This window comes from uncultured Roseobacter sp., assembly GCF_947495025.1.
GTDB lineage: Bacteria > Pseudomonadota > Alphaproteobacteria > Rhodobacterales > Rhodobacteraceae > Roseobacter.
Genome location: NZ_CANLXG010000002.1, coordinates 726,357 through 783,219, shown reverse-complemented (window position 1 = coordinate 783,219; position 56,863 = coordinate 726,357). Strand labels below are relative to the sequence as shown.

Genomic DNA, 56,863 nt, shown 5'->3' with positions numbered 1-56,863 from the left:
ACATCGTCCGCCAGCAGCACCGACGCGCTGTCGGATTTTACGGTGACTTCGGCACCACCCGCCATGTCGATACGGACAAATACGTCGTTGGCACGGGTTTCCCCGACGAGGTCCTGCGGGCTCGTAACCGTCTCAGCGACAAAGGCGATCTGATCCCCGTTTGCTGTCGTACCGGAAAAATAGGGTCCGCTGATCTGCTGGTTGGCCAGCCTTTCCTGAACCTCTGCGTCAGCAAAAGGTATGGAGTCGGTCGGGTCTACTGCGCGTGACAGCAAAAAGAGCGTCGAGAGTATTGCGAGCGCCATAATGGGCAAGGCCACTTTCAGCCAGGCGACCATCTGAGAATACCGGTCTCCCTGCATTGTGACCTATCCCAGCCCGACGCGCAGGCAGTCGTGGATATGGATCAGACCAACGACCGTTTCCGGGGCTTGCTGATTCACGACCAGCAGGCAGGTGATCTCGCGCGCGTTCATGACACTGACGGCTTTCTCGGCCAGATCCCCGGGCGCGATTGTGACAGGTGACGGTGTCATTACGTCCCGTGCACGGGCGTTGCTCAGTATCTCAAGGTGCCGGCCGATATCGCCGTTCGTTATGATGCCGCGTAACCGGTTGCTGTCATCCATAACCGCGACAACACCAAACCCCTTCTGGCCGATTACTGCGAGTGCGGCCGCCACAGGTGCATTTTCGTCTACCAGAGGCAGAGCGTCACCGGTGTGCATAAGGTCTTGGACGCGGCTCAGCTGCGCACCAAGTCTGCCGCCCGGGTGAAAGTCCCGGAAGTTTTCCGGCGTGAATTCGCGGTGCTCCATCAGGGCGATGGCCAGCGCATCGCCTAGCGCAAGTGTCATCGTCGTGGAGTTGGACGGCACGACCCCGGTGTCACAGGCTTCTCCGAGTGACGGGAGCAGCAGCACGACATCACACTGTCGCCCCAGGCTGCTCTGTTCATTGCGCGTGATGCCCAGCAACGGGATGTCATAGCGCCGGGAATAGGTGACGAGATCTGCCAGTTCGGGCGCTTCGCCGGAGTTTGAAATAGCGAGCACGACATCGGCCGATGTGATCATGCCCAGATCACCGTGACTGGCCTCGGCCGGATGGACAAACTGTGCAGGCGTGCCGGTGCTGGCCAGGGTTGCTGCAATTTTGCGTGAGATGTGCCCGGACTTGCCAATACCGGTCACAATCACCCGGCCCTTGCTGTTCAGCAGCAGGTCAATTGCGTCACGAAACCGTCCATCAAGGCTTTCTGCCAGGTGGCTGAGGGCGTCAGCCTCCGCGCGGATAACCCGGCGGGCGGTATCGATAAAAGGCGTCTTCATGAATGGGCAAAGATGTCCGTTTCGGGCCATCCGGCCAGATCAAGGCGTGCGCGCATCGGCAGAAAATCAAAGCAGGCCTGTGCCATTTCCATCCGGCCTTCGCGTTCCAGCATCACGTTCAGCGCGTCACGCAAACGGTGCAGATACAGGACATCAGAAGCCGCATAATCAACCTGGGCCTCGGTCAGCGTTTCCGCGCCCCAGTCGCTGGACTGCTGCTGTTTGGAAATGTCGACGTTCAGAAGTTCCTGCAACAGCTTCGCCAGACCGTGCCGGTCGGTAAAGGTGCGCACCAGGCGGCTGGCGATCTTGGTGCAGTAAACCGGCGATGTCTCTGCACCAAAGGCATTCAGCATGGCCGCGATATCGAACCGTCCAAAGTGGAACAGTTTCAGAACGTCCGGGTCTTCAAGCAGACGGCACAGGTTCGGTGCTTCGGTCTGACCTTTGGCGATCTGCACCAGATGCGCGTTTCCGTCTCCACCTGACAGCTGTACAACGCAGAGCCTGTCACGATGAGGGTTCAACCCCATGGTTTCGCAGTCAATTGCCACAACGGGCCCCAGATCAAGGCCGTCCGGCAGATCGTTTTTGTATACTGAATGAGTCATGGCTACCCTATAGCCTGACTTATCGGGGCGCGAAAGCCCGCGGGTCTAAGCGGATATTTTCAGCTCTGCCGGGGCAGGACGGCTGACCCGGTCCAGCAGACCGGTCACCAGAACCCGGCAATCGTGACCGCGCCAGCCAGCCGGGCACAGGGCCGGAGGAATGTCGGGATGCCGAAGAACAAGGCGTCTCCAGTTGTGCACGATCAGGCATCGCAGTACGGCCCGGCCAAGCGGCGGCAGCGCGTCTTGAGGCGAAACAGCTGCAGAAACCTGTTCCAGAATGCTGTACAGAGACTGGTATTCCTGTATCAGCCGTTGGGGAACGATACTCTCTCTGACCCAGTCCGGCACATGATCTCCGGTCAGTGCCAGCGTATCACCCGGTGCTGCCAGGCCGCGCGGGCCTGCATAGATCCGGTGAGCAATTTGCGTAAATCCGGCCTCGCGAACCTCTTCTTTTGGCTCGTGGCCGTCTGTGATGATGACCTGCCAGCTCAGACAGGTGTCCTCCGGACGGGCATAGATCCGCTGACTGGCCAGGATGGTTTCCGCACGACCCGACCGGGTCAGGCTGTGCCGGCTGGTACGCCCTGTCTTTTCTGATGTGATCCATCCGTCATTACGCAGTCTGTGCAGCGCAACTCTGGTTGCTTCCGGGCGTACATCCATTGCGGTCATGATAGCTGACAGGACCGGCCCCTCAATCGAAGCACCCTCTTCTTGTGCAAGATCACCGAAAACCGACACCAGAAGCGACCAGACCCGCTGGCCGCCAAGGTCAGTGAGTGCCGTCGTCCAGGGGGTCAGGTCTTCAGAAAGCATTCATGGTCAACAGCTCATATTCCGCGACGGTGGCTGCCTCCTGATTTGTCAGCGTGACGTGCCAGCGTACTTCGCCATAGGTCTCGTTGCGTGGCGTTTTGGCTTTGACGGTCAGTTGAACAGAGATGGCGTCGCCCGGGCTGACCGGTGCCATGAAACGCAACGAATCGAGCCCGGTGTTTGCGAGAACCGGTCCGGGGTCGGGCTGGACGAACATGCCAGCTGCAAAACTGAGTAACAGGTATCCATGCGCGACCCGGCCAGGGAAGAACGGATTGGCGGCGGCGGCGTCCTCGTCCATATGGGCATAAAACCTGTCACCGGTGAAATGTGCGAAGGTCTCGATGTCGTCGATCGTGACTGTCCGTGGGCCCGCGTGCAGCGTGTCGCCGATTGTCAGGCTGCCAAAAGCGCGCGTAAACGGGTGTGCGTCGTCTGTTTTAGTAGCAGCACCGGGAACCCATCGCTGTGTAATGCCCGTCAGGATGTCGGGGCTGCCCTGGATCGCTGTGCGCTGCATATAGTGCAGCACCCCGCGGATGCCGCCCAGTTCTTCGCCACCACCGGCACGGCCTGGTCCGCCGTGAACCATATGCGGCAACGGCGCGCCGTGACCTGTGGCCTCGTCCATCGAGGTTCTGTTGTTGAAATAAAGCCGCCCATGGAATGCCGCGGCCCCAAGCGTTATCTCGCGCGCGGTGTCAGCAGAGGCGGTGAACACCGACGCGACCAGCGACCCTTTGCCCCGCTTCAGGAGGCGGACCGCATGGGATGTATCACGGTACCCCATGACTGTGGCGACCGGTCCAAAGGCCTCGGTGTCATGCAGATGCTGCGCAGCATCCGGAATGCCGGCGCAGAAAAGCATGGGCGATATGAACGCGCCATTTTCAGTGTTTTCGCCCGTAACAGAGACGTTATCCGGATCGCCAAACACGCGTTCAGCGTCACGTCCGATCAGCGCTGCTTTCTCCAGAACATCCTTTTTCTGGGCCTCAGATACCAGCGCGCCCATGTGTGTTGTTTCCAGACGCGGATCGCCAACGGTGGTTTTCGCCAGCTTATCGGAAAGCGCATGAATAACAGCGTCCACCTGGGCGTCGGGGACCATGATGCGCCGGATGGCCGTGCATTTCTGACCCGCCTTAACGGTCATCTCGCGATGCACCTCTTTGACAAAAAGATCGAATTCCGGTGTGCCGGAGCGTGCGTCTGAACCCAGCACCGTGGCGTTGAGGCTGTCCTGTTCGGACATAAACCGCGTTGAGTTTTTCATCAGACGGGGATTGGCGCGGAGTTTAAGTGCCGTATCCGCAGATCCGGTGAAACTGACCACATCCTGGCAATCAAGGTGATCCAGCATATCTCCCAGTCCCCCCGCAACCAGCTGCAGCGCACCATCGGGCAGCAGCCCGCTTTGCAGGATCAGCCTGACACAGGCCTCGGTGACATAGCAGGTGGCTGTTGCCGGTTTGACAATCGACGGGACGCCGGCCAGCAGGGCAGGCGCGAGTTTTTCCAGCATGCCCCAGACTGGAAAATTGAATGCGTTGATCTGAACTGCCACGCCCTGCAGCGGCACGGCAATATGCTGGCCCACAAAAGAACCTGACCGACTGAGCTGTTCGGTTGCACCGTCAATATAGACGTGACCGTCCGGCATCTCGCGCCGGCCCTTTGAGGCAAAGACAAGCATTGTGCCGATGCCGCCGTCGATATCGATCAGGTGATCCTTTTGCGTAGCGCCGGTATCAAAGCTGAGATCGTAGAGTTCCTGTCTGTGGTCGCACAGATGCAGTGCGACGGCTTTGATTATCTTTGCGCGGTCGTGGAATGTCATTCCGCGCAACGCCGGACCGCCTTTTTCCCGCGCCCAGCCCAGCATCGCGCCGATATCCAGCGCATCATTGCCGGCGGCAAAGATCGGTGCGCCGGTGACAGCGCTGGCGATTGTGCGTGCACCTTCGCCGGGTTCGATCCACTGACCGGCCGCAAAACTGTGAACTTCCTTCAGGGCGTTGTCCCGCGGCATGCCGTCTCCTCAGTGAGTATCGTATTCCACAGTGATCGTGTCGCCCAGCGGATAACACTGGCACGTCAGCACCATACCCTGCTCGACTTCGTAATCCTCGAGCGCATGATTGCTGAGCATTTCGTATTCGCCGTCCAGCACGCGGGCCTTGCAGGTCGAACAGACTCCCGCCTTGCAGGCAAAAGGCGCATCCAGCGCATTTTCGAGCGCGGCCTCCAGTACGGACTGGTCTTTGGGCATCGTAAAGCTGCGTGTCACGCCTTCGACCGTCACCTGTGCGGCCGTGCCCGGCTGGTCGGCCGCGCGGTCGGTCAGTGCCTGGCGGGCCAGCTGTCCCTGCTGGCTTTCTGTGAACAGTTCAAAACGGATCTGATCAGGCTCTAACCCATGTGCTTTCAGACTCTCGGCGATGGCCAGCATCATGGGTTCGGGACCGCAGATGTAGGCGGTATCAACGTCAGACACACTGACCCAGTTGCTGAAAAGCGCGGTACATTTGGCCTGATCGACGCGGCCCGTAAACAGCTCCATATCCTGCCCGGATTCCAGAATATGGATCAGCGTCAGACGACCCATATATCGGTTTTTCAGGTCCTCGAGTTCTTCGCGGAACATGATCGTGTTCACCGCCCGATTGGCATAGACCAGCGTAAACGTGCTTTGGGGCTCCTGTGCCAGGGCCGTTTTCAGGATCGACAGAATGGGTGTGATGCCGGAACCGCCCGCAAACCCGAGGTAGTTGCGACCCGTTTTCGTCTCTGTTTCGGCGTAAAACGAGCCGGAGGGCGGCATCGCCTCAATGGGGTCACCGACCCGGAGTACGGTATTGGCAAAGGTCGAGAAGGCACCGCCTTCGACGCGTTTGATACCCACCTGCAGCAACCCGTCGTCCACGCCGGCGCAGATCGAATAATTACGGCGCACTTCGGTGCCGTCGAAATCATGTCGAAAGGTCAGATACTGGCCCTGCGTGAAGCGGAACGCCTCGGGCTCATCCGGTTGCAGGGTCAGGACAACCGCGTCGCGGATCGTGCGGTGAATATCTGTGATCGTGAGCGAGTGAAAACGGGCCATGTCAGATACACTTGAAGTAATCAAAAGGTTCCAGACAGGTGCGACACCGCCACAGCGCCTTGCAGGGCGTTGATCCGAACTGGCTGATGCGCTCAACGTCCCGTGCCTGGCACTGAGGGCAATGCGCCGGTCCGCCTGCCTTTTGGGGTGGCGCTATGCCGTAGGTTTCGAGGTTCCTGCGGCCCGTTTCGCTCAGCCAGTCGGTGGTCCAGGCGGGCGACAGGCGGGTTCTGAGCCTGATTTTGTCGATTCCACGGTCGCGCAATGCTGTTTCGATATCAATGTTGATCACGCGCGTCGCCGGGCATCCGGAGTAGGTCGGCGTGACTGTTACTTCGAGCGTATCGCCTGACCAGTGAACATCGCGGATCACACCGAGATCAACCAGGCTGATCACAGGGATTTCGGGGTCAGGGATCTGGTTCAGCCAGCCCCATACAGTCTCTGTCGTGGGCTTATCGCTTACCATGTGGCATCCGGATAGGCTCTCTGCAACCATTGCATCTGCGTCAGAAGATGGCCCAGGTGCTCAGAATGGCGCGCACCCGACCGGCCGCCTCTGTGCGCAAAATCGCTTTCAGGCCGGGTCAGTGTCGCTTTCCTCAGCACCGGATTTACGGTCGCGTCAAAGCCCGGCCGCAGCGTTCCCGGATCAGGAGCAATGCCCTTTGCCACCATGTCCATGTCGACCGCGTCGCTGTCAAACATCTCGCCAACATAGGGCCAGAGCCGGTCGAGTGCTGCCTGCATGCGGGCATTGCTTTCTTCGGTGCCGTCCCCCAGACCGATCACGGTTTCAGAAGCGCGGTCCAGATGATAGCGCGCTTCCTTGAGAGATTTCTCCGCGATCGCCGCCACTCTGGCATCGCTGCTTTTTTCGAGTTCTGTCAGATACAGCACGTGCCATGCATCGAACAGAAACTGCCGCATCATTGTCTGTCCGAAATCACCGTTTGGCTGCTCGACCAGCAACAGATTGCGGAAATCCCAGACGTCCCGGCGAAAGGCCAGCGCATCAGCGTCGCGCCCTGCGCCCTCAACCTCACCGGCCAGGTTCAGCCACATGGTGGTCTGGCCGATCAGGTCCAGCGCTGTATTGGCGAGGGCGATGTCCTCTTCGAGCACCGGCGCGACGCCACACCATTCGGATACGCGGTGGCCCAGCACCAGCGTATTGTCACCCAGGCGGCAGAGAAATTCGAACAGTGGGTCGGTCACATGGCCCCCGCGTCGTCCGGAATATCGTAGAAGGTCGGGTGCCGGTATACCTTGTCGTTCGACGGCTCATACAGCGGGCCTTTTTCGTCAGGGGACGAGGCGGCGATGGCGCTGGCTTCGACGACCCAGATGCTGACGCCCTCGTTTCGCCGGGTATAGACGTCGCGCGCATTCCTGATTGCCGCCTCCGCGTCCGCGGCATGCAGTGATCCTACGTGACGGTGGCTGAGACCGTGCTGCCCACGGATAAATACTTCCCAGAGTGGCCATTCGTTCTGCATGTCGTTACTCCGCCGCGACCTTGCGGGCCTTTTTCTTTTCTGCATGAGCCAAAAGGCCTTCACGCACCCAGGCGCCTTCGTCCCAGGCGCGGTTGCGTGCCTCCATCCGGTCGGCAGAGCAGGGACCGTTGCCCTTCAGAACGTCAAAAAATTCATCCCAGTCCGGTTCAGAGAAATCATAGTGCCCACGCGCCTCATTCCACTTCAGGTGTTCATCAGGAATGGTCAGGCCCAGGAATGCAGCCTGTGGCGCGGTCTGGTCGACGAACTTCTGGCGCAGTTCATCATTGGTGTTCATTTTGATTTTCCAGGCCATGTTCTGCGCAGAGTGCACCGAGTTTTCGTCCGATGGCCCGAACATCATCAGCGAGGGGTACCAGAAGCGGTTCAGGGCATCCTGCGCCATTTTCCTCTGCGCTTCGGTGCCATTGGCCATCTTCATCATGATGTCGAACCCCTGGCGCTGGTGGAACGATTCCTCTTTGCAGATGCGCACCATGGCCCGGGCATAGGGGCCGTAGGATGTACGCTGCAGCGGCACCTGGTTCATGATCGCCGCACCGTCGACCAGCCAGCCCACAGCACCCATATCCGCCCAGGTCAGGGTCGGATAGTTGAAGATCGAGGAGTATTTCATTTTGCCCGACAACAGATCACGCGTGAGATGATCGCGGGAAACGCCCAGCGTTTCGGCGGCACAATAAAGGTAAAGACCGTGGCCTGCTTCGTCCTGCACTTTGGCCAGAAGGATCGCCTTGCGTTCCAGCGTGGGCGCGCGGGTAATCCAGTTGCCTTCCGGCAGCTGGCCGACGATTTCGGAATGCGCGTGCTGGCCGATCTGGCGGATCAGGGTTCTGCGGTACCCCTCAGGCATCCAGTCCTTTGGTTCGATCTTTTCACCGGCATCGACACGCTCCTGAAAGGCGCGTTCCTGCGGGTCCATCTCTTCGGGCGATTTCACGTTCTGCCCGGTCGATTTGATCATCTGTGCGTACATCGTTCAGACCCTTTCCAGAATAAGTGCCACACCCTGACCCACGCCCACACACATGGTGCAAAGGGCGTAGCGGCCGCCGCTGCGCTGCAGGTGAAAGGCGGCCGTCATCACAAGACGCGCTCCAGACATGCCGAGCGGATGGCCGAGGGCAATGGCTCCCCCGTTGGGATTAACGTGTGGCGCGTCGTCTGCTACCCCGAGCGCCCGCAGCGTCGCCAGCCCCTGCGCCGCGAACGCTTCGTTGAGTTCAATGACGTCCATCTGATCTATGGTCAGTCCTGTCCGTTCGAGAACCTTACGGCAGGCAGGGACGGGGCCGATGCCCATGACACGTGGTTCCACCCCCGCAGCGTACATGGCAACGATGCGCGCCAGAGGTGTCAGATTGTTTTTACCGGTCGCGGCCTCGGATGCGATCAGCATGGCGGCCGCGCCGTCATTCACACCCGAGGCATTGCCGGCGGTTACCGTCAGATCGGGCCCATTGATGCCCCGCAGCTCTGCGAGCTTTTCTGCCGTGGTGCCGGGGCGGGGATGTTCGTCCTGGATAAATTCCAGCGGATCGCCTCTGCGCTGGGGAACGATTACAGGCGTGATTTCAGTTTCAAACACGCCTGATGCCCGGGCGGCCTCCCAGCGTGCCTGGCTGCGTTCTGCAAATGCGTCCTGGTCTTCACGGCTGATGTTGTAATCTGCTGCCACGTTGTCCGCTGTCTGAGGCATAGAGTCGATGCCATGAGCCGTCTTCATCGCAGGGTTCACGAAACGCCAGCCGATGGTGGTGTCAAACACCTGGTTGTTCCGGCTGAACGCTGTTTCCGCTTTTGGCATGACGAATGGTGCGCGGCTCATGCTTTCGACACCGCCCGCGATGGCCATATCCATATCGCCCGCCCGGATGGCCCGCGATACGGCGCCGACAGCGTCCATACCCGACGCACACAGGCGGTTGAGTGTCATACCCGGCACCTCGACAGGAAGGCCCGCCAGAAGGGCAGCCATGCGCGCGACGTTCCGGTTATCTTCGCCAGCCTGGTTCGCACATCCGAGCACCACATCCTCAAGCGAGGCCCAGTCAACATCCGGGTTACGGGCCACTAGTGCTGCGATCGGGGCGGCAGCCAGATCATCCGCGCGCACGCCGGACAGACTGCCACCATAGCGACCGATCGGCGTTCTTTGCGCATCACAGATGAATGCCTGCATCTGGCTCTCCTTTTGACAGGAAACTAGGGCAGGTCACGATTCGACGCAATGTTTATGTTACGTATATACAGTCTTGAAGTACAATCCGTAACGCTTCACGCATCTTCCCGGTTGAAGTCAGGATCGCAGGAGCCGGCAAGCGCCCGAAGGGTTGTGCCGCCGGTATCCGCAGCTGCATGCCGGGTCGCACGGTTTTGGCTCTGTGCCTGTTCTGCAGGCGGATGACGGGCCGGAGTTTCTGCACGTCTGACGGTCTTCCGGATGTCCTCGACAGCCCGCTGAACACCCCGACAGATACCGCTCAGGGTCGCCACGCGTTCAGAGCTGTTGGCGCAGAAGAGTTCGCTTTTCTGTGCGGCATCAAACATGGAAACAAGGTTTTGTAACTGCAGATCTGCCAGAGCTGAAAAGAACCTGATGTCCTCAAAGACCAGCCGGCTGTTTGCGGCACCAGTGTCCTGCAGAACAGGCATGGCAGTCGCGATGACCCGGTCAATCCCTGACCGGACCGGAGCATGCTGGAGAAGGATATCCCAGTGCCGCAGGCCATGTGGCAACGTCAGGCATTCAAAGTACCGCTGGTCTTCCTTTGCCGCCACGCAATCCGCAAAACGTGATTGTACAGCCGCGGCTTCATCCTGTGGCAACAGGTCCGACGGATCGGCATTGCGCATGTCGGAAGGACAGACGCCGGACACGTCACACCAGGCTTTATTGGCACAGACAAAAACAAAAGGCGCGTCAGGCCTGACACGCTGGGCCGCAAACATCGGCACATGAAAATGGTCAAACAATGACGCCAGCTGGCTGGCGGAACGGGTATCAAACATCAGTCCTCTCAGAAATCGGGTGCCGCTATGGTGCCGGATTTCTGTTGTCAGATACTTATCAGAACAATTTCAATTTTAGCCATTCAGGGTCGTTGGTCCGCACGAGCCTTTCGGGAAAATCCAATTTCCACAGGGTTTTATGCACAGAAAAGGGGATCGTTCCGGCACCGGGAACAGTCTGTGTACGAAACGACCCCTGTCAGAAATGGTTAATCGCCGAGTGTCACCCACGCTGAATTCCGCGCCGACGAGCGCACACACGCGTCGACAAACTGCATGCCCCTCAGGCCATCTGTGATCCCCGGGTAGGTAACCCCGGCGTCAGGTGCGCGACCTTCGCGCCTCGCGACAATAGCTTCTGCGGCCTCCGAATAGATGTTGGCGAATCCCTCCAGATAGCCTTCGGGATGGCCTGGCGGGACACGGCTCATGCGGGCTGCGGCATCGCCGGCGCCGGCACCATTCCGGGTGATCAGACGTTTCGGCTCGCCCAGCGGGGTGAACCAGAGCTGGTTGGGGTTTTCCTGTGACCATTCGAGGCCACCTTTTTCGCCATACACCCGCAGGCGCAACGCGTTTTCGTTGCCCGGTGCGACCTGACTGCACCACAACATACCCCGCGCGCCGCCCTCAAACCGCAGCATTACGTGGCCATTGTCATCGAGCTGGCGCCCGGAGACAAAGGCCTGCAGATCAGCAGCAAGGCTGTCAACTTTCAGACCGGTCACGAAACATGCGAGGTTGTGCGCGTGGGTGCCGATGTCTCCGGTCGATCCACCTGCGCCGGAGCGCGCCGGGTCCGTGCGCCATGCGGCCTGTTTGAAATCCTGTTCTTCGCTCAGCCAGTCCTGCGGGTATTCCACCTGGACCACCCGTATTGCGCCGATATCGCCTGCGCTGATCATCTCGCGCGCCTGGCGCACCATGGGGTATCCCGTGTAATTATGGGTGAGGACAAACAGGGCATCCGAGCTCTCGACCGCTTTCACGAATTTGCGTGCATCAGCCATTGTCGAGGTCAGCGGCTTGTCGCAGATCACGTGGATGCCGCGTTTCAGGAACTCGCGCGCGGCTGCGAAATGCACATGGTTCGGCGTGACAATCGCAACGGCTTCGATCCCGTTCTTCAGGCGGGCTTCCCGGATCGCCATCTGCTTGTAGTCGTCATAGATGCGATCCGCCGGCAGGCCCAGTGCCTCGCCGGATGCACGTGACTTTTCCGGCGTCGAGGACAGCGCACCCGCCACCAGTTCGTAGCGGTCATCAATGCGGGATGCGATGCGGTGTACGGCTCCGATAAAGGCGTCGTTGCCGCCCCCTACCATGCCCAGTCGAATTCGGCTCATAACTTATATCCCCAGCATTTTACGGTTTGCGGCCTCGTCTGTTCCGCCGTCTGCAAAGTCGTCAAAGGCTCTTTCCGTGACACGGATGATGTGATCAGAGACGAACTGTGCGCCCTCGCGGGCACCATCTTCCGGATGTTTCAGGCAGCATTCCCATTCAACGACGGCCCAGCCATCAAAATCATTTGCAGCCATTTTTGAAAACACCGCAGCGAAATCCACCTGGCCGTCGCCCAGACTGCGGAAACGACCTGCGCGATCGACCCAGGACTGATAGCCGCCATAAACACCCTGGCGTCCGGTGGGATTGAACTCGGCATCCTTGACGTGGAACATACGGATCCGGTCTTTGTAGATGTCGATGTTGTCGAGATAATCGAGACACTGAAGCACATAATGCGACGGATCATACAGCATGTTGCAGCGGGCATGGTTGCCCACGCGTTCCAGGAACATCTCAAAGGTCACACCGTCGTGCAGGTCCTCGCCCGGGTGGATTTCGTAGCAGACGTCAACGCCGCAGTCTTCGGCATGATCGAGAATGGGCCGCCAGCGTTTTGCCAGCTCATCAAAGGCCGTTTCAACAAGACCCGCGGGCCGTTGCGGCCACGGATACATATAGGGCCAGGCCAGCGCGCCGGAGAATGTCGCATGCGCACCGATGCCCATATTGGCCGACGCCGACAATGCCTTTTTCACCTGGTCCACGGCCCATTCGTGGCGCGCCTGCGGATTGCCGTGCACCGACGGATCGGCAAAGCCGTCGAAGCCCGCATCATAGGCTGGGTGGACCGCAACCAGCTGGCCCTGCAGGTGGGTCGACAGTTCCGTGACCTCGACACCGTTCGCTGCCGCCTGGCCTTTGAATTCATCGCAATATGTTTTGCTCTCTGCCGCCTGCGTCAGATCAAACAGACGCCCGTCCCAGCTGGGCACCTGAACACCTTTGTAGCCGCAGTCAGCAGCCCATTTCGTGATGGAATCCCACGAGTTGAACGGCGCTTCGTCGCCCGCAAACTGCGCCAGAAACAGCGCCGGTCCCTTGATGGTTTTCATGTGTTTTCCTCCCTTTTGCACGCCCCGTCAGGGCGGCAGATTTTCTTTGAGATAGACGTCGATACGAATGCGTTCCTGCGCGGGGTTGATCGGCGTGTTATCGACGACGGCCCGCATGATCCGAAGAGCGCTGCGCACCAGGTGGCCTGCGTCCTGGCTGATCACGGCATCAAAGAGGCCGTTACCCAGCGCAGCGCGTGACAGCGGCGTCAGCTCGTGTGCGATGATCACCGGGGTGCGATGCAATCCGGTTTTTTCCAGGTGCCGGATCAGACCCGCGTTGCCTGCAGCAGACGAATAAATTCCCACCACGTTCCGGGTGCGCGCCAGAGTTTCCGGCAGCAGTCTTTCGATCAGGTCCGGGTCATCCCGCCCTTCGAGCGAGGCAAGCACATTCAGCTGCGGAAAGTCCCGCGCCATGACCTCGTCAAACCCCAGCCGCCGTTCCAGGTGGTCGCGCGCGAGCATTGAGCCGGTCAGCACGAGCACATTGCCTCCGACCGGTGCGAGGAACCTCCCCATCAGCTGGGCGGCAGTGCGCCCTGCGGCAATGTTGTCGATCCCTACATAGGTATTGCGTTCAGAACTGGGAATGTCGGACACCAGTGACACGACCGAAACGCCATGCGCGCGCAGCCGCGATATACTGTCCCGTACGGATGGTGTTTCCGGGCCAAAAACCGCGACCCCGTCCGTCTGTGATACATCCACTTTGTTAATGGCTTCGGCCAGGGCCATCGGATCAAAAGCCGGTACACTGACATGCGAGACCTGGGTGCGGTCCCGCAGCAGGCCCGGCGACAGCTCGGCGATGTGGTCTTCGATGAGAGACAGAAACTCGTTGTTGGTCGCGGGCAGAATAAACAGAAAGCGATAGACCCGCCCGCGTGCCAGATTGGCGGCAGCCGTATCCCGAACATATCCCAGGTCGGCAATCGCGCGGTTGACCTTTTCGACGGTAATTTTGCGGACACCCGGACGTTCGTTGAGTACCCGGTCAACGGTCGCAAGGCTGACCTGAGCCACACGCGCAATGTCGTTGACCGTAGGTTTCAGCGGATTGTTCTCGCGACCGGCTTTCATGCCCGCAGCTTATCCTTTCATCGCACTGACCAGCCCCTCAAAGAGGCGGGCGACAGCTTCCGCTCCGGGATCGTTGTGGCCGATCAGGTTTTCTTCGGGCACGTAAGAGGCTCGCCCTGCCTTTGCCCGCCCAATCGAGGCGGTGGCATCAGCACCTGCCCGTGCGGCTGTCGCGGCGGCGCCGACGCCATCGGACAAGGCAGTAAGCGCGGGTTCCAGCGCGTCGATCATGGTGCGGTCACCGGCTTTTGCACCGCCAACCTCGCTGATCCGCTGCAGACCTTTCAGCAACGCCTCATGCGTCGGGTGCCCATTGGCGCAGGCGTCTCCGGCAGCACCAAAGAAAATCGCCAGAATGACCCCCGAGGAGCCGCCCATCGTCTGGCTGAGCTCATTGCCGACGGCCCGGAAAAGCTGTGTCAGATCAGCCAGCGGCATCCGGTCGAGTGACGTCTTCAGGGCCCGCGCGGCGGTTGCCAGCGTGCTGCCGGTGTCGCCATCACCTGATTTGGCGTCCAGCAGGTTCAGGTCCGTTTCGGCCGCGGTCAGAAGATCGCAGCAGGTCTCGATGATGCCGCGGACACGGGGGTTATCCGACGGAATAGGCTGAATCGGGCTCAGCCCGTCAGGCAGCGGTCTGACGATCACATCGTCGAGTGTGTACATCCCCGGCCAGGCCGCAGGCGTCACGGGTTTTTGCAGGCCGGCGCGGTTTGCGTCGGACAATGGCAGGATGGAAACAGAAAACCCGTGCATATCGAGTGACGTCATCATCGGTGCCGGGCCGACAACGGCGGTGATCCCGACTGCTTTGGGTGATGAGGCAAGGGCATGGGCCAGTACGGCCATTTCCAGGGGCGTCGTACTCCCAAGGTTGTTGAGCAGCGCCACATGCGGTGTCCCGTCAAGGCGGCTGGCAAGTTTTTCAAGGACCATGTCCATGGCGCTCGCAGCGGTGTCGAACTGTACCTGCTGCACGCCGGCCTCGCCATGAATGCCGAGGCCCAGTTCAGCCATACCTCTGGCAATCCGGTCTTCTTTGGCAGACCCCGGTACGGTGCAGGTATCCAGAGACATGCCGATCGAGGCCATTTCGTCTGTGGCCCTCTGTGCGGCGGCGGTCACCGTATCCAGATCAGCCCCGTCCGCAGCCAGTGCGCCTGCGATCTTGTGCACAAAGAGTGTGCCGGCAACGCCCCGCGCCTGCGGCAGGTCGGGCAGCGCGATGTCATCGTCGATCACGACCATCGAAACCCTGAGCCCGAAGGCGCGGGCGCGTTCGGCGGCAAGCCCGAAATTCAGCCGGTCGCCCGTATAGTTTTTTACGATGAGCAGGCAGCCCGCCTCGCCGGTTACGGCGAGGATGCCGGCCAGCACGGCGTCAACCGAAGGTGAGGCGAAAACCTCACCACAGACAGCGGCGGTCAGCATACCTTCGCCAACAAAGCCTGCGTGCGCCGGCTCGTGCCCCGACCCGCCTCCGGAGATCAGCGCGACCTTTGATTTGTCCCAGTCTGTCCGGCAGACCACTTTGATGTGCGGGTAGCCATCGAGCCGGCAGAGAGCGCCGCCGGAGCCTGCAAGAAGCCCGTCGATGGCGTCGGTGACAAGGCTCTCCCTGCTATTGATAAACTGCGCCACAGATGTCTCCTTTCAGTAAATCCGATCGCCCTGAGCGTCAAAACACAGAGGGTTGTTTGGGGTTATCCTGATCATGCCACCCGGTGCGTACTGTGCATGCGGGTCGGCAAGCGTCGTGATGTCGTGTCCGTCGAGTTTCAGGTGCAGCCGGCTGTGATCACCGAGCCGTTCAATACGGCCGATTGTGGCTTCGCGCCCTTCACCCTGGGTGACATGTTCAGGCCGCAGGCCGATCTGATGTGCGCCGTTTGGTGCCGGACCAAAGAGGTCACCGGGTAATATATTGATACGCGGCAGACCCAGGCGGGAGGCCACATAGACAGAATTCGGGTTCTCATAGATGTCGCGCGGTGTGCCGTACTGGACAAGGCGACCCTCGTTAAGAACGCCGACGTGGGTGGCCATTGTCATCGCCTCGATCTGGTCATGTGTCACATAGAGGATCGTTGCACCGAGGCTGGCCTGAATCCGTTTCAGCTCGATCCGGAGATCGGTCCGCAGTTTGGCATCCAGTGAGCTGAGTGGTTCATCCATCAGATACACCTGCGGTTCGCGCACCAGCGCACGACCGATGGAAACCCGTTGCATCTCGCCGCCCGAAAGCGCCGTTGCCTTGTTGTCGAGCTTGTGCGAAATCTGAAGCACAGAGGCGACCTCTGCCACTTTGCGCTCGATCTCATCTTTTGGCGTTTTGAGTATTGGTGATTTCAGTGGGAACTCGAGATTTTCGCGCACGGTCAGATGCGGATAAAGCGAGTACTGCTGGAACACCATCGCCACATCGCGCTGGGCGGGCGTCTCGTCGCGCAATGTATATCCACCGATGCTGATCTCGCCTGCATCGAGCTTTTCGAGGCCCGAGATCAGGCGCAGTGTCGTCGTCTTGCCCGCGCCGGTCGGGCCCAGCAGCACTACGAATGCGCCGTCCGGGATCGTCATGTCGATGTCTGCGACGCCTGTTGTGTCGCCAAAGGATTTTGAAACCCCTTTGAGCACTACCTCAGCCATTGGAGAGCACCTCCTCGTTCAGTTCAGACAGCAGTGCCTTGCCTGAGTTCCGGTCAAAGAGCGTTATGGTCGACGCATCAAAACCCAGTCCGATCTTTTCACCCACCGTGGCCACCTGTCCCGACGGCACGCGGGCTTTCAGCTCGCCGTTCGGTGTATCAAGCGTGATGATCTGCGTGGTGCCGAGGTATTCCGTGGCCAGTACCTCGCCGCGGTATTCGCCGCTGTCAGACAGTGTGACATGTTCTGGCCGGACACCGAACACCAGGTTGCCCGAACCGCTCTGTATCTGGCGCGGCACGCTCAGTTTCTGGCCATTCATCTCGACGCTTTGTGCGCCCTCACTGACAGTTCCCTGAAACTCAAGGAAGTTCATCGAAGGTGAGCCGATAAAATCCGCCACGAACATGGTGGCGGGTTTGTCGTAGATTTCCTGTGGTGTCCCGAACTGTTCGACAACTGCGTTATTCATCACAACGATCTTGTCGCCCATCTGCATCGCTTCGAGCTGGTCGTGGGTCACATAGACGGTTGTTGCATTCATCCTGTCGTGCAGTGCGCGCAGCTCCTCGGACATGTGTTCTCGGAATTCCGCATCCAGCGCGCCGAGTGGTTCATCCATCATAAAAGCCTTTGGATCACGCACGATAGCGCGCCCCAGGGCTACGCGCTGTCGATCACCACCAGAGAGGCCGCCCACCGGTTTTTTCAGAATATCACGAATGCCGAGGATACCTGCGACCTCGTGCACCTTATCGCGCACAGCGGCGCGTTTCATGCCCTGGCTGACCAGCGGGTAACTGAGGTTTTTATAGACATTCATATGCGGGTAAAGCGCGAACATCTGGAACACAAAGGCGATGTCACGTTGGCTGGGAGGCTTCTGGCTGATCTCTTCACCGTCGAGGTAAATCTCGCCGGAGGTGGGCAGTTCCAGGCCTGCGATCATACGCAGTGTCGTGGTTTTGCCGCAGCCCGAAGGACCCAGCAGCATAAAGAACTCACCGTCCTCGATCGTGAAACTGGATTCCCTGACGGCTGTGAAATCGCCGAATTCCTTGCGGACGTTTTTGATTACGATTTCAGCCATGGGCTTTTTTGTTCCTGTGGTATGTCAGTGCCTGGGAAATGAACGCGCGCAGCGGGCCTTCGGGCAGCGGTTTGTCCGGATCGAGCATAAGCCCGCGATTGCCGTCGAAAGCCAGATCTTCGTCCTGGCGTAACCTGAAGTCCCGGATGAGGGTGGTCTGGCAGTGCACATAGATCGCTGCCTGAACCGGCGTGTCGCTGGTGTACCCGAGCCGGAGTGTCGTCCCGGTTCTGCGCCGCGTGTTAAGGTAAGCGGGCTGCCCCCATTTCAGGGTTTCCTCCAGCGGGCCCGCGTCCAGTTCATCGGCAACAGACAGGATCATTTCGCGGATGCGCATATGACAGCCACGCACGGCGGCGGGAAAGGCGTTGATCGCTGTCTGTACGTCAGATGCTGATGACACTAGGCGGGTCATTTCGGAAAGTGACTGACGACGATGAACATGACCGTGCCGATCAGCGTCGTGATGAAGGAATAGGTGTAGCCCCACATCACAAATGGCTGCATCAGCATGAAGACACCCAGCGCGATGAGGATGGTTGCGACCATCTCCCAGGGGCCGCGACGGAACCTCAGGAGACCGGTGAAAAAGTTACTCATGTCAGGGCCTCCGGAAGCTGATTACAGGCTGTCGGTTTCGTGCGCGCACCATACCGGCACAGCACAGCTGCGCGGCGCGTTGTGCACAAGGGTCTGGTCAGGGTCATTTTCGTACCGCTCCGAATGTAATGCCGCGCAGGAGATGTTTGCGCAGAGCGACCGTGAAGATCATCACCGGCAGCAGGAAGATCGTCGCACCGGCGGCAACGGCGGGCCAGTCAAGACCGCCCACACCGATGATGGTCGGGATAAAAGGTGGCGCCGTCTGGGCTGTGCCGGAGGTCAGCAGAACGGCAAAGGCGTATTCGTTCCAGGCAAAGATCAGGCAGAAAATCGCGGTCGATGCGATGCCGGTGGCGGCCTGGGGCAATACGACTTTGTAGAAGGCCTGAAAGCGGGTGTAGCCGTCGATAAGAGCCGCCTCTTCGTATTCCCGCGGGATCTCGTCGATGAAACCCTTGAGCAACCAGACCGCCAGCGAAATGTTGACCGCTGTATAAAGCAGGATCATGCCCAGATGTGTGTCACTCAGACCCAGCTGACGGTACATCAGGAAGATCGGGATCGCGACGGCGATGGGCGGCATCATCCGCGTACTCAGAATGAAAAACAGCAGATCATCCGCCAGCGGTATTTTGAACCTGGAGAAAGCATAGGCGGCCAGTGTGCCGAGGAAAATGCTGAGAAAGGTCGAACCAAAGCCGATGATCACCGAGTTCAGGAAGCGTTCGCCGAATTTTGACGGGCCGGCGATGACCATATCATACTGGCGTACAATCTCTTCGTACCAGGTCTCCGGCGGGTTGGCGGCGAGGAATTCATCCGTCTGGCGCGTTCGTGTGGTGAAGAGGTTTACGTAGCCTTCGAGCGTCGGTTCAAAAAGCACCTTTGGCGGATAGCTGATCGCATCCGCGGGCGATTTGAACCCGGTCAGCATAATCCATGCCAGCGGCACCATGGTGATGAGTGCGTAGACAATGACCAGTGTGCCGGCGAACCATTTGGAGCGTTTGCTGGGCTCTGTAACGGAGAAACTGCTCATGACGCGGGACCCTGTTTCTGTGGCTCTTGCCCGGTGGGAACCGCCGGGCAGCGCCCGACCCTCCCCACGGGAGGGCACTTCACGCCCCCCAAGGCTCGGACGCTGCCCTCAACGCAGACGGTTTCGGTGTAAAGCCAGTCGTTCATCATCACCGCTCCTTCACCTTGTTCAGTGCTTTGACGTAGATGCTGGCCAGGCCAAAGACGGTAACGAAAAGGATGATCGCATAGGCCGAGGCATAGCCGGTGCGCCATTTCTCAAAGGCCTCGCGTTTCAGGTTGATAGAGGTCAGCTCGGTCGTAGAGCCGGGGCCGCCGCCGGTAAGCTGAACCACAAGGTCGAACATTTTGAAGTTCTCGATGCCGCGAAAGAGCACCGCGAGCATGAGAAAGGGCAGGACCATCGGGATGGTGATGGTGAAAAACTGGCGCAGTTTAGAGGCGCGATCGATTTCGGCAGCCTCATAAATGTAATCCGGTATGGAGCGCAGTCCGGCGAGACAGATGAGCATCACAAAAGGCGTCCACATCCAGGTGTCCACAATCACGATGGACCAGGGAGCGAGGTCGACAGAGCCAAGCATCTCAAAACTGGAGGGGTCTTTGCCGGTGAAGAAGGCAACGATGTAGTTAAAGAGTCCGATCTGCGGCTGGTACAGGAACTTCCAGAAGTTCCCGACGACGGCCGGAGACAGCATCATTGGCAGGACGATGATCGTGGTCCAGAGGTCGTTACCCTTGAATTTTTTGTTGATCAGGTAGGCCAGCGTGAAGCCGATAAGGACCTGAAAGAAGATGGTCCAGAACAGAAAGTGCGCTGTGGCCTGCATGTTCAGCCAGATGTCGGTGTCGGTCAGGATACGCTCGTAGTTGCGCAGACCAACGTAGTCGACTTCGCGGTTCAGACGATTGGCGCGGAAGTTGGTGAAGCTGAGGTTGATCGTCCAGATCAGCGGAAAAATATTGATCGCGAGCAGCAGAAAGATCGTGGGGGCCACGAAGATCCAGGCGATGGCGCGGTCGCTCAGGCCTTTGATCCTGCGCGCCATAGCGGGCGGTGTGACCTGTGCAGCACGGGAGATGGGGGTATCTGACATGTGGACGCAGCTTTCCCGGGGCGAGGCGGGTGTGGCCGTCTCACCGGTTGATCAGGGGACAGGGTGGGGATGACCCCACCCTGAGTGATATTCAGAGCTTGCCTTCGTCTTCAAAGGTCTCTGTCCAGTCCTCGATCAGCTTGTCGAGGGCTTCCTGGGCTGTGCCCTGATCGGCAACCACATAGTCGTGGATGCGTTTCTGCATGGCGAGCAGCAGTTCGGCGTAGGCCGGTTCCTGCCAGAAGTCCTGTACCGCGCCCATGGCTTCGAGGAAGTCACCTGCAAAGGGGGCGCTGTCCACGAATTCAGGGCTTTCAAGTACCGCCTTGTGCGCTGAGTAGCCGCCCAGATCCCACCATTTCTGCTGGACCTCAGGGTTGGCGAACCATTTGATATACTCAAGTGCCGCGTCCTGCTTGTCGGAGTACGCTACAACCGAGATGCCCTGACCACCCAGCGTGGAGCCGGCCTGGTTCTGTGGCGGGTTCACGAAGAAGTCGATCTTGTCGCCGCCGGTGTTCGGGTCTGCATAGAGGCCCGGGAAGAAGGCAAACCAGTTCATCGCCATCGCGACCTGACCGGATTTGAAGGCGTCGAGGCTTTCACCCATGTAGGAGTTTGTGTAGCCCGGCGGTGTCGCGGTTTTGTAGAATTCCTTGTAGAATTCCAGCGCCTCGACGGCCTCTGCAGAGTTCACAGCACCTTCCATGTCGTAGGAGCCGGGGGTGTTTTCGTATTTGAAGCCCCAGGGGTAGAGCGCGGATGTGACGCCCATGGTGATGCCTTCAGAGCCCCGCTCGGTAAAGATAGCGGCACCATAAACTGTCTGGCCGTCGATTTCCCGACCCTGGAAGAACTGCGCGATTTCCAGCATTTCCTTCTGGGTTTTCGGCTCGCCCAGCTCGCGGCCTGTTTCGGCCTTGAAGGCTTCGCGGATGTCTTCGCGCGCAAACCAGTCTTTGCGGTAGAACCAGCCATTGGCGTCACCCATGGCGGGGAGCGCGTAGTAGTTCGGTGTACCTTTGGGCCAGGTGGAGTAGGCATAGACCGTCGCATCAGCGAAATCGCCCATGGAGATGCCTTCGGCGTCGAAGAAGTCGTTCAGTTTCACGTAGTGGCCATTTTCGGCGCCGCCGCCGATCCACTGGCTGTCACCGATCAGCAGGTCGCAGAGTTTACCGCCGGAATTCAGCTCGTTGAGCATCCGGTCGGCAAAATTAGGCCAGGGGATGAACTCAAAGCTCATGCTGTGGCCGGATTCCGCTTCGAATTCCTTGCTGAGTTCCACCAGCGCGTTTGCCGGATCCCATGCGGCCCAGCAGAGCGTCAGATCATCGGCCTGTGCCGACGCACCAAGGCCCGCAATTGTCATGCTCAGTGCGCTGACCGCGGTCAGTTTTGAATACTTCATGTAATTCCTCCCTATGAGTCCTGTCCGACCGGTCCCTGCCGATTCGGTTAATGACTGCCTCAAACGCTAAATGAGGTACGCACCTCATGTCGACATATTTTTGAGGGACGTACCTCAGAAAAGGCTTAAGATGATGAAAAGTAATAACTTTAAAACTGTTCACGGTTGGCTGGTCAGAAAATGATACCGGAAACACTTCTGCAGACAGGTCAGGAGGATTGCCTCAGTTGCCGCTCGCGCCAGATGATAAGCAGACCGCCCGCGACGATCAGCAGTGCCCCCGGAAAGAGCTGATCCCACGGGTTTTCGTCAAAGAAAAACCAGCCAAGCCCGAAGGCCATGGGGATGCCGAAATAGCTGAAAGGGGCGAGGTTGCTTTGTTCGGTCATGCGGTAAGAAACCACCAGAAAGAGGACAGCCGTGCCACCGAAACCACCCATTGCGACGATCCAGGCCATATCAGTGCTGGTCGTCACCGGGGTAAAGCCACCCCATGCGAGGGCCAGAATTACAGAGCCGGACAAGGCCGCAACCGAAGAATAGACGCTGATCAGAGGGCTGGGAACATCTTCGTCAAACAACCGCGATGTGACGCCAACCAGCGCATAGAAAACTGCGGCCCCCAGCGGCAGCAGGGCATAGGGTGTGAATGTGGCGGCGCCTGGCTGCATCACCAGGATAACGCCCGCAAATCCAACAGAGACCGCACTCCACCGCATCCAGCCGACCTTTTCGCCGAGCAGCGGCACGGCCAGTGCGGTCATGAAAAGCGCATTGGCATAGGCGATAGTCGACGCGGTGGCAAAAGGCAGAACCCCAAGCGACAGATAAAAGCACAGCTGTGCCAAAGTCACGATCACACCGCGCATCAGGGCCAGTTTCCACTGCCGTATTCGCAGCGGTCTGCCTGCTGCATGCCAGCCGCGCGCTGCGGTCAGCGCGATCATCGACGGGATCAGCCCGAAGAGGTTGCGCCAGGCCGACAGTTCAACAGCGGAATAACGGTCAGACAGCAGTTTGATCACCAGACCCATGGCATCAAACAATGCAAGAGCAATGAGGCTGAGGACAATGGCGAGGCCGGTCCGGTCGGTGGGGCGCATGGTGGGAATCCAGTTGGTCTGGTGCCACCCTACGCATTGCAGCGATGCGGTCACTCAAATTCGGTGCGCGGGTCAGCCCTCGGGATCGACACGCCCGCGCAGGGATTTCACTTCGCCCCGGACTTTTTTGGCTTTGAGCCGTCGCTTTTTTGAGCCGAGGGTGGGGCGTGTGGCGATCCGGCGTTTGGGCGCGACCAGTGCCTTGCGGATCATCTCTGCCAGACGTTCGCGGATCAGTTCCCGGTTGCGTGCCTGGCTGCGGCTTTCGTCGCATTGCAGAACCAGCGCGCCCTCGGTGGTCCAGCGGCGTCCTGCGAGCCGTTTGAGCCGTGTCTTCACCGCCGGCGGCAGATTTGGTGAGCGCGCGGCCTCGAACCTCAGTTCGACCGCCGAAGAGACCTTGTTCACGTTCTGCCCGCCGGGACCCGAGGCACGCATGAAGCTTTCTGTGAACTCCCAGTCCTCAATGGTGATGTCGCTGTTGATCTCAATCATGCGGCGGTCCGGTTACTCTGCGAGGCGGCCCGAAATGCTGACAGAATTGCCAGATGGGTCCCTGGTATTGGCAAAAACATACCCGTCCGCCTCGTGCAAGGGGCCGAAAACCAGACCCTGTGCTGCGCGCCCGGCTGCAAATCCTGGCACATCGGCGATGGCAAAGACCAGTTTAACAGCGGCCTGGCCCTGGCGCGCACCTTTGCCCGCCGGATGCAGCAGCAAAACAGCGCCGCCCGCTGCCGGGCGCAACTCAACGATCCGGTCGCCGGGCAGATCGTGCCTGGTATAGCCGAAATGATCGCAGTAAAAGGCGGCCATTTCATCGGTTTTGCGGGTGTAGAGGATGAGGCTGGCGAGGGCTGGTGGCATAGAAAATCCCCGGATGGGTTGCCTTGCCGGTGTAACGTAAAAGGGCCACACCCGGAAGTGTGGCCCAATCGAATGGTTTAAGGAGGGGATCGGTTAGACCGAAATCCACTCGGGAGTTCTGCCCGTCAAGGGCTGCCTCAGCAGGCGACCTCCAAAGCTGTTCCGACACCTCGCTCCAATACCTTTCTTGACACTGGATCACCTCCTTTACCTATCTGTTGACGTTGCAGGAATCGTCGCACAGGTTTCGGAAATCACCAAGAGTTTTTTCGTTAACGAATCCCTAACGCACAGCTGCTGCCCGCGCGGTGATCACGCGGAACGGCACGAGTGCCAGCAGGGCGAGGCTGAGTTTGACGGCCCAGTCAGCGACCGCAAGCGACACCCAGAGTGGCGCTTCGGGGCCAAAGCCGAGGACGGGCAGGATTTCGCCGGCCCAGGACACGTCATTTGCGGGCTCGATGAATGCCAGGCTGGCGGAAAAGGCGATGGTGAAGAACAGCGCCGTGTCGACTGTGCTGCCGATAAGCGTCGAGGCCAGCGGTGCGCGCCACCAGCGGCCGTCCCGCAGGGCAGAGAAAATCGCCACATCCAGCAGCTGTGCCGTCAGGAAGGCAAGGCCTGAGCCGACGGCAATACGCAGCGTGACCAGCGGCCCGAATTCACCGATGATCTGTGTGCCGATCAGCGAACAGATGATGCCAACGATGAAGCCCGCAAAGACCACGCGGCGCGCGGCGGCGGCACCGTAAACGCGGTTCATCACGTCGGTCACCAGAAAGGCGAGCGGGTAGGTGAACGCGCCCCAGGTCAGCCAGTTGCCAAAGAGGAACTGCACAAGAATGTTCGAAGCCACCACGATGGCGGCCATGGCAATAATGCCGGGAAGGTGAGCGCGTGTCATAAGATGTATCCGTTTTGACAAGGTTGCGGCACTTGGAGGGCCCGGTCGGGCCGACGGGCGGTCTTTACGGTGGATGTGCGCGGGGCGCAAGTCACTCGGTGAGCACGTATTCCACAATTTCCGACCGCAACAGCCGCAGGAAGTTGTCGTCGGAAACCATTGTCAGTCGGATTTTGCCCGCGTTATCGCGCCAGACCGCGATGCCTTCTAGGTTGCCGTGGGTAAACAGAGGGGTTTCAAGGATTACGCGGATGTCCTCAAACCCTGTGTCGGTGACAGACATACTGCGGATCTGACTGCGAAAGCCAAAGGGGTAGAGTCCCCGCTCCAGCAGATAGAGCCGCCCGTCGGGGCCGAAATCTGCTCCTGTCGGTTTGAACCCCGCGGCCAGTGGCAGGGTAAAGGGCTGCTCCCAGGGATTGGGATGGCTGCGCCTGTAAACGAGCGCTTCCCAGGCGCCCGAGGCGACCCCTTCGGGAATGGCGAAAAGAGTTCCGCTGGCGTCTACAGCCAGCGCTTCCATACCGCCGTTTTGCGGCAGGGCACGCCAGGATCTGGTATAGGCGGGCCATATGGCCGCTGCATCCCAGTCGTCATACCGCAGTACGCGGTGCGCGTGCTCGAACGAGACATTCAGACGCCCTTCTGAATCCAGTGCCAGGCCTTCGGCATCAGTGTGCGGAAACTCGCGTGCGTTGCCAAAATGATCCACCAGTGGTTTGAACGCCGTGACGTCTGCAGAGATCAGCTCATTGTTCTGCCGGATAAAGGTACCCCGGGCAATATGGCCCCTGTCGGTCACAAGGTACCAGGCACTGCCATCCGGCAGGACCTCGATCCCGGAAAACCCGCCGGCCCACTCGGCACCGGTCTCTGTTGCGATCACAGCGCTCAGCTGCGCGGGCTGTTCGGCGGGCGGAACTGCGGGTGGAGCAGGCTTCAGGGCCAGCCAGGGGGCAACCCCCATGGCCATGATCAGCGGGACTGTAAAACGGCGGCGCATTGTGCAGGCAGATCTGCGAGCACAAGGTCGCGTCGGGGTTTACGGGGTTTTGCGTTGGGGTCTGGCGGTGGTGGATTCAGGATGTTGTTGACCCAGGCCTGGGCATCCGCGCAGCCGTCACCGGCGGGCGGCGGTGCCTGATCAATGCATCCCTCCGCCCCGGCAGGGCATTTCAGACGCACGTGGAAATGATAGTGGTGTCCGAACCAGGGCCGCACCTTGTTGAGCCATGATCTGTCGCCTTTTGCATCCTGGCACATACGGACCTTGGCACCGGGAAAAATAAATATCCGAGCCACCCGCGGGTCAGAGGCGGCGGCTCTGATGATCTCCTGATGCGCGGGCGTCCAGTTGTCGTTGACAAAAGCACCGCGATCACGCCGCAGGGAAATTGACGAGATATTTTCGCGTTCCGAAGCAGACAATGCAAGATTGTCCGCAGGCCGCAGCCAGATATCCGCGTCCAGCCCGATCTGGTGGCTCGCATGACCTGTCAGCATCGGGCCGCCGCGTGGCTGGCTGAGATCTCCGACATAGAGACCGTTCCAGCCGGGTTGCTGTGCTGCCTTGCGGCTGAGGTCCTGGACAAAGTCGACGGTTTCGGGATGCGCCCAGTTGCGGTTGCGCGACAGGCGCATGGCCTGCCACGTCGGTCCGGTTTCGGGCAGTTGGGCCGCCCCTGCGACGCAGCCTTTTGCATAGCTGCCCAGTGGGCCGGGTCGCTGGGCAGAGGCCTCTTTTTTGGCGCCAAAGAGCTGTTTTGCGATCGCATTCGAATTGCCCGATGTCGCGATGACCGGCTCGGGGGGTGCCAGCACCTCCGGGGCAGGGGCTTCGTCGCAGCTGGCAAGGATCAGGCCGGCGATGGCAGTCAGAAGTCCGATGGACAGGCGTGTCATTCTGCGCGGTCTCCTTTTGGGTTAACCCATATGAGCACAATCAGGGCGAGTACGAAAAGCCCGATCAGCGGCGAAATGCCCAGACGTGCGTTTTCGGTTGCTGTGGTGACGACGCTGATCAGCAGAGGGGCCAGGAACGCAGTGGCCTTGCCCGACAGAGCAAAAAGACCAAAGGCTTCGGTCGGGCGGTCTGGATTGGTGTGGCGCACCATCATCGAACGGGATGCGGCATAAAGCGCGCCGCCTGCGCCGCCAATGGCCGCGCCACAGACAAAAAAGGTGATGTCTGGCAGAGATGAGCCTGGTGCCAGAGCCATCCCGAAAAAGGTTTCGCGTGACATGCCGACGATCACGCTGCAGACCACGATCAGAATGAAGATACAGACCCGGATGACCGGTTTGGGGCCGTATTTCTCATCGAAAAGGCCACCAACCCAGGTCGCGATCGCCGCGGTGATGGCCCCGATGATCCCGAAGATTGCGATGTTGGTGAGCGACCAGTCCAGCACCAGCCGGGCGTAGACGCCGCCGAAGCCATAAAGCGCGTTGAGCGCATCGCGGTAAAGCATTGAGGAGCCGAGGTAGGCGGCAAGGCTCGGGCGTCTGAGCACCTGTGCCAGAGAGGCGCGCAGATCTGCCATAGCCGCAGAGAACCCCCCCTGTTTCACGGTCGGTTTCGGCTCCCGCACCCAGGCAAAGTAGGGGATCATAAACAGCACAAACCACCCGGCGATAAAGGGGCCGACAAACCGTGTGCCCTCGCTCTGTGAAGCGTCCAGCCCAAGTGCCGGTGCCAGACCGATGAGCGTTGTGCCGGCCTCCGGATTGGCCTCGAAGAAAAACAGCAGCATGATGAAAAGCGATACCACGCCACCCCAGTAGCCCAGCGATGCGCCTATGCCGCTGATCTTGCCGATGGTGTCCTCGTCTCCCAGACCCGGCAGCTGCGCATTCACAAAGATCAGAGCGAATTCTGCGGCAACAAATCCGATGGCAAAAGCGTAAAGGCAGAACCAGAGCGCCGATCCGTCAGGGACCATGTACCAGAGCGACGCAGAGGCAACGACATAGACAACCGAAAAAGCAATGATCCAGGGCATCCGCCGTCCCGTGCTGTCTGCATATGCGCCGATCACCGGCCCCAGGGCAGCAATAAAAAGGCCGGCGACCAGCTGGGCATTGGCCCAGACGCTTTGCGCACGCGCGTCAGCGGCGTCTTCGCTCATACCGGAAGCCGTAAAAAAATCTGTTGCGACGCCAGCGAAATAAGGTCCGAAGATGAAAGTCAGACCCAGCGTGTAATAGGGTTGTGCAGCCCAGTCGAAGGCGAACCAGCCCCAGATCCGCTTCTTTTCTGCTGTCATGTCCGCCTGCCTCTTTAGGGTATCTTAAGCTAAAACAGGCACAAGGCTGCGGCGCAAGCACGGCTTTGACGTTTTTGCACAGGGGGCCGGCTCTTGCCCTTTGCCGGTTGCCTGCTTAACTGGGAAGCGTCGCAAGGAAAGGACCCCTGATGCAATCGCTGTTCGAAATTCTGATGCTGCTGCTGAACGTCGTGTGGTTCTTTATCATTGCACATGTGATCATGAGCTGGCTGATTAATTTTCAGGTCCTGAATACGCAACAGCAGCTTGTGGCGCAGATCTGGTATGGCCTGAACCGACTGCTGGAACCGATCTACGGGCCGGTGCGCCGGATGCTGCCGCAGATGGGCGGTATTGACCTGGCCCCCCTGGCGGTGCTGCTGATCGTTGCGATCCTGCGTATTGTGCTTGTGAACAACTACGCACTCTTCATCTGATCTCATAAAAATTGCCGGTTTATGTGTCCTGCTGACGCGGCAGGCCTTGTTCACGAATCCTTAGTGTGGGAGTCTGCATAAAAAGAGCAGACAATTTTACAGGGTTCCCATGACAGGCGCTGCCACGCTGTTACGTGATGTATTCGGATTCAACAGCTTCAGGCCTGGCCAGGAAGATATTGTTGCTGCCGTAGCGACCGGGCAGAACGTACTGGCAATTATGCCCACCGGTGGTGGTAAATCCCTCTGTTTTCAGCTTCCTGCACTAATTCGTGACGGCGTCACGGTGGTAATCTCTCCGCTGATCGCTCTGATGCGCGACCAGGTGCGCGCACTGCAGGAAGCAGGCGTATCCGCCGGCGCCCTGACATCTGGCAACACCCCCGAAGAGACCGACGCGGTTTTTGCCGCACTGGAAGCAGGGCAGCTGAAACTGCTTTACATGGCGCCGGAGCGTCTGGCATCGGGCGGCTCGCTTGGGCTTCTGCGGCGGGCCTGCGTTTCAATGATCGCCGTGGATGAGGCGCATTGTGTCAGTCAGTGGGGCCATGATTTTCGCCCAGATTACCTGCGGATCGGCGCATTGCGGCGCGATCTTGGTGTACCGCTGGCTGCCTTCACGGCGACCGCGGACGCCGAAACCCGGCAGGAGATTGTTGAAAAACTGTTTGACGGCGAAGCACCGACGTCTTTCCTGCACGGCTTTGACCGTCCGAACATACATCTCGCCTTTCTGGCCAAGAACAGCCCGCGACGGCAGATTCTGGATTTCGCAGAAGCACGCCGGGGACAGTCTGGTATCGTCTACTGCGGCACGCGTGCCAAAACCGAAGGGCTGGCCGCCGGTCTGCGCGAGGCCGGTCACACCGCGTTACATTATCACGGTGGGATGGAGGCCGAGGACCGGCGGATCGCGGAGCGACGTTTTCAGCAGGAAGACGGCCTGATCGTTGTGGCCACCGTCGCTTTTGGTATGGGTATCGACAAGCCGGACATCCGGTGGGTCGCGCACGCTGATCTGCCCAAATCGATCGAAGCGTACTATCAGGAAATCGGACGTGCCGGACGCGATGGCGCCCCGGCTGAAACGCTGACCCTGTTCGGACCAGAGGATATCCGGCTGCGCCGGTCCCAGATCGACGAGGGTCTGGCTCCTCCGGAACGACGCGCGGCGGATCATGCCCGGCTGAATGCGCTTCTTGGCCTCGCCGAAGCACTGAGTTGCAGACGCGAAACACTTCTGCGGTATTTTGGTGAACAGAATGTCACCTGCGGCAAGTGTGATCTCTGTGATACTCCGGCAGATGTGTTTGACGGGACAACGGCTGTGCGCAAGGCACTGTCGGCGATCCTGCGCACCGGAGAAAACTTCGGAGCGGGCCATCTGATCGATATTCTGACGGGTAACGAAACGGACAAAGTCCGTCAGCGCGGCCACGAGGCTCTGCCAACTTTTGCAGTTGGTCAGGAGTATGACCGTCGCCAGTGGCAGGCGGTGTTCCGTCAGATGATGGGTCACGATCTTGTGCGCCCTGACCCGGAACGCCACGGTGCGCTGCGGATGACGGATGCAGCGCTGCCGATTCTGCGCGATCAGGCGAAGATATCGCTGCGGCGCGACAGTATCAAAGCCGCAACCGCATCGCGCCGGCCGGCGGTCAAAGCGATGGTATCTGATGAAGATGCACCGCTGTTGTCCGCACTCAAGGCAAAGCGCCGGGCGATTGCCGAGGCTGCCCGCGTTCCGGCGTATATCATTTTCACCGACAGGACGCTTATCGAGATGGCTGAGAAGCGACCGAACACTCTTGATGCAATGGCCGGCATTGGTGGTGTCGGTGCGAAAAAGCTCGACAGCTACGGTGACGCATTCCTCGAAGTGATCGCGGGCGATGCCCCGCAGATGCACCCGACCCGACGCAAACTGGCCGGGCGTGCGGCAGGGTCGGTCTATGACCGCCTGCTTGAGGTGCAGGCCAGTCTCGCGCGTGGCGAAGGGGGGCAGGACAAGCCTCTGAGCTGTCCGGCGTCGCTGCTGGCGCGGGTGGCACAGCTTCGTGCGCCGGATCCGGTACTGCTGCAGAAACTGCTGGGAGAGCGCCGGGCCGAGAGATTTGGCCCAGCGTTTCTGGACGTCCTGCGAGAGGCGGGCTAGATCACGCGCAAAGACCGGGGTAGCCGACAGAGGAGACGCAGATGCTGGTGGTGATTTCGCCTGCCAAACGACTGGACTGGGACGCGCGCGCTGACCAGACAACAGAGCCGCTATTCCAGAAGGACGCCATGCGTCTCGCCCGGACGGCCCGCAATCTCACACTGGGCGGCCTCAGGGATCTGATGGGTCTGAGCGATGATCTGGCTCGGCTTAACCGGGACCGGTTTCAGGCATTTCAGGAAATGCCCGACGCAGATATCACGCGACCGGCCGTGATGGCCTTTGCCGGGGACACGTATCAGGGCCTCGGGGCAGGCAGTCTTTCGCAGGAAGATCTGGCCTGGGCTCAGGATCACCTGCGGATTCTGTCTGGCCTCTATGGTATATTGCGTCCGATGGATGCCATCCAGCCATACCGGCTGGAAATGGGCAGCCGCCTGAAAACGCGCCGCGGTACCAGTCTTTATGATTACTGGCGTGATTCCCTGTCAGAGCATCTCAATGCCCAGGCCGGAACGGTCGGTACAGAAGTTCTCGTCAATTGTGCAAGCCAGGAATATTTCGGTGCCGTTGCTCCCAAAGCGCTGAAGCTGCGTGTGATAACGCCTGCCTTCATGGAAGACAAAGACGATGGCAAAGGCCCAAGAATGGTGAGCTTCTTTGCCAAAAAGGCACGGGGTGCGATGGCGCGTTTCATCGTCACGAACAGGCTGACTGACCCTCAGGCGCTGCTGGATTTTGATACTGGTGGATATTCTTATCGTGCCGACCTTTCGGTCGAAGACAAACCCGTCTTTGTGCGCCCTTATCCAGCTTCCTGATCCGGTTCCGGCACGGGGCTGACTGCGCCTGCGGGGCAGTGCGCCAGAACACGTGACACGATTTCGGCTTTGCGCAACGGTTTCGTCATGTAGTGATCCAGACCCGCGGCGAGGATTTCCTTCTCGTCGCCGGCCATCGCGTGGGCGGTCAGTGCAACGATCGGAACACGGGTACCGCTGCCTTCTTCGAGTTCACGGATTTTGGTGGCCGCTCCTTTTCCGTCGAGCCGTGGCATTGAGATGTCCATAAAGATCAGGTCCGGATCAGATGTTTTCCACGCCTCGACGGCTTCTATGCCGTCACAGGCAAACTCAAGATCAATGTCCAGCGATTTGACCATTTTCGAGAATACCAGCCGGTTGGTTTTGTTGTCTTCGGCTGCCAGTACCCGCATCTTCCTGGGCTCGACGGGTTCGGGCGCTGCCTCTGACGGTTCAGCTGCCATCACTTCGTCATCGGCCGGCAGAGTGTCTTCCGCCGTCGGTGAAGTGCCTGTTTTATGCCGGAAGGTGGGTAGTACGGGCGCAGGTTTATCAACAGCAAACTTCCCAAAGCATTCATCAGACAGCCAGTGATGCAGGTCGCTGCGCACGAAAGGGCGCTGCACAAGCTTGTTTGATGCGTCCTTGTCCGGGTTCTTGCGGGCGTTGCCGATATTGCGGCACATCACATAGACTGGCCCGTTGTGACCCGCGCTGCGCACCTCGGCGGCCAGCGACAGTCCGTTCCGGTCCGGCAGATCATAGTCGGACATGATCAGATCGACGCTGTCGTCCAGCCTTGTCAGAGCGTTTTCCGCAGTATTGCAGGTCGTCACCCGCAGCCCGAGCTGTTCAAGCTGCTGACACAGATGGTTCTGCTCTGCGTTGGTTCCGTCCACCAGCAATACGTGTCGCAACGCATCGGCCATATCCGGTGGTTCGAGCAGTGCGGGGCCCGTCGTTTTCAGATCAACTTCGAAACTGAATTCCGAACCGCTGCCTTCTTCAGAAGTCACCCAGATCCGGCCACCCATCATGCCGACCAGCCGCTGTGTGATCGCCAGACCCAGACCGGTCCCGTCAAACTGGCGGTTGCGTTCGTTTTCAACCTGGTTGAATTCGCCAAAAATCAGATCGATCTGGTCTTCGGGGATTCCGATCCCTGTATCGCAGACACTGACCCTGAGGCGTATCGTTTCGCTGTTCTCATCCGGTTGCCCCCGGACCCGCACAACCACATGGCCCTCTGCGGTGAATTTAACGGCATTGCCGATGAGGTTTGTCAGAACCTGGCGGATCCGGCCCGGATCACCCACGAGGTTGCCGGTCAGGCCGGGCTCATAATCCATCAGCAGGCTGATCCCTTTGTCCTGGGCAGACGCCTGCAGCAGGGTCAGGACGTCGTAAATCGCCTTTTCCAGATCAAAGGGCTCGGGATGCAGTTCCAGCCGGTCCGCCTCGATTTTCGAATAGTCGAGCACGTCATTGATGATAACGAGCAGCGCTTCGCCGGACCGTTTGATCGTATCGACGTACAGCTCCTGTTCCTCGTCCAGTTCGCTCTCCAGGAGCAGGTCGGCCATGCCCACAACGCCGTTCATCGGGGTACGTAACTCATGACTCATATTGGCCAGGAATGCTGACTTGGCCCGGTTGGCGATCTCCGCGGTCTGTCGGGCGGCCTTGAGTTTCTTTTCGTACTCGACAGATTCTGTGATGTTCAGCCCCAGAGAGATAATGTCTCCGTCCGGGCCGCGCTGATCAAGCAGGCGGATGTACTGACCGTTCCAGAGCTGGATCACTTCGGGCGGCGGATCAGGCAATTGCATCCGCTCGATCATATATTGTCGCCAGTCCGCCGGACGCATGCTGCCCGTATTGACAATACCTTCATCTGTCAGCACCTGCAGGATCGTGACGTAGCTCACGCCCGGTTTGATTTCTTCGAGGCCGTCAAAAACCGCGAGATAGGACGGGTTGGCCATGATCATCTCGAAATCAGGCGAGAAGAATGCAAACCCGTCCTTGATGGTCTCGATGGAATGCCACAGCCTGCGTTCCACACGCTGGATCTTTTCCTGTGCGGCACTGAGATCTGATTTTACACGCTTGTTCTCGTCGCGGACGGTTGCGACCTCGGCCCTGGTCTCGACGATCTGATCGGTCAGATTGCGCGCGTGCTGACCCAGCTTGCGATTAGCCGCAAAGAGTTCGGCCTGCTTGACCTCAAGCAGCCGTTCTGCGGCAAGTCGCCGGCGTCGTTCTTCTGCCAGAATGTTGGCAAGGGTCATAATATCAATCGCAGGTTGGTCAGTGCAGACTGGCCTGTGATAGCTGCTTCACGGTGAATAACTGCTTAATCTGGGCCGGCCTGCAGGTGCGCTTCTGTGAACTTTCGTGTCAGAATGCACCTCTGGGCAGTTACCGTCTGCCCTCACGTAACCATGCGGTTGTAATCAGCGCTGCAGTGAGCAACAGGACCAGCCAGCCTGGCAACAGAGTCGTCTGTCGCACATCACGCGTTTCATAGGCATTCCTGGGTGTCAGACCGATCCAGCCGCGTCCCGCAGCGGGACGGCCTTCGCGTACATCGCGAAGACGTGGCAACCCGTCTTCGAGGCGGACGACACCACCACGGACACCGGCAATGACGGGCGCCAGAATATCACCAGTGGAGATTGTCTGTTCAAATTCACGGGGCGCTGCCGGACCAAGTCCGATGACCGCAATCTGATCACCATTTTCCAGACGATAGAGCCCGATCTCGGGGCCCTCGAAAACGGTTTCGAAAACGCCTGGCCGGCTTTCCGTCAGCTCAAGCTCGGTCACATTTCCCGAAGGATCTGTCAGGCGCAGGGGTGGTACGTCATCTTCAAGTGTCCGGCGCTGGATGCGCATTGTCTGGCCGGTGGCCTGGGCTGTCAGCGCTTCTTCCTCAAGTTCCGGCTCCTTCATCATCCAGTGTGCCAGCCGCCGGAGCAGTTCCAGCTGGGGGCCACCGCCCTCATAGCCACGGTTCCACAGCCAGGCATGATCGGATGCCAGCAGTGCCACACGCCCCGCGCCGACGCGGTCGAGCACCAGCAGCGGACGATCACCTGTACCGGACATAACGGTGTGGCCCGTTGTGCTCGTAATCTCGACCTGGCGCAGCCAGCGCCCCCAGTCGCCACCGCCCGGCAGGCCCGTGCTGACAGGGTGGCGCTCGCCGAGATCTGTGACGGTTGGCCGGTATGGCTGATCCACGACGCGCGCCGTCGGTGCGCCGGGCAGAACAGAGCCGAGAGGCGACCGGAAAAGGCTGTCAGCACCCGCGAAATCAGGACCAGCTGCCACCAGTACGGCACCGCCGGCGCGAATATAACTGGCCACGTTATCAAGATAGAGCGAGGGCAGGATGCCGCGGCGTTTATAGCGGTCAAAAATGATCAGGTCGAAATCATCGATCTTTTCCAGAAACAGTTCCCGTGTCGGAAAGGCGATCAGAGACAGTTCGCTGACCGGTACGCCGTCCTGTTTTTCGGGTGGGCGCAGAATGGTGAAATGCACCAGATCCACCGAGCTGTCTGATTTCAGCAGGTTGCGCCAGGTGCGTCCACCAGGGTGGGGTTCCCCCGAGACCAGCAGTACGCGGAGCCTGTCGCGCACGCCGTTCATCTGAATGAGCGCTTTGTTGTTGCGGTCGGTCAGTTCGCCATCGGCGGTGGGGACGGTGAACTCGATAACATTGCGACCGCCATGCGGCAGGGTGACCGGCAGCTCGATGTCCTGCCCCAGCGGAACCTGAAACTCCTGAGGCTCAGCCCCGTCGACGGAGATCAGCAGCGGAGCGATAACCGAGCCCGCAGGGGCGGCACCCATATCCTCGACGCGCAGCGTCAGTGTGACGGGCTCTCCGATAATGGCAAAGGCGGGGGCATTGCGGATCGACAGGCGACGGTCCCAGTCGGTCTCCTTTCCTGTCATCAGCAGGTGCATCGGTGCCGGCAGATTTACCGGCAGGTCTGCGTCATGCACCCGCCCGTCGCTCAGGGCAATAATGCCGGCAATGCGCGCGCGCGGCTCTTCGGCCAGAGTCGAGGACAACGCGGTCATCAGCTGGGTACCTGCGTCGCCCTCGCCATCCGGTATCGCCACGCGCCGCACTTCTGTATTGGCGCGCGCCCCGATCCTGGCGGCCAGTTCATCGGCGGCGCTGACTGTCTGCTCGGGACGGTCTGACAACTGCTGGCTGGCGCTTTCGTCTTCCAGCATCACCACAATATCGGTGAGCGGCGCGCGGTCTTCCTGCTGATACGACGGATTACAGAGCGCACCGAGTACGACGGCAGCTGCCAGCCCCCGAAGCGCCCAGCCATTGAGGCCACGGAGCGCCGCGAGCACGACAGAAATCGTCGCAATGACCGCCACCATGGTGACCATCGCCCAGGGGATGAGCGGGTCAAATATGACTGTCCCCGTCACTGGCCGAGCCTGTCAAGCAGGGCAGGCACATGGACCTGGTCGGATTTGTAGTTGCCCGTCAGCACATGCATCACAAGGTTGATGCCAAACCGGTAGGCCAGTTCGCGCTGACGCTCTCCGGTAAAGCCCCTGCCGACCGGTACCATCGGCGAGCCGTTCGCATTGATGGCCCAGGCGGCCGCCCAGTCGTTGCCACCAATGACCACGGGCGTGACACCGTCGTTCAGGTTGCGGAACGGCATGCCTTCGATCTGCTCGGCATCGGGCGGGGCTGCTTCTACCCAGACCTCGCGGCTGGTGTGGCGGCCCGGAAAGTCCTGCAACAGATAGAAAGTGCGCGTCAGCACATGATCAACGGGCAATGGTTCAAGCGGTGGGATGTCGAGCGGTGCTGCAAGATCCTGCAGTTTGCGCCCGTTCGGTGACGCGCCCCCAAAACGGGCGATATCAGCATCACGGGTGTCAAACAGAATAAGGCCGCCAGAGCGCAGGTATGCATTGAGTTTGGCGTACGCCTCGGACGAAGGACGCGGTTGTCCGGTGGTTACCGGCCAGTACAGGATCGGGAAAAAGGCAAGCTCGTCGGTTTCCAGATTGACACCTACCGGGTCGGCAGGCTCCACCGATGTCCGGAAATAAAGCGTCTGCGAAAGGCCCGTCAGCCCCGCTTCTGACAACTCGTCCACGCGACGGTCACCGGTGATCACGTAGGCCAGAACCATTTCTGCGGTGGCATTCAGCGCAAAGGCGTCGGCCTGTGCGTTAGTTTCCTGGGCATGGGCGGCAGGGGGTGGGAGGAACAGAAGGGCGAGAAGAGCAATTGCTGCAGTGTTGCTGTTCACGCGGCCCAGAAGCCGGCCTGAAAGCGCCAGAGAGGCAACAACGTCAGCAAGCAGCAACAGGATCGACAGGCTGAGCAGCCATCCGGCAATGGGTTGTTCGGGCGGTACAGCAAACCCACGGATTGGAATATCCGCGGGCCAGGTCGCGGCCGTCAGAGTGGTATCCGCACCGATGACATTACGGGCCAGGCGCCGGTCGCCATCGGCATAGATGCCCGGTTGCATGTCAGGCCCTGCCGGCGCCTCCAGCAGATCAGGTCCGGGCACGCCCGGCAGAGTGCCGGCGTCCGACAGCACGCCAAACCCGTCCATCACCTGTTCGGGTGTCCATGTGGTGCCCTCCAGCTGGGATGCATCGGGCGCTGAAGCTGATGAGGAAACAGCCAGCCGTTCCAGCATCTGCACAAACAGACCTGAGAGCGGAAGCGTCGACCAGTCGGCTGTTGCAGTGATGTGAAAGAGAACAATCTGCCCCTGCTCGCGGGCCTTGCGGGTGACGAGCGGCGTGCCATCCGTCAGTTCGGCAATCACCCGTTCGGCCAGCGTCGGATCAGGTTGTGCCATGACCTGGCTGGTGATCTGTACATCATCCGGGATGCGCAGGCCGAAGAAAGGAGAACTTTCGCGGAAAGGGGCGAGGCTCTTTGGCTGGCCCCAGCTCATCGCCCCGCCGACGGTGCGGCCACCGGTGCGCAGTCTCACCGGCATCATCGGGTCCTCGTCGATCCGCGAGATATCACTGGCAGCGACCCGTGGTCCGGCAAAGCGGACCAGCAGACCACCATTGTCAATCCAGGTACCCAGATCTTCGGTTTCAGCAGGCGACAGGGTCGCCACATCGGCCAGAACGATCACATCCGGGTTAGCGGGCAGAACATCGCTGATCGCGCCGCGGATAAGGTCGGCATTGGGCGCCAGTGCCTGTTCGATGTAGTGCAGCGGGGAAAGCAGTTGCAGACCCTCACGGCTTTCCCGGCCTGCGATCAGCGCAACCTCGCGACGGCGCAGTGCATCATCTGCGAGGGTTGTGGCGCCTGCAGAGCGCTGGCCCTGGATATCGAAACGCGTGATCCGTGCCCGCAGTTCTGCCGGCAGGGAGAGTGCTGTCGTTGCTTCTGTCTCGCCCGACGCGAAGACCGCACCGGCACTTGCAAGGATCGATGCGTTGCCGGCAGGATCACGACCCTGCGCCTGAATGACAATCTCCTGTTCCGGCCCGGCTGCGGCGCGCAGCGCGGTCAGCTGCACTGCACCGTCTTCAAAGCCTGCGGGACTGAGAGCGACGACGTTTGCAGCAGTCTGATAAATTTCAACAGCACCTGCGGCCCGGAACGCGTCCAGCACATCTGTGCGGCCGGGATAGTCCAGCCCATCGCTGAACCACATCGTGTCAAAGCTGCCAAGCTCATCCGCGAAAGAAACAGCCTGCGCGGAACGTGCCGCATCGGGTTGCCATGCTGCAGGGCGGAACCCCGGCAGGCGGCTGCGCCAGACATCTGCTGCCTGAAAAACCGGTGGCTCAGGTCGTGCCATGTCAAGGAAGGCAACGGTCCTGCCCGCGCGGCCCGCGCGCGTCAGCTGTGCCTCAATGGCCTCTGACTGTTCAGTCCAGCGGGTCGCGCCACCCCAGCTGCCATCAAGAACAATCAGCAGGGGACCATCGCCGCGGGACGCCTCAGCCTCGGGGTTGAGCACAGGCCCCGCAAGGCCAGTGATTACTGCCGCCACCGCCAGAATGCGCAATAACAGCAGCCACCACGGCGTGCGGTCACTTACGCTTTCGTCGTCTTTCAGTCCCAGAAGCAGTGCCACACCCGGAAAGCGACGCCGGATCGGTGCAGGTGGCACGGCGCGCAGAATAAGCCACAGTATGGGCAGCGCCAGCAGTGCAATCAGCAGCCACGGTGCGGTGAAACCTATGCCACCCAGTACGGTCATCTGGCACTGCCTGTGTCGAGTGCCCGGTAAAGCCAGAGCAGAGCGGACAGCGCGGTGTTATCTGTGTGATGCTGACCGTACTGCCACCCTGTGAGAGCGCAGAGTTCAGAAAGCTCGGCCTTGCGAAGGGCGAGGCGTTCAAGATACCGGTCGCGCAACTCACTGGCTTTCAGTGTCTCATGGCTGAGGCTGCCGCCAACGCTCTCAAAAATTGTACGGCCCCGAAACGGGAAGGCCTCTTCAGACGGGTCAAGCAGATGCAGCAGAACGCCGCGCACACCGCGGTCAGCGGCTTTTGTCAGCGCCAGCCGGACTTCTGAAACGTCCCACATAAAATCCGAGATAAACACGGCACGGGCCGAGGGGATCATCGCGCGATGTTCCGGCGGGCTGTAGTCTTCCTTTGCGTCCTGCACAAACATTTCAGCCAGGCGCAGAATCTGCGTGTTGCCGCGCCGGGGTGGCAGCAGCGTGCCCGTCAGCCCGACCCGTTCGCCCCCCCGCACCAGCAGTATTGCCGCAGCCAGCCCTAGTAAGCGCGCGCGATCGGCTTTCTGTGGCAGGGCCTCGTCGCTGGTGAACCGCATCGATGCACCCTGATCGACCCAGAACATCACCGACTGCGCAATCTGCCACTCGCGTTCGCGCACGAACTTTGTGTCACCTCTGGCAGAACGCCGGTGATCAATCATGCGGCGGCTGTCGCCGGCCTGTGCAGGTCGGTATTGCCAGAAATCATCGCCCATACCAGCCCGTCGCCGGCCATGATCCCCCAGCAGAACAGAACCTGCCAGATGCTCTGCCCGGGCCAGAAGAGCAGGCAGTGCAGCGGCCTCGGTCTCGGCATGGGCACGAAGGGCGGTGGCTGTGTTCACGCTGCGGCCTTTGTTCCGGCAAGATCAGCAGCGGTCGTTTCAATGAGTCCCTGAAGACTGTCGCCCCGGGCGCGGGCGGCGAAGTTCAGCGCCATCCGGTGGCTGAGGACCGGTCGCGCCATGTCGAGCACGTCCTCTGCAGACGGTGCCAGACGACCCTGCAGCAGGGCGCGCGCGCGCACCGTCAGCATCAGCGCCTGCGCCGCGCGGGGGCCAGGACCCCAGGCGACGGTCTCCCGCACCCGCTGGCTGGCGCTTTCCTCTTCGGGCCGGAAGGCGCGGACCAGATCGAGGATCATCTCTACTACACTGTCACCAACCGGCATCCGGCGCAGCAGTTGCTGGGCCGCCAGAAGCTCGGCGGCCGAAAAGACTTCGGTCGATTCCTCTTCGACGTCGCCTGTTGTGGCCAGCAGAATATCCCGCTCTGTCGCGCGGTCCGGATAGGCAACATCAATCTGAACGAGAAAACGGTCCAGTTGCGCTTCGGGCAGAGGGTAGGTCCCTTCCTGTTCGATCGGGTTCTGCGTGGCAAGTACGTGAAACGGTATGCCCAGAGCGCGGTTTTCCCCTGCAACAGTCACGGTTTTCTCCTGCATCGCTTGGAGGAGCGCGGACTGTGTGCGGGGCGAGGCCCGGTTAATTTCGTCCGCCATCAGCAGCTGGCAGAAGATCGGCCCCTGAATGAACCGGAATGCACGGGACCCGTCCGCGGCGGTGTCCAGAACCTCTGAGCCCAGAATATCCGCTGGCATCAGGTCAGGTGTGAACTGGACGCGATTACCGTGCAGTCCCATGACCGTTGACAGCGTTTCCACAAGGCGGGTCTTGCCAAGTCCAGGCAGACCGATCAGCAGGCCATGCCCTCCACAAAGCAGCGCGGTCAGGGTCAGTTCCACAACCCGTTCCTGTCCGATGAACCGTTTGGTGATCGAATTCCTGGCCGCGTTCAGTTTATCGCCAAGCGCTTCAATCTGCGCGACCATGTCTTCTGCATCACTCATGACAACGTGCTCCGATGGGTTATATGTCTGATGTAACTCTATCGCGGTGAAGGGAAATGGCAAAAGCTATGAGTGGACAAAAAACCGTGACTCCTTCGGCGGAAAGCCTTGCCGCATCGGTTACTGCCGTAAAAACACGCGGGTTACCGCCTGTACATCTGTGGAATCCGCCGTTTTGCGGTGATCTGGACATGCGGATTGCCCGCGATGGCACGTGGTTCTACCAGGGAACGCCCATCGGACGGCCTGGACTGGTAAAGCTGTTCTCATCGATTCTTAAAAAGGAAGATGGTAAATATTTTCTTGTCACACCGGTGGAGAAAGTCGGGATCACGGTGGATGACGCTCCCTTTTTGGCCGTGGATTTTGAGGGAACGGGTATTGAAAACGCGCAGGTTCTGCGTTTCGAGACGCAGGTTGGCGACAAAGTCAGTGCGGGTCCGCAAAACCCGATCCGCGTGGTGCGCGATCCGGAAACCGGCGAACCCTCGCCCTATGTTCTCGTGCGCGCGGAACTCGAGGCGCTGATCGACCGGAAAAGTTTTTATCGTCTGGTAGATCTTGGAGTGCATCACGACGACTGGTTCGGTGTCTGGTCAGGCGGTGTGTTTTTCCGCATCATTCCCAGCGCTGAACTGCCCTGAACCCCGGACTGGCGTTGCAACCTGGTCACTGTCCGTCTGCGGAAGTCATGTTGTAAGACCGGTGCGCTTGGGTGCCGGCAGAACACTCTCTAATCTGAGCTAAATCACAAAACGGGGGTGATCATGCAGATTGCGGCAAATCTGGACCGGCTCTGGGCTGATCTGCCATTTCCGGACCGTGTCGAGACTGCTGCAGCCGCCGGAGTGACCGCAGTTGCCGTCGCGTTCCCCTATGAAATGCCGGCGCGGGAAACCCGGCTGGCTTTGCTGCGCGCCGGCGTGGATCTGATGCAGATTATGGTGCCGCCGCCGAACTACACCGGCGGTGATCGCGGTTTCGCCGCCGTCCCCGACAGTGCGCAGCGGTTCCGGTACGACATGCGCCGGGCCCTGCGGTACGCACATGAACTGCGGGTCAGCGGCCTGCATGTACTGGGCGGCGTTGCCGAGGGTGACAAGGCGCGGTCAACACTGGTGGAAAACCTGCGCGCCGTGGCCACCGATCTGCCCGGGCACATCACGCTGACCATAGGCTATGAGGCCGACCCCGGCGCGTTTCTGTGCAGTACAGAGATCGCGGCAGATGTCCTGCGTGAAGTCGCTCACCCGCAGATCGGCCTCGCGCTGGATCTGCCGGCCGGGCCGTCGGCTGCTGAAATTGCTGTTGCCAGCTATGGTGATCTGGTGAAAACAGTCTCTGTTCCGCACGATCCGGGGGAAGAAGCGACAGCACTCGGCGCGGCCCTCCGGGCTGCAGGCTATGGTGGCTGGATTATCGCTGCCTGGGCGCTGTCGGGCCAGTCTGCCCCGGATCTGACCGGGTTGAACGCACTGACTGCTGTCTGATCTAGTGGGCGACGGCCCAGTTCGCGCCCGTTCCCGCATCTACCGTCAGTTTCACGTCCAGTTTCACGACCGGGTCTGCAGCGTTTTCCATGATGTCGCGCGCTGCTGTGATAAGATCGTCTTCCGCACCCTGATCCACTTCGAACAACAGTTCATCGTGCACCTGCAGCAGCATCACTGCCGGCAGATTCTCGATGGCCGGAGGCATGCGGATCATTGCCCTGCGGATCACATCAGCCGCCGTGCCCTGAATGGGCGCGTTGATCGCGGCGCGCTGGGCAAATCCGGCGCGGGGGCCTTTGGCGGAAATCTCGGGCGTGTGGATGCGACGGCCAAAAAGCGTTTCAACATACCCATGTTCCTTCGCAAAGGCCCTGGTGTCGTCCATATAGGTGCGGATGCCGGGGAAGCGTTCAAAGTAGCGGTCGATAAAGCCCTGCGCCTCTGAGCGCGGGATGCGCAGGTTGCGTGCAAGCCCAAAGCCGGAGATGCCGTAGATCACACCAAAGTTGATCGCCTTGGCGCGGCGGCGGACGTCAGGCGTCATCTCGTCCATCGGCACGTCGAACATCTCGGATGCAGTCATCGCATGTATGTCCTGCCCATCGGCAAAGGCCTGTTTCAGCGCGGGGATATCAGCGATATGGGCGAGGATACGCAGCTCGATCTGGCTGTAATCCAGCGCGACGAGGGTCTTGCCTTCTTCGGCGACAAAAGCCTCGCGGATGCGTCGGCCTTCTTCGGTACGGATCGGGATATTCTGCAGGTTAGGGTCTGTTGACGCCAGCCTGCCGGTCGATGCGCCGGCGATGGAATAGGATGTATGCACCCGGCCAGTGTCTGCGTTGATGTGATCCTGCAGCGCATCCGTATAGGTCGATTTCAGTTTGGAAAGCTGCCGCCAGTCCAGCACACGTGCGGGCAGTTCGTGCATAGTGGCGAGGTCTTCGAGCACGTCCGCCCCGGTGGCATAGGCACCTGTTTTACCCTTTTTGCCGCCCTCGATCCCCATTTCGTCAAACAGGATCTCGCCAAGTTGTTTTGGTGAGCCGACGTTGAATTTGCGCCCCGCCAGTTCGTAGATCTCATCCTCCAGGCCTGCCATTTTCTGGCTGAAGGCATTGGACATCTGCGACAGCGTATTGCGGTCCACCTTGATGCCCGAGCGTTCCATGCCAGCCAGCACCGGCACCAGAGGTCTCTCCATGGATTCGTAGACCCGTGTCACCTGTGCGCGGTGCAGCATCGGTTTGAAATGCTGCCAGAGGCGCAGAGTGATATCCGCGTCTTCGGCCGCATAGGGTACGGCGTCTTCAATCGGGACCTTGTCAAAGGTGATTGCCGATTTTCCAGAACCTAACAGAGGTTTTATGGGAATTGGCGTATGGTTCAGATACCGCTCAGAGAGCGTGTCCATGCCATGCCCGTGCAGCCCTGCATGCATCGCATAGGACATCAGCATAGTGTCCTCGATCGGGGCTGCTTCGACGCCGTTGCGGGCCAGGATTTTGGCGTCGTATTTCATGTTCTGCCCGATTTTGAGGATCGACGGGTCCTCAAGCACAGGTTTGAGCATGTTCAGCGCGTCCTGAACCGCCATCTGGCCCTCTGCCAGCTCGTCCGAGCCAAAAAGGTCGTCGCCACGATGCGCCTTGTGGATCAGCGGGATGTAGCAGGCGCGTCCGGGGCGCACGCAGAGCGAGATACCCACCAGATCGGCGCGCATTTCGTCGAGGCCCGTGGTCTCTGTATCAACTGCAACATATCCGTGTTCGTAAATGTCATCGATCCAGGACTGCAACGCCGCGGCATCACCAACCATTTCATAGCCCGCGCGGTCAAAGGGCACGTCCTCGATCTGCGGCGTGTCGGGAGCGTTGGCGGGCGTGTCTTCGATAGTGGGCGGCTCAACTCCCAGCTGGTCCGCGATCCGCTTTGTCAGCGTGCGAAACTCCATTTCGGCCAGGAAAGGCATCAGGGCCCCCGGGTCCGGGTCCCGCACCTCCAGATCGTCGAGGGTAAAGTCCAGCGGCGTGTTCTCGTCCAGCAGCACCAGCTGGCGCGACAGACGGATCTGCTCGGCGTGCTCTATCAGGGTCTGGCGTCGTTTGGGCTGTTTGATCTCGCCGGCGCGCTCCAGCAGCGCATCCAGATCACCGTATTCGTTGATCAGCAGGGCGGCGGTTTTCACCCCGATTCCAGGCGCGCCCGGCACGTTGTCGACGGAATCGCCCGCCAGCGCCTGGACGTCGACCACACGGTCAGGATAGACGCCGAATTTCTCGAATACACCCTCGCGGTCGATGCGTTTGTTTTTCATCGCATCCAGCATTTCGACACCGTCGCCCACCAGCTGCATCAGGTCCTTGTCGGAACTGATGATGGTGCAGCGCCCACCGGCAGCGCGGGCCTGCACGGCCAGGGTCGCGATGATGTCGTCGGCCTCGAAACCCTCTTTTTCCTTGCAGGCGATGTTGAAGGCCTCGGTCGCGCGCCGGGTAAGCGGGATCTGCGGGCGCAGGTCCTCGGGCATGGCCTCGCGGTTGGCTTTGTACTGGTCATACAGCTCGTTGCGGAATGTATGGCTGCCCTTGTCAAAGATCACAGCTACATGGGTAGGTGCGTCGGGTCCGGTGTTTCCCTCAACATAACGGTGCAGCATGTTGCAGAAGCCCGAGACTGCACCGATGGGCAGCCCGTCCGACTTGCGGGTCAGCGGGGGCAGCGCGTGATAGGCACGGAAAATGAATGCCGATCCGTCGATAAGATGCAGATGACACCCTTTGCCAAAGCCGCTACCACTCATCCTGAACACCCTTTTTCTGCGTTGATGATTTTCTACATGACCCGCACCGTAATGACGAGCCTTCTTGCCGGACTTCTTTGCACTTCTGCAGCTGCGGAAACCTGCACGCTGTCGAATGACTTCTGCGTTCCCTTTGTTGGCTGTTTCGAGGACGGACAGGGGTTTTTCCACGGATACACCACAGGCCGGGAAAGTGGACCTGTTGTCGCGCAGACCGAAAACGGGACGCTGTGCGTGGGCGAATGGTGGCGCGGTTTTGCGGGTGCAGGCAAAGCAAAGTTTGCCTGTGAGGACGGAAAGTCAGGCAGGGCCACTTACACGTATTTTCACCGCAGTTCAGGAACGGCAGTGGGGAAGGGTCGTATACAGTCGGGCGAACGGGTCAGGTTCTGGGCCGGCCATCAGTATCTTGCTTACGTTCTGGCAGACAAAAAGCAGACTGACGCGATGATTTCCTGCGTCAAAGCTGCTGCAGACCGCAAAATCAGTCGATAGGGTTCAGTGGCCCCGGGCTGACAGGTCCGGGCGCGTCTCAGGCTTTGTCCTGGTGGTCCCGGTGTATGTATTTGCAGTCGCAGTATCCGCATTCAACCCAACCGGTGTCTTTAGGGATCTGCAGCCAGACACGCGGATGCCCCAGTGCGCCCTCGCCGCCGTCACAGGCGATGCGGTAGCTGTCGACAATCTTGGTTTCGGGCGCTTGCAGGGTCATCGGTTTTTCCTCGGGATCGCTTGGGCCCGTTATGACCAAAGCGCGTGCGGGGGGCAAGCCTGTCTGCTGCTTTCCGGCGTCAGGATCTGTCGATGCGCAGCTGATAGCAGTTGTTGCGGGCAGAGCGGATGTGGATGAAAGCCACCTTCGGGTCAGCAAATACGCTCTGGATCTTGTCGGTAATCCGGGAAGTTGGGGTAATTTCGCCGGTGCCGTAGACGATGCGCTCGTCTGCGGAGTAGCCCTTGATCAGATAGTCCGGTGACGATTGCAGGATCTCGGGAGTTTCCTCTGGTTCTGCGCGCGTGCAGGGGGTGGCGCAGACAAAGACGGGTCCCGTTTCGGCGTAGGGCTGGAGCGTCTCAAAGGGGCGGTGCCCGAGAATCAGCATTTCCTGACCTTCCGGTATCTGGCGCAGGCAGTGCCGGCAGGGGTTTCCCTGTCCATCCGAGACAGCACGCTCCGGCGTCTGACCGTTGTCATCCGGTCTGCCTTCCTGCCATTTCCGGACAATTTCAGTCTCTATCGCGGTGAATCTGTGCATATTCTGCTCCCTTCTTCTGAAACAGGTATGGGCCGTTTCCGGTGCTCAAGCGACCCGGATTTTGCGCAATCACAAAAGGACTCCAAATGAGAACAAAAGGTGAATATAAAGAGGGCCTGCCATGTTTACCGAGCTCAGCATCACGTCGAATTTCTCGTTCCTCAAAGGGGCTTCCCATCCGGAGGAATATGTCTTCCGTGCCGCCGCGCTTGGGATGGAGGCGCTGGCGATTGCAGACGAAAATTCAGTGGCGGGGATCGTGCGGGCGCATGCCCGGGCCCGCGAGATTGCCCGTCAGGTGCAGGAGCGTCAGGACTGGGATACGGTCCATGGTCCGAGCGGTCCGCCCGCGCCACCCGGTACAGCCGTCAGCCCGGCGCTTTACATCCGCCCCCGGCTTATTCCTGCAGCACGGCTTGTGTTTACGGATGCCTGCCCGGTAACGGTGCTGCCTGAAAGCCGTGCAGGCTGGGGCAGCCTCTGCCGGATTCTCTCTGTCGGACGTTTGCGTACCAGAAAGGGCTCCTGCGAGCTTCAGCTCAGCGATCTGCTGGAGCGGGGAGAGGCCCTGCAGCTCATTCTCTGGCCAGAGGCGCAATGGATACAGCGCGGCGCGGGCGGATGGGTGCAGACTGCGCAGGCATTGACGCGCCGCTTTGCCGGAAAGCTGCACATCGGTCTGCACCCTGTCTATGACGGACGCGATGCGGAACGTTTTGCCGCGCTGACGGCAGAGGCCAGCCATCTGGGTCTGCCGACGCTCGCCAGTGCCGCGCCGCTTATGCATCACGGTGCGCGCCGCAAGCTGGCAGATGTGGTTACGGCCATCCGCCTGGGCCGCCGGGTGGATGATCTGGGTCGCGACGCCCTGCCCAACGGTGAGGCGCGCCTGCGCTCAGAGATCGAGGTGCGGCGCCTCTTTAAGGGGTTCGGGGACGCGGTTGATCGCGCATATGCCCTGTCACAGAGACTGGATTTCTCGCTGGATGAGCTGCGCTATGAGTATCCGCTCGAAGGGACAGAGACAGAAACACCCACTGAACGGCTGCGCCGGCTGGCGTATGAGGGGCTGGACTGGCGCTACCCGTCCGGCGCCCCGGAAAAGGTGCACAGGTTGCTGGAGCATGAGCTCACCCTGATCGCTAAACTGAAATACGAGCCCTATTTCCTGACAGTGCGCGACATCGTGGCCTTTGCCCGCAGCCGGGATATCCTGTGCCAGGGGCGCGGGTCGGCGGCCAATTCGGTGGTCTGTTACTGCATGGGGATCACGTCGGTCAGCCCCGAGATCGGCACAATGGTGTTCGAGCGTTTCGTCTCTGAGGCGCGGGATGAGCCCCCCGACATCGACGTGGATTTCGAGCATGAGCGCCGGGAAGAGGTGATCCAGCACATCTATGAACGTTACGGCCGTCACCGTGCGGGTCTTTGTGCGACGGTGGTGCATTATCGTGGGAAGCGGGCGATCCGCGAAGTGGGCCGCGCCATGGGGCTGACAGAAGATACGATTTCGGCGCTCTCCTCGCAGCTCTGGGGTTTTTTCTCGACCAGGGGCATCGAGGCGGAACGCATGGCCGAGATCGGTCTTGATGCCGGTGACAGGCGGCTGCAGCAGACACTGGCGCTGGTCTATGAGATCAACGGCTTCCCCCGGCACCTGTCGCAGCATGTGGGTGGCTTTGTCGTGACCGAGGGCCGTCTGGACGAGCTGGTGCCCATTGAGAACGCCACGATGGAGGGCCGCACAGTCATCTGCTGGGACAAGGATGATATCGAAACGCTGGGCATTCTGAAGGTGGATGTGCTGAGCCTTGGAATGCTGACCTGTATCCGCAAGGCCTTTGATCTGCTGAAGATGCATCACAGGGCGAGCCATACCCTGGCCACGCTGCCGCCTGAGGACCCTGTGGTCTATGACATGCTCTGCCAGGCCGACAGCATCGGTGTTTTTCAGGTCGAGAGCCGCGCGCAGATGAACTTTCTGCCGCGCATGAAGCCGCGCAATTTCTACGACCTGGTGATCGAGGTGGCGATCATCCGCCCGGGTCCCATTCAGGGCGATATGGTGCATCCCTATATCCGCCGGCGGAACGGAGAGGAGGAAGTCAGCTTCCCCTCGGATGAGCTGGGCGAGGTGCTGGGCAAGACGCTGGGCGTGCCGCTTTTTCAGGAGCAGGCAATGCAGATCGCCATCGTGGGCGCGGGATTTACCCCTGATCAGGCAGACCGGCTGCGCCGCTCTCTGGCCACGTTCAAAAAGCACGGGAATGTCAGTGAATTCCGCACACTGTTCCTGCGGGGTATGAAACGTAAAGGCTATGAACAGGACTTCGCCGAGCGCTGCTTTTCACAGATCGAGGGATTCGGCTCTTATGGGTTTCCCGAAAGCCATGCCGCGAGTTTTGCCCTGCTGGTCTATGCCTCGGCCTGGATCAAGTGCCATCATCCGGGGATTTTTGCCTGTGCATTGCTGAATTCCCAGCCGATGGGGTTTTATGCACCGGCGCAGATCGTGCGGGATGCGCGCGAGCACGGGGTCGAGGTGCGCCCGGTCTGTGTGAATGCCAGTTTCTGGGACAACACGATGGAGGCTGACGGCCAGGGCGGGCTGGCACTGCGTCTGGGGTTCCGCCAGATCAAAGGGCTGAGCGAGGAGGATGCCAGCTGGCTGACGGCGGCCCGGGGCAACGGCTACCGCTCTGTCCGCGATGTCTGGCGGCGCGCCGGGCTGCATCCGGCGATGGTTGCGCGTCTGGCGGAGGCGGATGTTTTTGCCGGTCTGAATATGTCCCGGCGCGATGCACTCTGGGAGGCCAGAGCACTGGTGCCGGGCGCGCCGCTGCCGCTCTTTGCCGGAGATATTGAGGGGGAGGCCATTGATGAGCCAGCCGCCCTGCTGCCGGAAATGACCCTGGGCGAGGAGGTGGTGGAGGATTACGTTTCCATGCGGCTGACGCTCAGGGCGCATCCGCTGGCCTTGCTGCGGGAGATACTGACCCCTGCGGTGGACGGGGTTTCCAGCGCCTCTCCTGGCGGGGCAGACATCGCCTGACGGGCCATGAACCGGGATATTCCCGGCCAGAAGATGCCAGACATGGTGAAAGAGGTTCACCCTGTGCACACGAGCCGCTACAAGGTGGCCAGACCACGAAGGAGCCGGGCAGATGAGCGCACCAAAACCCGTTGTTTTATGCATTCTGGATGGGTGGGGGATCAGTGACCGGCGCGAGGGAAACGCGCCTCTGCTTGCCAACACGCCAAACATGGATCGTCTGATGGCGACCTGTCCCGCTGCGACACTGGTGACCTATGGGCCGGATGTCGGTCTGCCGCGCGGTCAGATGGGCAATTCCGAGGTCGGGCACACGAATATCGGTGCGGGCCGGGTGGTTGCGATGGATCTGGGCCAGATCGATCTGGCGATAGAAGAGGGCAGTTTTGCAGAAAATGCCAGGCTCAGAGACTATATCGCGGCGCTGAAGACCACCGGCGGGACGGCGCATCTTATGGGTGTGTTGTCGGATGGTGGCGTGCATGGCCACATCAGCCATATGATCGCAGCGGCGCATGCGCTGAGCGACGCAGGTTTGCCTGTGGTTATCCATGCGCTGACCGACGGACGGGATGTTGCACCAACCTCGGCCCCTGAATTTGTTGCAACGCTGGAGGCTGCGCTGCCTGCCAGCGCCCGGATTGCAACAGTCACAGGCCGGTATTTCGCCATGGACCGTGACAACCGCTGGGACCGCGTGGAAAAAGCATATGCAGCCATAATCCGGGGGGACGGTGCGCATGCGGCCACGGCTTCAGAGGCCGTTCAGGCCGCACATGCGCGTGGCGAGAATGATGAATTCATTGTGCCCACTGTGATCGCAGACTACGCCGGTGCGCAGGATGGCGACGGCGTGTTCTGTCTCAACTTCCGGGCGGATCGGGCGCGCGAGATCATGGCAGCCATCGGCGCGCCGGAGTTCGACGGATTTGACCGGGGCGCGCGCGTGGACTGGGCTGCTCTGATGGGCATGGCTCAGTATTCGGAGGCGCATTCGGAGTACATGTCTGTGATGTACCCAAAGCCGGAAATCGTAAACACCCTCGGCGACTGGGTCGCGCAGAAAGGGCTGCGGCAGTTTCGTCTGGCCGAGACCGAGAAGTATCCGCATGTGACCTTTTTTCTGAACGGTGGTGAGGAAGTTTCGTTCGACGGCGAGGAGCGCCGGATGCCGAAATCACCCGATGTCGCGACCTATGACCTGCAGCCGGAGATGTCGGCCGCCGAAGTCACAGACGCCCTCGTTGCTGCGATTAACGAGAGGTACGACCTGATTGTCGTGAACTATGCGAACCCGGATATGGTCGGGCATACAGGTGACCTGCAGGCTGCGATGCGCGCCTGCGAGGCTGTTGACCATGGACTGGGCCGGGCACTGGAAGCCCTGGAGGCCAGTGGTGGTGCGATGATTGTCTGTGCCGATCACGGCAACTGTGACGTCATGACTGATCCCGAAACAGGCGGGCCACATACAGCACATACGCTGAACCCTGTACCGGTTGTCGTCGTTGGTGCACCTGAGAATGCCCGTCTGGCAGACGGTCGGCTGGCCGATCTGGCACCGACGATCCTGCATCTTATGCAGATCGGAAAACCGCAGGAAATGACCGGCACATGTCTGCTGTCGTAAGGATCTTTGCTCTTGTGGCCTGGCTGTTGCCGGGTGCCGCAGCCGCCGATGCCGTTTCGGACGCGCGCGAGGCGATGGCGCGCCTGGAGGCTGCGAGGGGCGCATTGGATGATGCCGGATCAGGCCGTGACAGGGTGCGCGCGCTGACAGAAACAATCCGTGCCTTTGAGGACGGCCTGGCCGCTGTACGCACAGGATTACGGTCCGCGACCACGCGCGAACAGGCGCTGGCAGATGATCTGCGACGCAGGGACAGCGAGATTGCCGCACTTCTGGTGACTCTGCGGGGCGTTTCTGCGGGTCCGTCGCCGGTCCTTATGCTGCATCCCGAAGGACCTGCAGGCAGCGTACGCGCGGGCATGGTACTTTCGGGACTTGTGCCGGAACTTAACGCCCGGGCGCTGTCACTGCGCGAAGACTTCAGCGAGCTTCAGCGGTTGCAGAGCCTGCAGTCTGATGCCGAACTGCGCCTGCGTGAAGGGCTGACGGACCTGCAGGAGGCCCGCGCGCGGCTGAGTCAGGCGATTGCCGACCGGCAGGATCTGCCCCGCAGGTTCACCAATGACCCGGTGCGCGAGGCGATTCTTATTGCCTCGGCGGACACTCTGGACAGTTTCGCCCGGGGGCTGGAGCGGATTTCGGTTGACGAAAGTGATGATGCGCCCCTGAGCCTGGACGTGGACAAGGGTACGTTGCCATTGCCAGCAGGCGGTTCGATCCTGCGCGCTGCGGGCGAACCGGATGCCGCGGGTGTCGTACGCCCGGGGATCATTGTGGCGACACCGGCGCGGGCAGTCGTGACAGCACCGGTGGCCGCAACTGTGCGGTACGCCGGGCCTCTTCTTGATTTCGGAAATGTGGTCATCATAGAGCCGCAATCAGATGTTCTGTTTATTCTTGCGGGCCTTGGCACGCTTTATGGCGCGGCCGGAGAGGTGGTCGCCGCAGGCGATCCGCTGGGGCTGATGGGCGGTGCACGGGCAACAGCGGGAACAGAAGTTTCAACAGATGGTGATGTGACTGGCGCACAAGCGTCAGAAACGCTCTATATAGAGGTAAGACAGGATAACACACCCGAGGACCCGAGCCTCTGGTTCCGAACCGATAAGGATGGATAACCGGTATGAAGAAGTTTGCCATGGCTGCACTGGGCGGCACGCTCGCAGGGGTGCTGGCGACAACGCAGATCGCAGGCCCGCTGCTGGCACAGGAGTCACAGCGTTCCGGCAGCGTCTACGAACAGCTTGATCTGTTTGGCGATATATTCGAGCGGATCCGCGCTCAGTATGTTGAGGAAGTGGATCCCGGCGACCTGATAGAGGCAGCCATTGACGGGATGCTCACATCTCTGGACCCGCACTCCAGCTATCTCAGCCCCGATGACGCGGCACAGATGCGTGTACAGACCCGCGGCGAATTCGGCGGACTGGGCATTGAGGTCACACAGGAAGAGGGTTTTGTCAAAGTCGTGTCGCCCATCGACGGAACGCCTGCTGATGAGGCCGGTATGGAAGCGGGCGACTATATTACCCACGTTGACGGCGAATCGGTTCTTGGTCTGTCTCTGGACGAGGCCGTGACCATGATGCGTGGCCCGGTCGGATCGGAAATCATCATCACTGTCGTTCGCGAAGGTGAAGCCGAACCATTCGACGTTTCGATCATCCGCGACACCATCAAGCTTACCGCTGTACGGACCCGGACCGAGGGCGAGACAGTTGTACTGCGCGTGACGACCTTCAACGATCAGACCTATGCCAACCTCGAGTCGGGCCTGAAAGAACAGATCGAAGAAGCCGGCGGAATGGATGCCATCAACGGCATTGTTGTGGATCTGCGCAACAACCCGGGCGGACTGCTGACCCAGGCGATCCGGGTTTCCGATGCTTTCCTGGAAAAAGGGGAAATCGTCTCGACACGCGGACGCGAGGTACAGGACGGTGAGCGCTTTAACGCAACACCCGGTGATCTCGCCGAGGGCAAGCCGATCGTCGTACTGATCAACGGCGGCTCCGCTTCGGCCTCTGAAATTGTGGCTGGTGCCCTGCAGGATCACCGGCGCGCGATTGTCGTAGGCACCAAAAGTTTTGGCAAAGGCTCGGTTCAGACGGTAATGCCGCTGCGCAGTGACGGTGCAATGCGCCTGACAACTGCGCGGTATTACACACCGTCCGGCCGTTCGATCCAGGCGCTGGGCGTCTCACCGGACATTGTTGTCGAACAGCCCCGCCGCAGTCCGGATGCCGAAGACGGAGAGGAAAGTAACCGCCCGTCCCGGTCTGAGGCAGATCTTCGCGGCAGTCTCAATAACGACAGCCTGTCGGAAGATGAAATTGAACAGATCGAAGCAGACCGTGCCAAGGCCGAAGCAGCCGCAGCCCTGCGCGAGGAGGACTATCAGCTGGCCTATGCCATCGATATTCTCAAAGGTCTGTCAGCGATTGGTTCGCAGAACTGATATCTCCGGTGCGCTGACCGCCGGAAACAGGAAACCCCGTCGCATCGCCGGCGGGGTTTTCAGTTTCAGTTCTCTGTATCGCGGCAGTGACGTCGGAAGGCGCGCTTCAGCATGTCCAGCTCGGCGCGCAGCAGGCTGATTTCGGCCCGCAGATCGTCACCGATGGCCTCTCCTGCGATCATGGTAAAACTGCCCAGTTCGGTATCCGTCGCGGCATCCGTTATCAGAACGGTCTGAACACCGTCTGAGATGGCTTCGCGCGGGACGGGCACCTGCAGCAGCCAGTCACCGGGGTCTTTAGCCGCGATCAGCGTGACATCCCCGACCACACGGTTCACGTGGGTCACAACGATGCGTGGCATCTCAGCGGCCCCGCTGACGATACCCTGCCAGACACCGCTTTTCATACCCGTCCGGGTGAGGACCAGCTGTGACATCGGTTGCTCTCCTACATCTGCGCGCGCGGTCGGCGGGTTATGGTCAGATCCCGCAGAATGACTTCGTTCATCCCGGGCTCCTCGAAAATCAGATCCACCCAGACTTTCTCAACCCGCTTTTCGTTCATACTGATGCCGGCCAGATCAAATTCGGCGATGCCACCGCTGGTTCCGGAAGGCAATTCGCGGACAAGCTGCTCTGTATTCGGCCCGTGCCGGATGTTCAGCCGGACGAAAATCTCCAGGGGACGTTCCATTTCGGTTGTCGCGGATACGGCCAGAACATGATTGCGCGACAGGCCCCGCAGACCTTCGGGGGGCAGATCCAGCACAAGAGACAGGAAGGAGCCCCCAAAACGGAAAACATCCAGGCCCAGACCACAGGGCGCCAGACCGGCATCGCCCTGGTTGCGTACCTGACGCAATGTCATCTCGGCAAAAGGGCAGTCGTGGAACAGAGTGAGCTCGGACCCGAGCTTTGTTTTGCTCTGCACCGATGAGACCCCTTTCACCCGCAGCGCTCCGCGCCATAGCTCCGGACGCCAGGCCCAGTCGGCATTGTGCGGGCGGGGGAAAACACCGTCTCCGGTGTCTGCCAACGCAAGTCGCTCGTCGGCGGTGTGGATCAGCTGATCAAGGTGGGCGCGTAACGCACGGGCGCGATCACTCTGACGGCTCAGAACGCTCAGTCTGGCCGTGCCGGCCGCGCGGGCCGACATCGCCCAGCGCTGCAGCATGCGCCGGTTTATTGCCGCATCCAGAAAGGTGTCGCCGCCTTTTCCCATAACCGTAAGACTGCTCCGGTACCTGTTGTCCCTTTGTCTGATGAAAGGGTTGTCCTGTGATAAACCGCGATTTCAGGTCAGATCGCAAGTTTTTTCAGGAAAAAGACGCCCCGCGCTGCCTGTGCGCGGGGCGTCAGGATCACAGATCCATGTACTCGTGGCCTTCTTTCTGGCCGCCGGGATGGGTGACTGCACCAAGGTAAGTCGGCCCCACCAGCTGCGCGTATTTCCAGAGCGCACCGGCGCCATAAATTGTCGGCCGTGCGCCTTTCCAGTTTTCCTTGCGCTCCGCCAGTTCTTCGTCCGTCAGGTCGACCGAGATCGTGCCCTCGATGGCATTGAGGGTAATCATGTCGCCGTTTTTCAGCAGAGCGATCGGCCCGCCATGTGCTGCTTCGGGGCCGACGTGACCCACGCAGAAGCCGCGTGTTGCACCGGAAAAACGACCGTCGGTGATCAGCGCAACCTTTTTGCCCATGCCCTGGCCGGAAAGGGCCGCCGTGGTTGCGAGCATCTCACGCATGCCCGGGCCGCCTGCGGGGCCTTCGTTGCGGATGACAAAGACGTCGCCCTCTTCATAGGTGCGGTTCTGAACCGCCTCAAATGCGTCCTGCTCGCATTCGAAAACACGGGCCGGACCGGTGAACAGCAGGTGCTGAGGCTCCATGCCGGCAATCTTTACGATGGCGCCTTCGGGAGCCAGGTTGCCTTTGAGGCCGACGACACCGCCCGTTTTCGACAGCGGCGTTTCGACGGGGTGGATGACCCGGCCATCTGCTTCGAGAGTGACCTTGTCGATCTCCTCACCGATGGAATAGCCTGTTGCCGTCATGCAGTCTTCGTGCAGCAGACCCGCCTTTCGCAGTTCTTTCAGCACCACCGGGACACCACCGCATTCGTACATGTCTTTGGCCACATACTGGCCGCCTGGCTTGAGATCGACGAAATAGGGGGTGTCACGGAAGATTTCGCAGACGTCTTCGAGGAAGAAATCAATCCCTGCTTCGTGCGCCATGGCCGGCAGGTGCAGACCGGCGTTTGTAGACCCGCCCGTGCAGGCCACGATGCGTGCCGCATTTTCCAGTGACTTGCGGGTGACGATATCGCGCGCCCGGATGTTTTTCTCGATCAGGTTCATAACGGCCGCACCCGAGGCTTCGGCATAGGCGTCGCGGCTCTCATAAGGTGCGGGCGCACCGGCGGAATTCGGCAGCGCCAGGCCGATTGCCTCGGAGACACAGGCCATAGTGTTGGCCGTGAACTGGCCACCGCAGGCGCCTGCAGAAGGGCAGGCCACCCGTTCGAGGATTTCCAGTTCAGCCTCGGTCAGGGTGCCGCTCTGCTGGCGACCAACGGCCTCGAACATATCCTGAACGGTCAGGTCGCGATCAGCAAAATCTTCCGGCACTTTCGAACCGGTCGGCGCGCGACCCGGCAGGATGGAGCCGCCATATAGAAAGACAGACGGCACATTGAGGCGGATCATCGCCATCATCATGCCGGGCAGCGATTTATCACACCCCGCAAGACCGACAATCGCGTCATAGCAGTGCCCGCGCATGGTCAGTTCGACCGTGTCGGCAATGGCTTCGCGCGAGGCCAGCGACGACCGCATGCCCTCGTGACCCATGGCGATCCCGTCCGTCACGGTGATCGTTGTGAATTCGCGCGGCGTCCCGCTCCCGCGTTTGACACCCATCTTGACGGCCTGGGCCTGGCGGTTCAGCGCGATGTTGCAGGGGGCGGCTTCGTTCCAGCATGTCGCAACGCCCACCAGCGGCTGATGAATTTCCTCGTCCGTCATACCCATCGCATAGTAATACGAGCGATGCGGCGCACGCGCCGGGCCTTCGGTCACGTGGCGGCTGGGCAGTTTCGATTTATCAAAGCGCGGTGTGGACATGGATAAGCCTCTTCCTCAGGATGCTGCCCGACCGGAATAGCCATCCACCTCAGGTGCTGCAAGGCTCAAGCGTTCATTCCTGCACAGGGCCACGCGCGTCTCTGCGCTTGTATTGGCTCAGGTGCGCGCCTAAGTTGTCCTTCAGGCAAAACCCGGCGGCGGACATCTGCGGCCGCGCGCGGCCCGCACACCGGGCCCTTCTGAAAGCCGGTCTATGGAACCATCACTTTTTTCATTCATCTGGAAATTTTCGCGAAAAGAGCAGCTCTTTTTGCTGTTTTTCACGATTTTTACGTTCCCGTTCCTTTATGCGACGCTCGAACTGCCCAAGCGTATTATCAACGATGCGATCGGGGCGGATAAAGACTTCGTTATTGTCATGGGTGTGCAGTTCAGCCAGACCCAGTTCCTGCTGACGCTCTGCGGTCTTTATCTGGGCGCGGTTCTGGTGCACGGGCTGCTGAAAATGCGTCTGAACACGATGAAGGGTGTTCTGGCAGAGCGGTTGCTGCGTCGGTTCCGGTACCAGCTGGTCGGCCGCATGATGCGGTTCCCTCGGGCCTATTTCCGGTCCACGAGCCAGGGCGAACTGGTGTCGATGGTCACCTCCGAA

52 protein-coding genes (2 of these 52 only partly in view) are annotated in these 56,863 nt (G+C 60.2%); 11 read left to right on the top strand and 41 right to left on the bottom strand.

The window, feature by feature from the left end:
* The 30 genes from Q0792_RS12005 to Q0792_RS11860 form a co-directional block, all read right to left on the bottom strand.
* Positions 1 to 362, bottom strand: the 5' portion of a protein-coding gene (locus Q0792_RS12005) for a hypothetical protein (protein ID WP_298840635.1). It extends 247 nt beyond the left edge of the window; 362 of the gene's 609 nt are visible here — the first part of the coding sequence; the start codon lies at positions 360 to 362; its stop codon lies off the left edge, out of view.
* Between the two features lie 6 nt (positions 363 to 368).
* On the bottom strand, positions 369 to 1,331 hold the full coding sequence (locus Q0792_RS12000) for an SIS domain-containing protein (RefSeq protein ID WP_298840633.1): 963 nt from the start codon (positions 1,329 to 1,331) through the stop codon (positions 369 to 371).
* A complete protein-coding gene (locus Q0792_RS11995) occupies positions 1,328 to 1,942 on the bottom strand; it encodes a ribonuclease D (RefSeq protein WP_298840631.1) in 615 nt (204 codons plus the stop codon). The genes Q0792_RS12000 and Q0792_RS11995 overlap by 4 nt, the downstream gene beginning before the upstream one ends.
* Before the next feature lie 45 nt (positions 1,943 to 1,987).
* Positions 1,988 to 2,764, bottom strand: a complete 777-nt coding sequence (locus Q0792_RS11990; protein ID WP_298840628.1) for a PaaX family transcriptional regulator C-terminal domain-containing protein — start codon at positions 2,762 to 2,764, stop codon at positions 1,988 to 1,990.
* Positions 2,754 to 4,796, bottom strand: coding sequence for a phenylacetic acid degradation bifunctional protein PaaZ (paaZ, locus tag Q0792_RS11985; RefSeq protein WP_298840624.1), 2,043 nt, complete (start codon positions 4,794 to 4,796; stop codon positions 2,754 to 2,756). The genes Q0792_RS11990 and paaZ overlap by 11 nt, the downstream gene beginning before the upstream one ends.
* Before the next feature lie 9 nt (positions 4,797 to 4,805).
* On the bottom strand, positions 4,806 to 5,870 hold the full coding sequence (locus Q0792_RS11980; RefSeq protein WP_298840621.1) for a ferredoxin--NADP reductase: 1,065 nt from the start codon (positions 5,868 to 5,870) through the stop codon (positions 4,806 to 4,808).
* A gap of 1 nt (position 5,871) precedes the next feature.
* Positions 5,872 to 6,339 (bottom strand): 1,2-phenylacetyl-CoA epoxidase subunit PaaD, encoded by a 468-nt coding sequence (gene paaD, locus Q0792_RS11975; protein ID WP_298840618.1) that lies wholly within the window; start codon positions 6,337 to 6,339, stop codon positions 5,872 to 5,874.
* On the bottom strand, positions 6,333 to 7,088 hold the full coding sequence (gene paaC, locus Q0792_RS11970; RefSeq protein WP_298840615.1) for a 1,2-phenylacetyl-CoA epoxidase subunit PaaC: 756 nt from the start codon (positions 7,086 to 7,088) through the stop codon (positions 6,333 to 6,335). The genes paaD and paaC overlap by 7 nt, the downstream gene beginning before the upstream one ends.
* Positions 7,085 to 7,369, bottom strand: coding sequence for a 1,2-phenylacetyl-CoA epoxidase subunit PaaB (gene paaB, locus Q0792_RS11965; protein ID WP_298840613.1), 285 nt, complete (start codon positions 7,367 to 7,369; stop codon positions 7,085 to 7,087). Before paaB ends, paaC begins: the two co-directional genes overlap by 4 nt.
* A 4-nt stretch (positions 7,370 to 7,373) precedes the next feature.
* Positions 7,374 to 8,366, bottom strand: a complete 993-nt coding sequence (gene paaA, locus Q0792_RS11960) for a 1,2-phenylacetyl-CoA epoxidase subunit PaaA (protein ID WP_298840608.1) — start codon at positions 8,364 to 8,366, stop codon at positions 7,374 to 7,376.
* 3 nt (positions 8,367 to 8,369) lie between these two features.
* Positions 8,370 to 9,572, bottom strand: coding sequence for a 3-oxoadipyl-CoA thiolase (gene pcaF, locus Q0792_RS11955; RefSeq protein WP_298840605.1), 1,203 nt, complete (start codon positions 9,570 to 9,572; stop codon positions 8,370 to 8,372).
* Between the two features lie 95 nt (positions 9,573 to 9,667).
* Positions 9,668 to 10,402 (bottom strand): PAS domain-containing protein, encoded by a 735-nt coding sequence (locus Q0792_RS11950; protein ID WP_298840602.1) that lies wholly within the window; start codon positions 10,400 to 10,402, stop codon positions 9,668 to 9,670.
* 209 nt (positions 10,403 to 10,611) lie between these two features.
* A complete protein-coding gene (locus tag Q0792_RS11945) occupies positions 10,612 to 11,748 on the bottom strand; it encodes a Gfo/Idh/MocA family oxidoreductase (protein ID WP_298840600.1) in 1,137 nt (378 codons plus the stop codon).
* A 3-nt stretch (positions 11,749 to 11,751) separates the two neighbouring features.
* Positions 11,752 to 12,804 (bottom strand): sugar phosphate isomerase/epimerase, encoded by a 1,053-nt coding sequence (locus Q0792_RS11940; protein WP_298840597.1) that lies wholly within the window; start codon positions 12,802 to 12,804, stop codon positions 11,752 to 11,754.
* A 27-nt stretch (positions 12,805 to 12,831) separates the two neighbouring features.
* Positions 12,832 to 13,887: a LacI family DNA-binding transcriptional regulator gene (locus Q0792_RS11935; RefSeq protein WP_298840594.1), complete on the bottom strand. Its 1,056-nt coding sequence runs from the start codon at positions 13,885 to 13,887 to the stop codon at positions 12,832 to 12,834.
* 9 nt (positions 13,888 to 13,896) lie between these two features.
* A complete protein-coding gene (locus Q0792_RS11930) occupies positions 13,897 to 15,528 on the bottom strand; it encodes a dihydroxyacetone kinase subunit DhaK (protein ID WP_298840591.1) in 1,632 nt (543 codons plus the stop codon).
* A 12-nt stretch (positions 15,529 to 15,540) separates the two neighbouring features.
* The gene (locus Q0792_RS11925) at positions 15,541 to 16,536 is read right to left on the bottom strand and encodes an ABC transporter ATP-binding protein (RefSeq protein ID WP_298840588.1); all 996 of its coding nucleotides are present in this window, start codon (positions 16,534 to 16,536) and stop codon (positions 15,541 to 15,543) included.
* Positions 16,529 to 17,626, bottom strand: a complete 1,098-nt coding sequence (locus Q0792_RS11920) for an ABC transporter ATP-binding protein (protein WP_298840585.1) — start codon at positions 17,624 to 17,626, stop codon at positions 16,529 to 16,531. Before Q0792_RS11920 ends, Q0792_RS11925 begins: the two co-directional genes overlap by 8 nt.
* Positions 17,619 to 18,029: a DUF1801 domain-containing protein gene (locus tag Q0792_RS11915; RefSeq protein WP_298840582.1), complete on the bottom strand. Its 411-nt coding sequence runs from the start codon at positions 18,027 to 18,029 to the stop codon at positions 17,619 to 17,621. The genes Q0792_RS11920 and Q0792_RS11915 overlap by 8 nt, the downstream gene beginning before the upstream one ends.
* Positions 18,030 to 18,037: 8 nt before the next feature.
* Positions 18,038 to 18,226 (bottom strand): hypothetical protein, encoded by a 189-nt coding sequence (locus tag Q0792_RS11910; RefSeq protein ID WP_298840580.1) that lies wholly within the window; start codon positions 18,224 to 18,226, stop codon positions 18,038 to 18,040.
* 103 nt (positions 18,227 to 18,329) lie between these two features.
* Entirely contained in the window at positions 18,330 to 19,268 is a 939-nt protein-coding gene (locus Q0792_RS11905; RefSeq protein ID WP_298840578.1) for a carbohydrate ABC transporter permease, read from the bottom strand.
* A 148-nt stretch (positions 19,269 to 19,416) separates the two neighbouring features.
* Positions 19,417 to 20,364, bottom strand: a complete 948-nt coding sequence (locus tag Q0792_RS11900) for a carbohydrate ABC transporter permease (RefSeq protein WP_298840575.1) — start codon at positions 20,362 to 20,364, stop codon at positions 19,417 to 19,419.
* A gap of 91 nt (positions 20,365 to 20,455) precedes the next feature.
* On the bottom strand, positions 20,456 to 21,775 hold the full coding sequence (locus Q0792_RS11895; protein ID WP_298840572.1) for an ABC transporter substrate-binding protein: 1,320 nt from the start codon (positions 21,773 to 21,775) through the stop codon (positions 20,456 to 20,458).
* A 209-nt stretch (positions 21,776 to 21,984) separates the two neighbouring features.
* A complete protein-coding gene (locus tag Q0792_RS11890; RefSeq protein WP_298840570.1) occupies positions 21,985 to 22,878 on the bottom strand; it encodes a DMT family transporter in 894 nt (297 codons plus the stop codon).
* 72 nt (positions 22,879 to 22,950) lie between these two features.
* Positions 22,951 to 23,373 carry an alternative ribosome rescue aminoacyl-tRNA hydrolase ArfB gene (arfB, locus tag Q0792_RS11885; RefSeq protein ID WP_298840567.1) on the bottom strand — a complete coding sequence of 141 codons (423 nt, stop codon included), beginning with the start codon at positions 23,371 to 23,373 and terminating at the stop codon, positions 22,951 to 22,953.
* Positions 23,374 to 23,385: 12 nt separating this feature from the next.
* Positions 23,386 to 23,745, bottom strand: a complete 360-nt coding sequence (locus Q0792_RS11880) for a VOC family protein (protein WP_298840564.1) — start codon at positions 23,743 to 23,745, stop codon at positions 23,386 to 23,388.
* Between the two features lie 283 nt (positions 23,746 to 24,028).
* Entirely contained in the window at positions 24,029 to 24,649 is a 621-nt protein-coding gene (locus Q0792_RS11875) for a queuosine precursor transporter (protein WP_298840561.1), read from the bottom strand.
* 91 nt (positions 24,650 to 24,740) lie between these two features.
* Entirely contained in the window at positions 24,741 to 25,652 is a 912-nt protein-coding gene (locus tag Q0792_RS11870) for an esterase-like activity of phytase family protein (RefSeq protein ID WP_298840559.1), read from the bottom strand.
* Positions 25,625 to 26,551, bottom strand: a complete 927-nt coding sequence (gene mepA / locus Q0792_RS11865; protein ID WP_298840556.1) for a penicillin-insensitive murein endopeptidase — start codon at positions 26,549 to 26,551, stop codon at positions 25,625 to 25,627. The genes Q0792_RS11870 and mepA overlap by 28 nt, the downstream gene beginning before the upstream one ends.
* The gene (locus tag Q0792_RS11860) at positions 26,548 to 27,915 is read right to left on the bottom strand and encodes an MFS transporter (protein ID WP_298840553.1); all 1,368 of its coding nucleotides are present in this window, start codon (positions 27,913 to 27,915) and stop codon (positions 26,548 to 26,550) included. The genes mepA and Q0792_RS11860 overlap by 4 nt, the downstream gene beginning before the upstream one ends.
* A gap of 149 nt (positions 27,916 to 28,064) precedes the next feature.
* Between Q0792_RS11860 and Q0792_RS11855 the strand changes: the two genes are divergently transcribed.
* The 3 genes from Q0792_RS11855 (at position 28,065) to yaaA (ending at position 31,328) form a co-directional block, all read left to right on the top strand.
* Positions 28,065 to 28,352 carry a YggT family protein gene (locus Q0792_RS11855; RefSeq protein WP_298840551.1) on the top strand — a complete coding sequence of 96 codons (288 nt, stop codon included), beginning with the start codon at positions 28,065 to 28,067 and terminating at the stop codon, positions 28,350 to 28,352.
* A 109-nt stretch (positions 28,353 to 28,461) separates the two neighbouring features.
* Complete coding sequence (gene recQ / locus Q0792_RS11850; protein ID WP_298840548.1) at positions 28,462 to 30,507, top strand: DNA helicase RecQ; 2,046 nt, start codon at positions 28,462 to 28,464, stop codon at positions 30,505 to 30,507.
* A 41-nt stretch (positions 30,508 to 30,548) separates the two neighbouring features.
* Positions 30,549 to 31,328: a peroxide stress protein YaaA gene (yaaA, locus tag Q0792_RS11845; protein WP_298840546.1), complete on the top strand. Its 780-nt coding sequence runs from the start codon at positions 30,549 to 30,551 to the stop codon at positions 31,326 to 31,328.
* Here yaaA and Q0792_RS11840 read toward each other — a convergent pair.
* The 5 genes from Q0792_RS11840 to Q0792_RS11820 form a co-directional block, all read right to left on the bottom strand.
* Entirely contained in the window at positions 31,313 to 33,601 is a 2,289-nt protein-coding gene (locus Q0792_RS11840; protein WP_298840545.1) for a response regulator, read from the bottom strand. The two genes, yaaA and Q0792_RS11840, sit on opposite strands and share 16 nt — an antisense overlap.
* Before the next feature lie 130 nt (positions 33,602 to 33,731).
* A complete protein-coding gene (locus Q0792_RS11835; RefSeq protein ID WP_298840542.1) occupies positions 33,732 to 35,774 on the bottom strand; it encodes a hypothetical protein in 2,043 nt (680 codons plus the stop codon).
* Positions 35,771 to 38,554 (bottom strand): DUF4159 domain-containing protein, encoded by a 2,784-nt coding sequence (locus Q0792_RS11830; RefSeq protein ID WP_298840539.1) that lies wholly within the window; start codon positions 38,552 to 38,554, stop codon positions 35,771 to 35,773. Before Q0792_RS11830 ends, Q0792_RS11835 begins: the two co-directional genes overlap by 4 nt.
* The gene (locus tag Q0792_RS11825) at positions 38,551 to 39,429 is read right to left on the bottom strand and encodes a DUF58 domain-containing protein (RefSeq protein WP_298840536.1); all 879 of its coding nucleotides are present in this window, start codon (positions 39,427 to 39,429) and stop codon (positions 38,551 to 38,553) included. The genes Q0792_RS11830 and Q0792_RS11825 overlap by 4 nt, the downstream gene beginning before the upstream one ends.
* Positions 39,426 to 40,433: a MoxR family ATPase gene (locus Q0792_RS11820; RefSeq protein WP_298840531.1), complete on the bottom strand. Its 1,008-nt coding sequence runs from the start codon at positions 40,431 to 40,433 to the stop codon at positions 39,426 to 39,428. Before Q0792_RS11820 ends, Q0792_RS11825 begins: the two co-directional genes overlap by 4 nt.
* A gap of 68 nt (positions 40,434 to 40,501) precedes the next feature.
* On the opposite strand from Q0792_RS11820, the gene Q0792_RS11815 reads away from it, so the two are divergent.
* Positions 40,502 to 41,077, top strand: a complete 576-nt coding sequence (locus Q0792_RS11815; protein ID WP_298840529.1) for a DUF1285 domain-containing protein — start codon at positions 40,502 to 40,504, stop codon at positions 41,075 to 41,077.
* 123 nt (positions 41,078 to 41,200) lie between these two features.
* A complete protein-coding gene (locus tag Q0792_RS11810; RefSeq protein WP_298840526.1) occupies positions 41,201 to 41,923 on the top strand; it encodes a TIM barrel protein in 723 nt (240 codons plus the stop codon).
* A 1-nt stretch (position 41,924) separates the two neighbouring features.
* On the opposite strand, the gene polA is transcribed toward Q0792_RS11810, so the two are convergent.
* Entirely contained in the window at positions 41,925 to 44,729 is a 2,805-nt protein-coding gene (gene polA / locus Q0792_RS11805) for a DNA polymerase I (RefSeq protein WP_298840523.1), read from the bottom strand.
* 36 nt (positions 44,730 to 44,765) lie between these two features.
* Between polA and Q0792_RS11800 the strand changes: the two genes are divergently transcribed.
* On the top strand, positions 44,766 to 45,224 hold the full coding sequence (locus tag Q0792_RS11800; RefSeq protein WP_298840521.1) for a hypothetical protein: 459 nt from the start codon (positions 44,766 to 44,768) through the stop codon (positions 45,222 to 45,224).
* Positions 45,225 to 45,261: 37 nt separating this feature from the next.
* Here the strand turns inward: Q0792_RS11800 and Q0792_RS11795 are convergent, their stop codons facing one another.
* Both Q0792_RS11795 and Q0792_RS11790 read right to left on the bottom strand, forming a co-directional pair.
* Positions 45,262 to 45,441, bottom strand: coding sequence for a zinc-finger domain-containing protein (locus tag Q0792_RS11795; protein ID WP_298840518.1), 180 nt, complete (start codon positions 45,439 to 45,441; stop codon positions 45,262 to 45,264).
* 79 nt (positions 45,442 to 45,520) lie between these two features.
* Entirely contained in the window at positions 45,521 to 45,985 is a 465-nt protein-coding gene (locus Q0792_RS11790; protein ID WP_298840515.1) for a DUF1203 domain-containing protein, read from the bottom strand.
* 121 nt (positions 45,986 to 46,106) lie between these two features.
* Between Q0792_RS11790 and Q0792_RS11785 the strand changes: the two genes are divergently transcribed.
* The 4 genes from Q0792_RS11785 to Q0792_RS11770 all read left to right on the top strand — a co-directional run bounded on the left by Q0792_RS11785 (position 46,107) and on the right by Q0792_RS11770 (position 53,125).
* Positions 46,107 to 49,037 carry an error-prone DNA polymerase gene (locus Q0792_RS11785; RefSeq protein ID WP_298840512.1) on the top strand — a complete coding sequence of 977 codons (2,931 nt, stop codon included), beginning with the start codon at positions 46,107 to 46,109 and terminating at the stop codon, positions 49,035 to 49,037.
* A gap of 112 nt (positions 49,038 to 49,149) precedes the next feature.
* A complete protein-coding gene (gene gpmI / locus Q0792_RS11780; protein ID WP_298840509.1) occupies positions 49,150 to 50,667 on the top strand; it encodes a 2,3-bisphosphoglycerate-independent phosphoglycerate mutase in 1,518 nt (505 codons plus the stop codon).
* Positions 50,652 to 51,785 (top strand): peptidoglycan DD-metalloendopeptidase family protein, encoded by a 1,134-nt coding sequence (locus Q0792_RS11775; protein ID WP_298840506.1) that lies wholly within the window; start codon positions 50,652 to 50,654, stop codon positions 51,783 to 51,785. The genes gpmI and Q0792_RS11775 overlap by 16 nt, the downstream gene beginning before the upstream one ends.
* 5 nt (positions 51,786 to 51,790) lie before the next feature.
* Complete coding sequence (locus tag Q0792_RS11770; protein WP_298840503.1) at positions 51,791 to 53,125, top strand: S41 family peptidase; 1,335 nt, start codon at positions 51,791 to 51,793, stop codon at positions 53,123 to 53,125.
* Positions 53,126 to 53,190: 65 nt separating this feature from the next.
* Here the strand turns inward: Q0792_RS11770 and Q0792_RS11765 are convergent, their stop codons facing one another.
* From Q0792_RS11765 to ilvD, 3 genes are all read right to left on the bottom strand, one after another.
* A complete protein-coding gene (locus Q0792_RS11765) occupies positions 53,191 to 53,562 on the bottom strand; it encodes a hypothetical protein (RefSeq protein ID WP_298840500.1) in 372 nt (123 codons plus the stop codon).
* An 11-nt stretch (positions 53,563 to 53,573) separates the two neighbouring features.
* The gene (locus tag Q0792_RS11760) at positions 53,574 to 54,347 is read right to left on the bottom strand and encodes a DUF6478 family protein (RefSeq protein ID WP_298840497.1); all 774 of its coding nucleotides are present in this window, start codon (positions 54,345 to 54,347) and stop codon (positions 53,574 to 53,576) included.
* 139 nt (positions 54,348 to 54,486) lie between these two features.
* Complete coding sequence (gene ilvD, locus Q0792_RS11755) at positions 54,487 to 56,250, bottom strand: dihydroxy-acid dehydratase (RefSeq protein WP_298840494.1); 1,764 nt, start codon at positions 56,248 to 56,250, stop codon at positions 54,487 to 54,489.
* 214 nt (positions 56,251 to 56,464) lie between these two features.
* Between ilvD and Q0792_RS11750 the strand changes: the two genes are divergently transcribed.
* Positions 56,465 to 56,863 carry the 5' portion of an ABC transporter transmembrane domain-containing protein gene (locus tag Q0792_RS11750; protein ID WP_298840492.1) on the top strand. 2,733 nt of this gene lie beyond the right edge of the window, so only the first 399 of its 3,132 coding nucleotides appear in the window; its start codon is at positions 56,465 to 56,467; its stop codon lies off the right edge, out of view.

Excerpts from the sequence above, each read along its gene's own strand:
- Q0792_RS11775 (WP_298840506.1), top strand. The coding sequence starts at position 50,652 with ATGTCTGCTGTCGTAAGGATCTTTGCTCTTGTGGCCTGGCTGTTGCCG.
- paaD (WP_298840618.1), bottom strand. The coding sequence starts at position 6,339 with ATGGTAAGCGATAAGCCCACGACAGAGACTGTATGGGGCTGGCTGAAC.
- arfB (WP_298840567.1), bottom strand. The coding sequence starts at position 23,373 with ATGATTGAGATCAACAGCGACATCACCATTGAGGACTGGGAGTTCACA.
- Q0792_RS11765 (WP_298840500.1), bottom strand. The coding sequence starts at position 53,562 with ATGTCACAGCTGGTCCTCACCCGGACGGGTATGAAAAGCGGTGTCTGG.
- yaaA (WP_298840546.1), top strand. The coding sequence starts at position 30,549 with ATGCTGGTGGTGATTTCGCCTGCCAAACGACTGGACTGGGACGCGCGC.
- Q0792_RS11940 (WP_298840597.1), bottom strand. The coding sequence starts at position 12,804 with ATGAAAACCATCAAGGGACCGGCGCTGTTTCTGGCGCAGTTTGCGGGC.
- Q0792_RS11875 (WP_298840561.1), bottom strand. The coding sequence starts at position 24,649 with ATGACACGCGCTCACCTTCCCGGCATTATTGCCATGGCCGCCATCGTG.
- Q0792_RS11920 (WP_298840585.1), bottom strand. The coding sequence starts at position 17,626 with ATGGCTGAAATCGTAATCAAAAACGTCCGCAAGGAATTCGGCGATTTC.
- Q0792_RS11785 (WP_298840512.1), top strand. The coding sequence starts at position 46,107 with ATGTTTACCGAGCTCAGCATCACGTCGAATTTCTCGTTCCTCAAAGGG.
- Q0792_RS11840 (WP_298840545.1), bottom strand. The coding sequence starts at position 33,601 with ATGACCCTTGCCAACATTCTGGCAGAAGAACGACGCCGGCGACTTGCC.
- Q0792_RS11870 (WP_298840559.1), bottom strand. The coding sequence starts at position 25,652 with ATGCGCCGCCGTTTTACAGTCCCGCTGATCATGGCCATGGGGGTTGCC.
- Q0792_RS11820 (WP_298840531.1), bottom strand. The coding sequence starts at position 40,433 with ATGAGTGATGCAGAAGACATGGTCGCGCAGATTGAAGCGCTTGGCGAT.
- Q0792_RS11890 (WP_298840570.1), bottom strand. The coding sequence starts at position 22,878 with ATGCGCCCCACCGACCGGACCGGCCTCGCCATTGTCCTCAGCCTCATT.
- Q0792_RS11770 (WP_298840503.1), top strand. The coding sequence starts at position 51,791 with ATGAAGAAGTTTGCCATGGCTGCACTGGGCGGCACGCTCGCAGGGGTG.
- gpmI (WP_298840509.1), top strand. The coding sequence starts at position 49,150 with ATGAGCGCACCAAAACCCGTTGTTTTATGCATTCTGGATGGGTGGGGG.
- mepA (WP_298840556.1), bottom strand. The coding sequence starts at position 26,551 with ATGACACGCCTGTCCATCGGACTTCTGACTGCCATCGCCGGCCTGATC.
- Q0792_RS11945 (WP_298840600.1), bottom strand. The coding sequence starts at position 11,748 with ATGAGCCGAATTCGACTGGGCATGGTAGGGGGCGGCAACGACGCCTTT.
- Q0792_RS11980 (WP_298840621.1), bottom strand. The coding sequence starts at position 5,870 with ATGGCCCGTTTTCACTCGCTCACGATCACAGATATTCACCGCACGATC.
- Q0792_RS11895 (WP_298840572.1), bottom strand. The coding sequence starts at position 21,775 with ATGAAGTATTCAAAACTGACCGCGGTCAGCGCACTGAGCATGACAATT.
- Q0792_RS11880 (WP_298840564.1), bottom strand. The coding sequence starts at position 23,745 with ATGCCACCAGCCCTCGCCAGCCTCATCCTCTACACCCGCAAAACCGAT.
- ilvD (WP_298840494.1), bottom strand. The coding sequence starts at position 56,250 with ATGTCCACACCGCGCTTTGATAAATCGAAACTGCCCAGCCGCCACGTG.
- Q0792_RS11950 (WP_298840602.1), bottom strand. The coding sequence starts at position 10,402 with ATGTTTGATACCCGTTCCGCCAGCCAGCTGGCGTCATTGTTTGACCAT.
- Q0792_RS11800 (WP_298840521.1), top strand. The coding sequence starts at position 44,766 with ATGACCCGCACCGTAATGACGAGCCTTCTTGCCGGACTTCTTTGCACT.
- paaB (WP_298840613.1), bottom strand. The coding sequence starts at position 7,369 with ATGCAGAACGAATGGCCACTCTGGGAAGTATTTATCCGTGGGCAGCAC.
- paaZ (WP_298840624.1), bottom strand. The coding sequence starts at position 4,796 with ATGCCGCGGGACAACGCCCTGAAGGAAGTTCACAGTTTTGCGGCCGGT.
- Q0792_RS11925 (WP_298840588.1), bottom strand. The coding sequence starts at position 16,536 with ATGGCTGAGGTAGTGCTCAAAGGGGTTTCAAAATCCTTTGGCGACACA.
- Q0792_RS11900 (WP_298840575.1), bottom strand. The coding sequence starts at position 20,364 with ATGTCAGATACCCCCATCTCCCGTGCTGCACAGGTCACACCGCCCGCT.
- Q0792_RS11795 (WP_298840518.1), bottom strand. The coding sequence starts at position 45,441 with ATGACCCTGCAAGCGCCCGAAACCAAGATTGTCGACAGCTACCGCATC.
- Q0792_RS12000 (WP_298840633.1), bottom strand. The coding sequence starts at position 1,331 with ATGAAGACGCCTTTTATCGATACCGCCCGCCGGGTTATCCGCGCGGAG.
- paaA (WP_298840608.1), bottom strand. The coding sequence starts at position 8,366 with ATGTACGCACAGATGATCAAATCGACCGGGCAGAACGTGAAATCGCCC.
- Q0792_RS11855 (WP_298840551.1), top strand. The coding sequence starts at position 28,065 with ATGCAATCGCTGTTCGAAATTCTGATGCTGCTGCTGAACGTCGTGTGG.
- Q0792_RS11815 (WP_298840529.1), top strand. The coding sequence starts at position 40,502 with ATGAGTGGACAAAAAACCGTGACTCCTTCGGCGGAAAGCCTTGCCGCA.
- Q0792_RS11790 (WP_298840515.1), bottom strand. The coding sequence starts at position 45,985 with ATGCACAGATTCACCGCGATAGAGACTGAAATTGTCCGGAAATGGCAG.
- Q0792_RS11935 (WP_298840594.1), bottom strand. The coding sequence starts at position 13,887 with ATGAAAGCCGGTCGCGAGAACAATCCGCTGAAACCTACGGTCAACGAC.
- Q0792_RS11810 (WP_298840526.1), top strand. The coding sequence starts at position 41,201 with ATGCAGATTGCGGCAAATCTGGACCGGCTCTGGGCTGATCTGCCATTT.
- Q0792_RS11760 (WP_298840497.1), bottom strand. The coding sequence starts at position 54,347 with ATGGGAAAAGGCGGCGACACCTTTCTGGATGCGGCAATAAACCGGCGC.
- Q0792_RS11905 (WP_298840578.1), bottom strand. The coding sequence starts at position 19,268 with ATGAGCAGTTTCTCCGTTACAGAGCCCAGCAAACGCTCCAAATGGTTC.
- Q0792_RS11860 (WP_298840553.1), bottom strand. The coding sequence starts at position 27,915 with ATGACAGCAGAAAAGAAGCGGATCTGGGGCTGGTTCGCCTTCGACTGG.
- Q0792_RS11995 (WP_298840631.1), bottom strand. The coding sequence starts at position 1,942 with ATGACTCATTCAGTATACAAAAACGATCTGCCGGACGGCCTTGATCTG.
- Q0792_RS11990 (WP_298840628.1), bottom strand. The coding sequence starts at position 2,764 with ATGCTTTCTGAAGACCTGACCCCCTGGACGACGGCACTCACTGACCTT.
- Q0792_RS11830 (WP_298840539.1), bottom strand. The coding sequence starts at position 38,554 with ATGACCGTACTGGGTGGCATAGGTTTCACCGCACCGTGGCTGCTGATT.
- pcaF (WP_298840605.1), bottom strand. The coding sequence starts at position 9,572 with ATGCAGGCATTCATCTGTGATGCGCAAAGAACGCCGATCGGTCGCTAT.
- recQ (WP_298840548.1), top strand. The coding sequence starts at position 28,462 with ATGACAGGCGCTGCCACGCTGTTACGTGATGTATTCGGATTCAACAGC.
- polA (WP_298840523.1), bottom strand. The coding sequence starts at position 44,729 with ATGAGTGGTAGCGGCTTTGGCAAAGGGTGTCATCTGCATCTTATCGAC.
- Q0792_RS11910 (WP_298840580.1), bottom strand. The coding sequence starts at position 18,226 with ATGAGTAACTTTTTCACCGGTCTCCTGAGGTTCCGTCGCGGCCCCTGG.